Annotated in this window: 50 protein-coding genes; 40 read left to right on the forward strand and 10 right to left on the reverse strand. The window is 60.3% G+C overall.

Annotation, left to right across the window (positions count from 1 at the left end; translation table 11 throughout):
• The 3 genes from F2P44_RS26485 to F2P44_RS26495 all read left to right on the forward strand — a co-directional run.
• The coding region (locus F2P44_RS26485; protein ID WP_223165110.1) for a hypothetical protein at positions 1 to 444 on the forward strand (444 nt) is incomplete at its 5' end.
• Entirely contained in the window at positions 441 to 1,325 is an 885-nt protein-coding gene (locus F2P44_RS26490; protein ID WP_167091166.1) for an AAA family ATPase, read from the forward strand. The genes F2P44_RS26485 and F2P44_RS26490, both read left to right, overlap by 4 nt.
• Positions 1,326 to 2,071: 746 nt before the next feature.
• Positions 2,072 to 3,820: a TnsD family Tn7-like transposition protein gene (locus F2P44_RS26495; protein ID WP_167091169.1), complete on the forward strand. Its 1,749-nt coding sequence runs from the start codon at positions 2,072 to 2,074 to the stop codon at positions 3,818 to 3,820.
• Positions 3,821 to 3,866: 46 nt separating this feature from the next.
• On the opposite strand, the gene F2P44_RS36670 is transcribed toward F2P44_RS26495, so the two are convergent.
• Both F2P44_RS36670 and glmS read right to left on the reverse strand, forming a co-directional pair.
• A complete protein-coding gene (locus F2P44_RS36670) occupies positions 3,867 to 4,754 on the reverse strand; it encodes a TniQ family protein (protein ID WP_167091171.1) in 888 nt (295 codons plus the stop codon).
• Between the two features lie 169 nt (positions 4,755 to 4,923).
• Positions 4,924 to 6,753, reverse strand: coding sequence for a glutamine--fructose-6-phosphate transaminase (isomerizing) (glmS, locus tag F2P44_RS26505; RefSeq protein ID WP_167091174.1), 1,830 nt, complete (start codon positions 6,751 to 6,753; stop codon positions 4,924 to 4,926).
• 162 nt (positions 6,754 to 6,915) lie between these two features.
• Here glmS and F2P44_RS26510 point away from each other — a divergent pair, with 162 nt between their 5' ends.
• The 3 genes from F2P44_RS26510 (at position 6,916) to F2P44_RS26520 (ending at position 9,454) form a co-directional block, all read left to right on the forward strand.
• On the forward strand, positions 6,916 to 7,383 hold the full coding sequence (locus F2P44_RS26510) for an Lrp/AsnC family transcriptional regulator (protein ID WP_167091177.1): 468 nt from the start codon (positions 6,916 to 6,918) through the stop codon (positions 7,381 to 7,383).
• A gap of 107 nt (positions 7,384 to 7,490) precedes the next feature.
• Positions 7,491 to 8,261, forward strand: coding sequence for an ABC transporter ATP-binding protein (locus F2P44_RS26515; protein WP_167091180.1), 771 nt, complete (start codon positions 7,491 to 7,493; stop codon positions 8,259 to 8,261).
• Positions 8,258 to 9,454, forward strand: a complete 1,197-nt coding sequence (locus F2P44_RS26520; RefSeq protein ID WP_167091182.1) for an ABC transporter permease — start codon at positions 8,258 to 8,260, stop codon at positions 9,452 to 9,454. Before F2P44_RS26515 ends, F2P44_RS26520 begins: the two co-directional genes overlap by 4 nt.
• 305 nt (positions 9,455 to 9,759) lie before the next feature.
• On the opposite strand, the gene glmU is transcribed toward F2P44_RS26520, so the two are convergent.
• Positions 9,760 to 11,136 (reverse strand): bifunctional UDP-N-acetylglucosamine diphosphorylase/glucosamine-1-phosphate N-acetyltransferase GlmU, encoded by a 1,377-nt coding sequence (gene glmU / locus F2P44_RS26525; protein ID WP_167091184.1) that lies wholly within the window; start codon positions 11,134 to 11,136, stop codon positions 9,760 to 9,762.
• Between the two features lie 27 nt (positions 11,137 to 11,163).
• On the opposite strand from glmU, the gene F2P44_RS26530 reads away from it, so the two are divergent.
• The 5 genes from F2P44_RS26530 (at position 11,164) to F2P44_RS26550 (ending at position 14,811) form a co-directional block, all read left to right on the forward strand.
• Positions 11,164 to 12,060 (forward strand): DUF6279 family lipoprotein, encoded by an 897-nt coding sequence (locus F2P44_RS26530; protein ID WP_167091186.1) that lies wholly within the window; start codon positions 11,164 to 11,166, stop codon positions 12,058 to 12,060.
• A 163-nt stretch (positions 12,061 to 12,223) separates the two neighbouring features.
• Positions 12,224 to 12,868, forward strand: a complete 645-nt coding sequence (rsmD, locus tag F2P44_RS26535; protein WP_167091189.1) for a 16S rRNA (guanine(966)-N(2))-methyltransferase RsmD — start codon at positions 12,224 to 12,226, stop codon at positions 12,866 to 12,868.
• 120 nt (positions 12,869 to 12,988) lie between these two features.
• Entirely contained in the window at positions 12,989 to 13,486 is a 498-nt protein-coding gene (gene coaD / locus F2P44_RS26540; RefSeq protein WP_054265447.1) for a pantetheine-phosphate adenylyltransferase, read from the forward strand.
• Positions 13,487 to 13,500: 14 nt separating this feature from the next.
• Positions 13,501 to 13,776: a YfhL family 4Fe-4S dicluster ferredoxin gene (locus F2P44_RS26545; protein ID WP_167091192.1), complete on the forward strand. Its 276-nt coding sequence runs from the start codon at positions 13,501 to 13,503 to the stop codon at positions 13,774 to 13,776.
• Positions 13,777 to 14,214: 438 nt separating this feature from the next.
• Positions 14,215 to 14,811, forward strand: a complete 597-nt coding sequence (locus tag F2P44_RS26550; protein ID WP_229423771.1) for a chalcone isomerase family protein — start codon at positions 14,215 to 14,217, stop codon at positions 14,809 to 14,811.
• 84 nt (positions 14,812 to 14,895) lie between these two features.
• On the opposite strand, the gene F2P44_RS26555 is transcribed toward F2P44_RS26550, so the two are convergent.
• Positions 14,896 to 15,183, reverse strand: a complete 288-nt coding sequence (locus F2P44_RS26555) for a hypothetical protein (protein WP_167091195.1) — start codon at positions 15,181 to 15,183, stop codon at positions 14,896 to 14,898.
• A gap of 144 nt (positions 15,184 to 15,327) precedes the next feature.
• Between F2P44_RS26555 and F2P44_RS26560 the strand changes: the two genes are divergently transcribed.
• Positions 15,328 to 16,278 carry a LysR family transcriptional regulator gene (locus tag F2P44_RS26560; protein ID WP_167091198.1) on the forward strand — a complete coding sequence of 317 codons (951 nt, stop codon included), beginning with the start codon at positions 15,328 to 15,330 and terminating at the stop codon, positions 16,276 to 16,278.
• A 150-nt stretch (positions 16,279 to 16,428) separates the two neighbouring features.
• Here F2P44_RS26560 and F2P44_RS26565 read toward each other — a convergent pair whose 3' ends face one another.
• On the reverse strand, positions 16,429 to 17,964 hold the full coding sequence (locus F2P44_RS26565) for a methyl-accepting chemotaxis protein (RefSeq protein ID WP_167091201.1): 1,536 nt from the start codon (positions 17,962 to 17,964) through the stop codon (positions 16,429 to 16,431).
• 130 nt (positions 17,965 to 18,094) lie between these two features.
• Complete coding sequence (locus F2P44_RS26570; protein ID WP_167091204.1) at positions 18,095 to 18,550, reverse strand: Lrp/AsnC ligand binding domain-containing protein; 456 nt, start codon at positions 18,548 to 18,550, stop codon at positions 18,095 to 18,097.
• Positions 18,551 to 18,768: 218 nt separating this feature from the next.
• Here F2P44_RS26570 and putA point away from each other — a divergent pair, with 218 nt between their 5' ends.
• Complete coding sequence (gene putA, locus F2P44_RS26575; RefSeq protein WP_167091207.1) at positions 18,769 to 22,416, forward strand: trifunctional transcriptional regulator/proline dehydrogenase/L-glutamate gamma-semialdehyde dehydrogenase; 3,648 nt, start codon at positions 18,769 to 18,771, stop codon at positions 22,414 to 22,416.
• A 35-nt stretch (positions 22,417 to 22,451) separates the two neighbouring features.
• Positions 22,452 to 23,567, forward strand: coding sequence for an alanine dehydrogenase (gene ald / locus F2P44_RS26580; protein ID WP_167091210.1), 1,116 nt, complete (start codon positions 22,452 to 22,454; stop codon positions 23,565 to 23,567).
• Here the strand turns inward: ald and F2P44_RS26585 are convergent.
• Entirely contained in the window at positions 23,537 to 24,349 is an 813-nt protein-coding gene (locus F2P44_RS26585) for a 5'-methylthioadenosine/adenosylhomocysteine nucleosidase (protein WP_167091213.1), read from the reverse strand. The genes ald and F2P44_RS26585 overlap by 31 nt on opposite strands.
• Positions 24,350 to 25,322: 973 nt before the next feature.
• Between F2P44_RS26585 and F2P44_RS26590 the strand changes: the two genes are divergently transcribed.
• The 10 genes from F2P44_RS26590 to F2P44_RS26635 all read left to right on the forward strand — a co-directional run bounded on the left by F2P44_RS26590 (position 25,323) and on the right by F2P44_RS26635 (position 34,245).
• Complete coding sequence (locus F2P44_RS26590; RefSeq protein WP_167091215.1) at positions 25,323 to 26,360, forward strand: NAD(P)H-dependent flavin oxidoreductase; 1,038 nt, start codon at positions 25,323 to 25,325, stop codon at positions 26,358 to 26,360.
• Between the two features lie 22 nt (positions 26,361 to 26,382).
• Positions 26,383 to 28,008 carry a GMC family oxidoreductase gene (locus F2P44_RS26595; protein ID WP_167091217.1) on the forward strand — a complete coding sequence of 542 codons (1,626 nt, stop codon included), beginning with the start codon at positions 26,383 to 26,385 and terminating at the stop codon, positions 28,006 to 28,008.
• Positions 28,009 to 28,179: 171 nt separating this feature from the next.
• Positions 28,180 to 28,950, forward strand: a complete 771-nt coding sequence (locus F2P44_RS26600; protein WP_167091219.1) for an ABC transporter ATP-binding protein — start codon at positions 28,180 to 28,182, stop codon at positions 28,948 to 28,950.
• Positions 28,950 to 29,657 (forward strand): ABC transporter ATP-binding protein, encoded by a 708-nt coding sequence (locus F2P44_RS26605; RefSeq protein ID WP_167091221.1) that lies wholly within the window; start codon positions 28,950 to 28,952, stop codon positions 29,655 to 29,657. The genes F2P44_RS26600 and F2P44_RS26605 overlap by 1 nt, the downstream gene beginning before the upstream one ends.
• A 56-nt stretch (positions 29,658 to 29,713) precedes the next feature.
• Complete coding sequence (locus F2P44_RS26610) at positions 29,714 to 30,919, forward strand: ABC transporter substrate-binding protein (RefSeq protein WP_167091223.1); 1,206 nt, start codon at positions 29,714 to 29,716, stop codon at positions 30,917 to 30,919.
• Between the two features lie 144 nt (positions 30,920 to 31,063).
• The gene (locus F2P44_RS26615; RefSeq protein ID WP_167091224.1) at positions 31,064 to 31,948 is read left to right on the forward strand and encodes a branched-chain amino acid ABC transporter permease; all 885 of its coding nucleotides are present in this window, start codon (positions 31,064 to 31,066) and stop codon (positions 31,946 to 31,948) included.
• A 19-nt stretch (positions 31,949 to 31,967) separates the two neighbouring features.
• A complete protein-coding gene (locus F2P44_RS26620) occupies positions 31,968 to 32,951 on the forward strand; it encodes a branched-chain amino acid ABC transporter permease (protein WP_167091226.1) in 984 nt (327 codons plus the stop codon).
• Between the two features lie 73 nt (positions 32,952 to 33,024).
• Positions 33,025 to 33,393: an alpha/beta fold hydrolase gene (locus F2P44_RS34950; protein WP_187363438.1), complete on the forward strand. Its 369-nt coding sequence runs from the start codon at positions 33,025 to 33,027 to the stop codon at positions 33,391 to 33,393.
• Entirely contained in the window at positions 33,386 to 33,802 is a 417-nt protein-coding gene (locus tag F2P44_RS26630) for a MarR family winged helix-turn-helix transcriptional regulator (RefSeq protein WP_167091228.1), read from the forward strand. Before F2P44_RS34950 ends, F2P44_RS26630 begins: the two co-directional genes overlap by 8 nt.
• 44 nt (positions 33,803 to 33,846) lie before the next feature.
• Entirely contained in the window at positions 33,847 to 34,245 is a 399-nt protein-coding gene (locus F2P44_RS26635; RefSeq protein ID WP_167091230.1) for a tautomerase family protein, read from the forward strand.
• A 15-nt stretch (positions 34,246 to 34,260) separates the two neighbouring features.
• On the opposite strand, the gene F2P44_RS26640 is transcribed toward F2P44_RS26635, so the two are convergent.
• The gene (locus F2P44_RS26640) at positions 34,261 to 35,427 is read right to left on the reverse strand and encodes an iron-containing alcohol dehydrogenase (RefSeq protein ID WP_167091232.1); all 1,167 of its coding nucleotides are present in this window, start codon (positions 35,425 to 35,427) and stop codon (positions 34,261 to 34,263) included.
• Positions 35,428 to 35,569: 142 nt separating this feature from the next.
• Here F2P44_RS26640 and F2P44_RS26645 point away from each other — a divergent pair, with 142 nt between their 5' ends.
• The 15 genes from F2P44_RS26645 to F2P44_RS26715 all read left to right on the forward strand — a co-directional run bounded on the left by F2P44_RS26645 (position 35,570) and on the right by F2P44_RS26715 (position 51,591).
• On the forward strand, positions 35,570 to 36,334 hold the full coding sequence (locus tag F2P44_RS26645) for a sulfite exporter TauE/SafE family protein (protein WP_167091234.1): 765 nt from the start codon (positions 35,570 to 35,572) through the stop codon (positions 36,332 to 36,334).
• A 187-nt stretch (positions 36,335 to 36,521) separates the two neighbouring features.
• Positions 36,522 to 38,453, forward strand: coding sequence for a tRNA uridine-5-carboxymethylaminomethyl(34) synthesis enzyme MnmG (gene mnmG, locus F2P44_RS26650; protein WP_167091236.1), 1,932 nt, complete (start codon positions 36,522 to 36,524; stop codon positions 38,451 to 38,453).
• Positions 38,450 to 39,106: a 16S rRNA (guanine(527)-N(7))-methyltransferase RsmG gene (rsmG, locus tag F2P44_RS26655; protein ID WP_167091238.1), complete on the forward strand. Its 657-nt coding sequence runs from the start codon at positions 38,450 to 38,452 to the stop codon at positions 39,104 to 39,106. The genes mnmG and rsmG overlap by 4 nt, the downstream gene beginning before the upstream one ends.
• A gap of 104 nt (positions 39,107 to 39,210) precedes the next feature.
• A complete protein-coding gene (locus F2P44_RS26660) occupies positions 39,211 to 39,981 on the forward strand; it encodes a ParA family protein (protein WP_167091240.1) in 771 nt (256 codons plus the stop codon).
• 19 nt (positions 39,982 to 40,000) lie between these two features.
• The gene (locus F2P44_RS26665) at positions 40,001 to 40,879 is read left to right on the forward strand and encodes a ParB/RepB/Spo0J family partition protein (protein ID WP_167091242.1); all 879 of its coding nucleotides are present in this window, start codon (positions 40,001 to 40,003) and stop codon (positions 40,877 to 40,879) included.
• Positions 40,880 to 41,454: 575 nt separating this feature from the next.
• Positions 41,455 to 41,793 (forward strand): ATP synthase subunit I, encoded by a 339-nt coding sequence (locus tag F2P44_RS26670; RefSeq protein WP_099873359.1) that lies wholly within the window; start codon positions 41,455 to 41,457, stop codon positions 41,791 to 41,793.
• A gap of 1 nt (position 41,794) precedes the next feature.
• Positions 41,795 to 42,634 carry a F0F1 ATP synthase subunit A gene (atpB, locus tag F2P44_RS26675; RefSeq protein WP_167091244.1) on the forward strand — a complete coding sequence of 280 codons (840 nt, stop codon included), beginning with the start codon at positions 41,795 to 41,797 and terminating at the stop codon, positions 42,632 to 42,634.
• Positions 42,635 to 42,728: 94 nt separating this feature from the next.
• Complete coding sequence (atpE, locus tag F2P44_RS26680; RefSeq protein WP_038494309.1) at positions 42,729 to 42,974, forward strand: F0F1 ATP synthase subunit C; 246 nt, start codon at positions 42,729 to 42,731, stop codon at positions 42,972 to 42,974.
• Between the two features lie 79 nt (positions 42,975 to 43,053).
• Positions 43,054 to 43,524: a F0F1 ATP synthase subunit B gene (locus F2P44_RS26685; RefSeq protein ID WP_099873363.1), complete on the forward strand. Its 471-nt coding sequence runs from the start codon at positions 43,054 to 43,056 to the stop codon at positions 43,522 to 43,524.
• A 2-nt stretch (positions 43,525 to 43,526) separates the two neighbouring features.
• Positions 43,527 to 44,060: a F0F1 ATP synthase subunit delta gene (locus F2P44_RS26690; protein WP_167091246.1), complete on the forward strand. Its 534-nt coding sequence runs from the start codon at positions 43,527 to 43,529 to the stop codon at positions 44,058 to 44,060.
• Between the two features lie 78 nt (positions 44,061 to 44,138).
• Positions 44,139 to 45,680 carry a F0F1 ATP synthase subunit alpha gene (atpA, locus tag F2P44_RS26695; protein ID WP_167091249.1) on the forward strand — a complete coding sequence of 514 codons (1,542 nt, stop codon included), beginning with the start codon at positions 44,139 to 44,141 and terminating at the stop codon, positions 45,678 to 45,680.
• A 131-nt stretch (positions 45,681 to 45,811) separates the two neighbouring features.
• Entirely contained in the window at positions 45,812 to 46,687 is an 876-nt protein-coding gene (gene atpG, locus F2P44_RS26700) for a F0F1 ATP synthase subunit gamma (RefSeq protein ID WP_167091251.1), read from the forward strand.
• A gap of 32 nt (positions 46,688 to 46,719) precedes the next feature.
• Positions 46,720 to 48,120: a F0F1 ATP synthase subunit beta gene (gene atpD, locus F2P44_RS26705; RefSeq protein WP_054265482.1), complete on the forward strand. Its 1,401-nt coding sequence runs from the start codon at positions 46,720 to 46,722 to the stop codon at positions 48,118 to 48,120.
• 56 nt (positions 48,121 to 48,176) lie between these two features.
• Positions 48,177 to 48,599: a F0F1 ATP synthase subunit epsilon gene (locus F2P44_RS26710; RefSeq protein WP_167091254.1), complete on the forward strand. Its 423-nt coding sequence runs from the start codon at positions 48,177 to 48,179 to the stop codon at positions 48,597 to 48,599.
• 235 nt (positions 48,600 to 48,834) lie between these two features.
• Positions 48,835 to 51,591: a type VI secretion system Vgr family protein gene (locus tag F2P44_RS26715; RefSeq protein ID WP_167091257.1), complete on the forward strand. Its 2,757-nt coding sequence runs from the start codon at positions 48,835 to 48,837 to the stop codon at positions 51,589 to 51,591.
• Between the two features lie 138 nt (positions 51,592 to 51,729).
• Here F2P44_RS26715 and F2P44_RS26720 read toward each other — a convergent pair whose 3' ends face one another.
• Together F2P44_RS26720 and F2P44_RS26725 are read right to left on the reverse strand one after the other, a co-directional pair.
• Positions 51,730 to 53,970: a M9 family metallopeptidase gene (locus F2P44_RS26720; protein ID WP_167091260.1), complete on the reverse strand. Its 2,241-nt coding sequence runs from the start codon at positions 53,968 to 53,970 to the stop codon at positions 51,730 to 51,732.
• A 296-nt stretch (positions 53,971 to 54,266) separates the two neighbouring features.
• Positions 54,267 to 56,168 carry a M6 family metalloprotease domain-containing protein gene (locus F2P44_RS26725; RefSeq protein ID WP_223165111.1) on the reverse strand — a complete coding sequence of 634 codons (1,902 nt, stop codon included), beginning with the start codon at positions 56,166 to 56,168 and terminating at the stop codon, positions 54,267 to 54,269.
• 402 nt (positions 56,169 to 56,570) lie between these two features.
• On the opposite strand from F2P44_RS26725, the gene F2P44_RS26730 reads away from it, so the two are divergent.
• Positions 56,571 to 57,224: a hypothetical protein gene (locus F2P44_RS26730; RefSeq protein ID WP_167091263.1), complete on the forward strand. Its 654-nt coding sequence runs from the start codon at positions 56,571 to 56,573 to the stop codon at positions 57,222 to 57,224.
• Positions 57,225 to 57,255 lie beyond the last annotated feature (31 nt).

Raw genomic sequence — 57,255 nt, forward strand, 5'->3', positions numbered from 1 at the left:
CCTATCTGCGCATGTCCAAACTCGCTCATTTACCCGTCAATCCCTTGCAGGCCGCCGCGAAGCGGTCGGTTTCAATTAGGCGATACCGTGGCGGTCGTCAAGTTTCACCGAAAACGTCATAGAGCCATTTTTGTTGACACGCCTACTGGAATGTTGAGTCTCGACTGCATGCTGAATATTCGTGACGGCGAAGATCAGACGTATCTTTCTATTTTAGAACTTGAACAACTTGTGCACCTGCGCGCACGAGCAAACTCCACGGTGAAGCCCCATCGCAGCGCCGCTATCGCGGAACAAGAGGCACTCTTCGAACTCGAAGCTGGGATTCCCTTCAGACAGGTTCAGAGGCGCTCGGGGCGAGCCAAGAAAAAGAACGCCATGTCGCTTGACGAAAAATCTGAAATTATCAATTATGTTCGGGGCCCGAAAAAGGTACAACGATGAGTAAGGAAAGCGCAGAAGGGCCACTGCAGGAAAGTCTCAAGCGACTGAGCAATTTGGAAGAACTCCGGTCTAGGTCATCGTTTTTGCCACCTCCTGAACTGGGCCTACACCTCGATACCGCCGAGGTCGCTACCGATCGGCTACGTATCGCTTGGAGCCGTATCTATTTACCGCACGAAAGTCATTTGATGCTCATGCGCGATATGGTTGATCGCGCGGTGAGATCTGTTGAGACACGTTATCCTAGCCGCGAGCAGTACATGAAAGCAAGGTACTCCGGATCCCCGCTGTTGGCCGAAGAGCAGGCCTGGTGCGTCACAGGCCTCGCCGGAATTTCGAAATCGGCCACCATGACAGCTATTTATAGGGTGTTTGCGAGCCTTGAGGCCTCCGGTGGAATTTTTCGCGAGACGGGCATCGAGCATAAGCCTCAACTCATCCAACACGTGCAAATCGGCGCATCGACAAACCTGAACGAAATATTGTCCGCGTTAGCAAATCCGCTTTTCTTGGCCCAGCATAAAAAGGCTCAACTGCGGAGGCTCAAAGATCATCTGCGTGAGTGGTTGTATACCCAGTCCACATTGCTTATCGTGGTTGATGAACTTCAATTTCTGACGCGAAGTGCGACAGCGAGCACGCTCATCGCGAATACTATCTCCGCCCTTTCAGAACTCGGTCCCCCTGTTTTCTATACCAGTAATTATTCTCTCGGCCACAAGTTGATGCGCCGGCCGCAGGAGGATAAGGATCGGTTGCTGGCACGTGTAACTCTGCTTGATCCACCTTCTTCAAACGATACACACTGGGCTAAGGTCATATCGTTATACACATCTTTTTCCGCGCAACGTCATTTCAGCCCGGGGCGGCAATTTCCATGAGGTTTTGCCTAAAAATTAAGCGAAATGCGGGTATTTTAAGATCAACCGCACTGATTCTCTGTCGTTTCATGTCGACGGCGCCCTAGCGATGTCAGGCGCAAGTCGTTGATTTTATTATAAAAAAAGATGTGTATAACGACATGGGCTAAGGTGCTTACCAGCTACTTGTCCGTTGCACCAGGGCGGTTTGACACGGACATTTCCGAATGCTCTGATCAGCTTCATCGTCTGACTGCTGGCCTATACCGAGCACTGAAGGATCTTCTGTGCGAGGCCTGCCGAATTGCGTGGCGAGCCGACACTGAGAGTTTTGTCAACATGAACCACATCAGGCAAGCGTATCGGAGTCATACATACACTAGCCATAGAACTGATATCGAAGCCCTTGAATGGATAGGGACCTCGGCACAGGCTCGCCGGGAGCGATCAGATTTGGTGTCGCCGTTCTCAACTACGGTGGCGACACTATTGAACCGAAATTCGGAAAACGTTAGCGACCTCAAGGCGCAGGTGCCGCCTGCTGTAGCCCACATGTTCGAAAGTGCCGTAAAGGCTGATGCCCGTGTATTGCTAGAGGACTTGAGACACGCTTCCGATGAAGTTGAGGTTGGCTACAGAAAAAAGGCAACTGTTACGAAAATTTCGAAGCGCCTGGCGATGACGCCCGCATCCCTCCGTGCTGGACTTGAATCTTTAGGTAACAAAACCGTAGAGTCGCGAGGCACTTCCGGAACTGAGGAGGGCAAATGAAGGACCTAATTCTCCCCGACAATGATATCCCATGGCTCGAGGATGAAACGCTTTTTAGTTGGTGCGCGCGCTATCACAAACTTGCGGCAAACGGCGCGCCAAGAGCAACCTCATTGCAACTTTTTGGCCACGTTCGAGGAGGTTGGGTGCATGATGTTCCCTCGCGTTTAGACGCACTTGTTACCCGAACCAACGGATCACTGGGCCGTGCGAATAAAATCGTCCATGATCACACGATCCTGCCGTTCTACTTCGCCTTCAAGCGTGAGAAGGTCGTCGAAGATGTACTACGCGCAGTACGAACCGAGGGCGTGAGTACGCAGAAATTTAGGTTGGGCATGCTCACGAGCGGCGTCGGCGCTGCGCATCCATTTAAAGCATGCGCCGGATGCATTACTGAGGATTTTCGAAAAAACAACGTCGCACATTGGCGGGTCGCCCACCAACTGCCCGGTGTATGGGTTTGTGCAAAACATCGCACTTTACTACTCGTCCACCTGCAACAACCGTCAAAGCGGTCGGGCTACGCGTGGCTCTTACCTTGCCACGCCCAGCTAACGGTACCCTCATTAGTTAACGGAAACACTTCGCCAGATGAATCTTCTCTACTTTGGCGGTTGGCCGATCTAAGCGGAATGGCGTTTTCCTCCGCAGCGTCTAAGTTTTCAGATCCGCATCGAATCGCGCGTGCGTTTCGATCACACATGGGGTCCAGAGCGTGGCTGAAATCGAAAGGCTCCGTTGACTGGAGACATGTCCTCCCAGAATTGGCGCACTTTATTTGTGAATGCCAAGGTGTACCGCCGCTCGCCCTTAGTACAGACTTACAACTGGCACAAACTCAACTGGCTCGTGTTCTATCAGCCCGGTCTTTGACACACCCTCTTCGCTACGTTGTCTGGATCGCGTTTATCTTTGGAGACTGGCAGTCGTTTTGTCTGGCCTACGAGCGTGCGGCAAGTTTTGAAGAACCGATCAATGAGACGATGCCTCATTTACCGGGCAGACTCGACGAAGCGCGGTCTGCTGCGACGCATGCGCTGTTACTCGGGACCCGGTCAGTAACCTCTATCGCCCGCGAACTTGGCGTCGACATATCGACCGTAGCAAGCTGGGCGGCAAAAGCCGGAATCTCAACTCCCCGCCGTCCGAAAAAACTTACTGAAGAAATATTTAGCAAAGCCGTGCAATTATTATTGGAAGGAAGACCAAAAAAGGACGTAGCGTCCGCCTGCGGTGTTTCCGAAGTTACCGTAACGCGGCTTCTCCGTACGACTCCGCAACTGCAGGTCAGTTGGCACCGAGTACGCCATGAATTCTCATTGGCCAAATCCCGTGGAGACTGGCTTTCGCTATCCGCACTAGAGCCGGGCTTGAGCATTAGTGCAAGGCGAGCGATCGATCAAGGAACATATGCTTGGCTGTATCGGAATGACCTGCGGTGGTTACGCACCTTCGAAGGTGCCCAAGTACGAGTGCAGCTTAGCAACGGTGCAGCAACGCGGATGCAACGTGCTGATTTCCGGTACTCCAATGCCCTAATTGCTTTGCTGAATAGCACAAGGTCTTTCGACCGATTTAACAGCCCCAGTATCCGCCGAATACTATCGAGCGCACATGTGTTGCGAAAAATATTTGACGCTCCCCACCATTGGCCGATGACGGCAGCAGTGTTGAGGGAAATACTACCGGTTGCATCGGTCGGCTCAGTGATTGGTAAAAAACATCAGCTGCGTTTGCTTTAGTAAAAATTTTCCCGTACCTGACGCTAAGGCAAGATGGACGCGATGCTCAGTAACTTTCAAGCGCTCGATCTATATCCGAAATAGATGCGAACAGCGCAGCCAGAATTAGCGCAAGGCTAGCGGTAGGGAAGCTGTCTGACGAGGATGTTCCAAGGGTGTCGAACTTTGGATGGGCAATGCCTGCCTTCTTATTCGCCAAGTGGGGCATATGTCGATGCACCCAAGTTGGGGGGAGCTTACTAAGCAGGATGTCACTTAAGAGAGGTGCCGAGCCCTCTTTGGAACACCTAATGTTCTGCCGATGGCACTCAGCCAGTATCACCTTACAAACCTTCAGAGATGAATATGGAACACTGCGGTCAAGCCAGCTTGTCAGCAATTGTCCATATCGGCGCAGAACCGCGTTTTCGACCGAACTTGCCACTTCGGCATCGAGATGCTCAAACAAGCCCTGCTGAGAATGTCTAAAAAATGGGGCCGCTAACTCCGTTGACCATGCACGAAGTGGCGTGAAGTGGACGGGACACCAATCAACAGCTGGAAGATGATGCTTGCGGCGCCAGCTAGGAATCACGCAGGTCCCCCTCTCCGCGAGAAAGCACAGTTCGCAATAACGCGCTGTTGCCGCCGATTTCGGGCCAAAGAGTGCCTGGAATCCATTCTTTCTGGACGAGAGCGGCACAAGTGCGGAATTCCTCGCGACCGCATAGTGCAACGGGTGCATCGTATGTCGAGTGAGAAGAATATCCCTGTCCATACTTAGACCTGCCGCTAGAACGAAAACCGGATTGTCTGTCGGCGGTAGCTGCAACAGCGTCCGTAGGCTCGAAATGACTAGTTCGGAATGGCAGCAGTTAGCTAAGGCAACTCGGGCGATGATGCTGTGAGCCAACTCATCAGGAAATGGGATGACCTTGACAAATTTACGATACATTTATTGGCAACTGCCAGTAGATCTTCAGTAACGACGATCCACTGGGCAGCTATTTATTGAAGGTATTGCACGAACAGCGGCAGGGGCAGGAGCAAGAACACGCGACCGACTTTATTGATTTAAGACTGACTATATTTGTTCCAGTCATGAGTCAGCACGCCAGCTGCTTTTACTCCACCGTCACCGACTTGGCCAGATTACGCGGCTTGTCCACATCCGTACCCTTGGCCAGCGCGGTGTGATACGCCAGCAATTGCAGCGCCACAACGTGCAGGATCGGGGACAGCAGGCCGTAGTGTTCCGGCAAACGAATCACATGCAAGCCATCGCCCGAGGTGATGCGCGAATCGACGTCGGCGAACACATACAGTTGGCCGCCGCGGGCGCGTACTTCCTGCATGTTCGATTTCAGCTTTTCCAGCAGCGCATCGTTCGGTGCGATCGTGACGACCGGCATTTCATCGGTCACCAGCGCCAGCGGACCATGCTTAAGTTCGCCCGCAGGATACGCTTCGGCGTGGATGTACGAAATTTCCTTGAGCTTCAAGGCACCTTCCAGAGCGATCGGATAGTGCATGCCGCGGCCGAGGAACAGCGCATTGTCCTTGCGCGCAAAGTCGTCGGCCCAGGCGATGATCTGCGGTTCCAGCGCCAGCACTGCGGAAATGGCCACCGGCAGGTGACGCATTTCTTTCAGGTAGGTCGCTTCTTCTTCGTCGCTCAAGCGGCCATTGACTTGCGCCAGGGTCAGGGTCAGCAGGAACAGCGCGGCCAGCTGGGTGGTGAAGGCCTTGGTCGATGCCACGCCCACTTCCACGCCGGCACGGGTGATGTACGACAGCGCGCATTCACGCACCATGGCGCTGGTCGCGACGTTGCAAATGGTCAGGGTGTGCACCATGCCCAGGCTGCGCGCATGCTTGAGCGCGGCCAGGGTGTCGGCCGTTTCACCGCTTTGCGAAATCGTCACCACCAGGGTGTTCGGATGCGGCACGCTGTCGCGGTAGCGGTATTCGCTGGCGATCTCGACCTGGACCGGGACCTTGGCCACCGATTCCATCCAGTACTTGGCGGTCAGGCCCGAGTAGTAGCTGGTGCCGCACGCCAAAATCAACACGCGGTCGATCTGCTTGAAGACCTTGAACGCATTGTCGCCGAACAGTTCCGGCATGATGCCGGTCACGCCTTCGAGCGTGTCGCCGATGACGCGCGGCTGCTCGAAGATTTCCTTCTGCATGTAGTGGCGGTACGGGCCCAGCTCAGCCGCGCCGGTGTGCGCGTGCACGGTCTTGACTTCGCGCAGGACCGGCTTGCCGTCGACGTCGACGACCCAGACCTTGGCCAGTTGCAGGTCGACCACGTCGCCTTCTTCCAGGTAGATGATCTGGTCGGTGGTACCGGCCAGCGCCATGGCGTCGGAGGCGACGAAGTTTTCGCCCTGGCCGACGCCGACGATCAGCGGCGAACCCTGGCGCGCAGCGACCACGCGGTGCGGTTCTTCGCGGCTGAATACGGCAATCGCGTAGGCGCCAGTCAGGCGCTTGACGGCCAGCTGGACGGTCTCGAACAGGTCGCCGCTATACATGTGGTCAACCAGGTGGGCGATGACTTCGGTATCGGTCTGGCTCTGGAACACGTAGCCGAGCGCGGTCAGTTCGGCGCGCAGTTCGTCGTGGTTTTCGATGATGCCGTTGTGGACCAGGGCGATGCGGGCGTTCTCTTCGGTTGGCGAAAAGTGCGGGTGCGCATTGTGCGATGCCGGCGCGCCGTGCGTGGCCCAGCGCGTGTGGGCGATGCCGGTGAAGCCTTGCAGGCCGGCGCCGGCGATCTGCGTTTCCAGGTCGGCCACGCGCGAGGTGCTGCGCGAACGCTGCAGCTTGCCGTCGACGTGCAGCGCGACGCCGCACGAGTCGTAGCCGCGGTACTCAAGCCGCTTCAAGCCCTCGACCAGGATGGGAGTGATGTTGCGTTGTGCTACTGCTCCGACGATACCGCACATGATGACCTCGATCTGAAAATGAATGAATGCGCAGATCGTAGTTGAGCTACCATGAAATATGCTTTCTAATTTGCTACTATATTGAGTATTTATTTCATCACTCATGAGACATGAATTTATATTTCATTTATCGACCATTTTCTTTTCTAATCACTAAAATCCATGACCGCCAATGATCTCGACGACGTCGACCGCCGCATTTTGAATATCCTCCAGCTTGACGCATCGCATACCAATGCGGAGCTGGCCGAGCTGGTCCACGTATCGCCGCCGACCTGCCTGCGCCGGGTGAAGTACATGACCGAGGGCGGCGTCATCGAGCGCCAGGTGGCCATCGTGGCGCCGGAAAAGGTGGGCGCGCGCCTGACCGCCATCGTCGAAATCACGCTCGATGTGCAGGCCGCCGAGCGCATGGACGAGTTCGAGCAGCATGTGGCGGCCGAAGCAGCCGTGCTGCAATGCTACCGGGTCGCCCCGGGGCCGGATTTCGTGCTCATCGTCCAGGTCGCCGACATGCCCGCCTACCACGCCCTGGCGCACCGCCTGTTCGCCACGCGCACCAATGTGCGCAACGTGAAAGCCTATTTTTCCACCTTCCGCAGCAAGTTCGAAACCCGCATCGCCGTCTGATTATTGCCTTTGAGCAATCTCAACGGCAGCCCGGCGGAAACAGGTTCTACTCGAAGCTGCTGGGCGTCCTGGTGGACGCCGGGCGCGTCGAAGTGGGAGGTGGGGCGATGAATGACATCCTGGAACACGCTGGGCCGGCGCCCAAGCCGCATGGCGACCTGGTGCGCCTGACGGGCGTGCACAAGTATTACGGCGGCGGGCTGTCCGCCGTGCATGCCCTCGATGGCGTCAACCTGCAAGTGGGCATGGCGGACATGGTGGCCATTTGCGGTCCCGCCGGCAGCGGCAAGACCACCTTGCTGAACCTGATCGGCATGCTCGAATATGCCAACGAAGGCAGTGTCGTGATCGCCAACCTGCTGATCGCCCGCCTGCCCGAACAAGCCCGCGCCGACTTGCGCAACGAAATGATGGGCTTCGTGTTCCAGGCCTTTACCCTGATCCCGGTGCTGACCGCGCGCGAAAACGTGCTGCTGCCGCTGATGTTGCGCGGCCGCCTGGCGCACAAGGACTTGCACGCCGCCCATGCGCGCGCCGACGAGCTGCTCGGCCTGCTTGGCCTGGCGACCCACGCCAACACCTTTCCGGCGCGGCTCGATCCCAGCCAGAGCCAGCGCGTGGCGATCGCACGGGCGCTGCTGGCCAAGCCACGCCTGGTGCTGGCCGACGAGCCCACCTCGCGCCTGGACAGCGCCTGCATCCGCCTGGTGATGGATTTGTTCGCCCAGCAGCAGCACGAGCACGGCACCGCCTTCATCGTCTCGACCCGCGACCAGCGCCAGCTCAACCGCGTCACGCGCACGCTGCAACTGCGCGACGGCCGCCTGCACGCCGTGCTGGCCGATGCCGGCCGCGAACCTTTCCGGGTCCAGCTATGAGCCCGTACCGGCTGGCCCTGCGCACCCTGCTGCTGGGACGCGCGCGCAGCGTGCTGGCGATCGTCCTGATCGGGGCCAGCCTGTGCGTGCTCGACCTATTTGCGGGCAATATCGCCAGCACCCGCGCCGGCATCGAGCATCAGGCCGTGATCCGCGAACGGATGGGCCACCTGAGCGTCGTTCCCGCCGCTTCCGGCGGCGATGCGCGCCTGTTCGGCCCGGACGAAGCGGAGCGCACGCGCTCCGTGCTGGCGCGTGTGAAGGGCATCGCGCTGGTGGTGCCGGAAATCGGCGTGGCCGGGATCGCCGCCACCAGCGGGCACTCGGTCACGTTCGCCGGGCAGGGCATGCGCGTGCCCGACGAACCGCTGGTGCCGGGCCTGCAAGGGGCGCCGGGCACGCTGCAATCGCTGGTCGGCAATGGCATTGCCATCAGCCAGGCCAAGGCCCGGGCGCTCGCCTTGCGGGTCGGCAGCGCGCTGACGCTCACCGCGGCGGTGCCCGACGCGGCGCCCAGGCAAGTCATTGCCCAGGTGGTCGATGTGTACGCGCTGCCCGGCCGCGACGATCACGTTCCTTCGCTACTGATGCCGCTGGAACTGGCGCAGGACTTGCTCAATACCGACAGAAGCGGGCGCTTCGTGGTGTTCCTGTCCGATCCGGCCCAGCTGGAACTGCAGCGCACGGCGGTGGCGGCGGCGCTGCGCAAGGCGGGCATCGGCGCCGAGGTGCGCACCTGGCAGGAATTGTCGCAGGCCTACATGCGGGCGCGCAGCGCGTCCGACCTGGCGTTCGACAGCATCGCCGGGATGGTGTTTGCGGTCATTGCGGCGACCATTGCCGCCACCATGTCGATCAACGCGCTGGAACGGCGGCGCGAAGTGGCCACCTTGCGCGCGCTGGGCATGCGCAGCCATTCGGTCTTCCTGATGCTGGTGACCGAAGCGCTGGGCATGGCGGTGGCGGGCGTGGCTGTCAGCCTGATTGCGAGCGGGGTGATTGCCTGGATCATCAACCGGGTGACCGTGCAGGCGGAAACGCAGCGCGCGTTTGCCACGCCGATGCCGGTGGAGCTGGATGTGAACCGGATGCTGATGGCGGTGGTGACTGTGCTGGCGGTCGCCTTGATGGCGGCGCTGGTGCCGGCGTTCAAGGCGGCACGCGCGAATGTGGCGACGGCGCTGGCGGCCTGAAGCTTGCCGCTGGCCTGGAAAGACTGAAGCTCGCCGCAAGCCTGGAAACCGTCGCTCCCGCGCAGCGTTCGCGCCTGTCCAGGAACTGGCCTCTGGATTCGATGGCTTTAGATTCAGCGTTTTTCTGACCACAAACTTCAAAACCGTCTTTCCTGCCATTGGCAGAAAAGACTTCCCGCGCAGGGCTAGGCGCGGGAATGACGGAGCTTAAGTTATCGGCATTTATCTCCGGACTTGCCTCATTCCGAGGAATTGGAGGAGTTCCTTAGAAACTGGAGGCTGCGCGGGAGAACCGTGGTTAAAACTTACTTCTTGACCTTCACCGGACGCGTCCAGTTTTCGATGGTCGTCTGCCTGGTGCGCGAAATGGTCAGCTTGCCGGCTGGCGCATCTTTCGACAGCGTGGTACCGGCGCCCAGGGTCGCACCCTTGCCGACGGTAACCGGCGCGATCAGCTGGCTGTCGCTGCCAATGAACGCATCATCCTCAATCACGGTACGGAACTTGTTGGCGCCGTCGTAATTGCACGTGATCGTCCCCGCGCCGATATTGACGCGCGAACCGACCGTCGCATCGCCCACATAGGCCAAATGGTTGGCCTTGCTGTGCGCGGCGATCTGGCTGTTCTTGATCTCGACAAAGTTACCGATGTGCACATCCTCCGCCAGCTCGGTGCCCGGACGCAAGCGCGCATACGGCCCGATCACCGACTTGGCGCCCACCACCGCATCTTCAATATGACAGAACGGCTTGATATTGGTTCCCGCCGCGATGCGCGCATTGACCAGCACATTGTGCGCCCCCACGTTCACGCCATCGCCCAGTTCCACGCGGCCTTCGAACACGCAACCGACATCGATGGTCACATCGCGCCCGCAAATCAGTTCGCCACGCACATCGATGCGGGCCGGGTCGAGCAGGGTCACGCCTTTTTCCAGCAGCGCGTTGGCGATATTGAGCTGGTGACGACGCTCCAGCTCGGCCAGCTGCACCTTGCTATTGACGCCGGCCACTTCCCACTCGGCCGACGGGTTCGCCGACACAACCGCCACGCCATCGAGCACGGCCTGGGCCACGATATCGGTCAGGTAATACTCGCCCTGCGCGTTATTGTTCGACAGCGAACCGAGCCACTTTTTCAGGTGACGGGTCGGCGCGACCATGATGCCGCTGTTGATTTCACAGATCGCGCGTTCGGCTTCGCTGGCATCCTTTTCCTCGACGATGCGGGTAATCGTGCCGCCTTCGCGCACGATGCGGCCCAGGCCGAATGGATTGGCCTGCACCACGGTCAGGATGCCGAGCTTGTCGGTGCCGGCCGCGTCGACCAGGCGCTTGAGCGAGGCCACGGTGGTCAACGGCACGTCGCCGTACAGGATCAGGGTCGGGGCATCTTCATCGAGCTGGGGCACGGCCTGGCTGACTGCATGGCCGGTGCCGAGCTGCGGCTCTTGCAGGGCGGTATCGATGGCGGCATGGCCCGTGCTGTCCTGGCGTTTCAGCATCTCGGGCACCGCTGCGCCGCCGTGGCCGTAAATAACGCATAATTTGCTCGGTGCAAGTGCCCTTGCCGTATCGATCACATGCTGCAGGAGGGGTTTGCCCGCCAGCGGGTGCAGCACTTTCGGCAGCGCAGACTGCATGCGCTTTCCCATTCCAGCGGCAAGAATCACTACGTTCATAAGCGTTCGTTCAAAAAGAGTTAATAAATGAAAAAGTTTAACACGCAGGAACCACTTTCCCAGCGCTTTCGCGTTCTTTGCCTGGTGGCAATCATGGCCGTGCTGACCGCGTGCAGCGGCATCAAACTGGCCTACAACCAGGGCGACACCTTGCTGTACTGGTGGCTGGACGCCTATGTCGATCTCGATTCGGAGCAGGCGCCGGAGGTCAAGCAGGATATCAAGGAACTGTTCAAATGGCATCGACAGACCCAGTTGAAGGATTACATCCACATCCTCACTAATGCCCAGCGCCAACTCGCAGGCAACCTGAGCAAGGCTGACCTGGACGCCGATTATCGCGACATCATGAACCGCACCGAATTGCTGGCGCTGAAAGCCTTGCCGGAACTGACCGACCTGGCGCTCACCATCAAGCCGGAGCAGCTGGCGCACCTGGAAAAAAAATTCAACAAGAACAATGAGACCTTCCGCAAGAAGTTCATCCGCGGCACGGTGGACGAGTTGCAGGAGCAGCGTTTCAAGCGAACGATGGAGCAGTTCGATTTGTGGTTCGGCGACTTCAGCCGCGATCAGGAAGCGCAGTTGCGCAAGGCCTCCGATGCGCGTCCGCTGAACAACCAGATCTGGCTCGACGAGCGCTTGCGGCGCCAGCAAAAGATCCTGACGGTGCTGCGCAAGATCGACAAGGAAAACCTGAGCAAGGAGGCGGCCGCGCCGCTGGTGCAGGGCGTGATCAAGGATATGCTGGCGCGCATGCAAAGCCCCGAGCACAAGCAGTTCCTGGATGCCTATACGGATAGCACGATGCAGATGGTCCTGGTGGCGGTGAAGATCGCCACGCCCGAGCAGAAAGCCCATGCGCAAAAACGCATGCAGGGATGGATCACCGACTTCAACGCCCTGGCAGCCGAAACCAAATAAGCCGCTTCTCGCGCCGTTGCCCCTGGCAGCGGCGCGCCTTACACCGTCCCACCGTCGCACCGTCGCACCCGCGCAGGCGGGTGCCCAAGTTCCCCAGCGCCCGCCGCAACGCCTCCCACCCCCGTGATATAGTGCGCCGGATCAGCAATCCCCCCTCGTCGCCATGCAAAAGAAACCCGCCAAAGTCCCGGTGCACCGTCCGCCGCCTCCGAAACAAGTCCGCATCATCGGCGGCGCCTGGAAGCGCTCGACGCTGCCCGTGCTCGACGCGCTCGGCCTGCGTCCCACCCCGGACCGGGTGCGCGAAACGGTGTTTAACTGGATCAACCACCTGTGGGACGCCAACTGGACCGGGGCCGCCGTCCTCGACCTGTTCGCCGGCAGCGGCGCCCTCGGTTTCGAGGCCGCCAGCCGGGGCGCGCGCTCGGTGACCATGATCGACAGCCACACGCCGGTGGTGCGCCAGCTCGGCGATGTCAAGATCAAGCTCCAGGCCGACAACGTCGAGGTCGTCCGCGGCGACGCCCTGGCCAGCGCGCAGAACATGGCGCTGCGCGGCCAGCGCTACCAGCTGGTGTTCCTCGATCCGCCTTACCAGCAAAACCTGCTCGAGCGCAGCCTGCCGCTGACCGCCGGCCTGCTCGCCGAAGACGGCCTGGTGTATGCCGAATCCGGCGCACCGCTGCCGTTCGAACCGGAAGACGGCAGCGCCGTGCCCGACTGGCTCGCGCCGTGGGAAGCGGTGCGTAATGACAAGGCCGGCATCGTCTTCTATTACCTGCTCAAGCTGCGCAAAACGGCAGCGTAAACGCGATCGGCCAGCGCTTTGTTCGGCCGCGATCCTCCCCGTGGTATGCCGCTATGGGGACCGCGCATGAATTTCAGGCATAATGCGCGTTCTATATTGGTGCATCTCTAGGGAGCCGCAATGGTTGTAGCCGTTTATCCAGGAACCTTTGACCCGCTGACGCGCGGCCATGAGGATTTGGTGCGCCGTGCGTCCGGGCTGTTCGACAGCCTGATCGTGGGCGTAGCCGACAGCAAGAACAAACGCCCGTTTTTCTCGCTGGACGAACGCCTGGAAATTGCCAACGAGGTGCTGGGCCACTATCCGAACGTGCGGGTCGAGAGTTTCTCGGGCCTGCTCAAGGATTTCGTGCGCAAGCATGACGCCCGCGTCATCGTGCGCGGCTTGCGCGCCGTGTCCGACTTCGAATACGAGTTCCAGATGGCCGGCATGAACCGCTACCTGCTGCCGGACGTCGAAACCCTGTTCCTGACCCCGTCCGACCAGTATCAGTTCATCTCCGGCACCATCGTGCGCGAAATTGCGATGCTCGGAGGCGATGTCTCCAAGTTCGTGTTTCCCTCGGTCGACCGCTGGCTGCAAAAGAAGATCGCCACCATGGCGCCGCCTTCCGAATAAAAAGCGGAGCAATCATGGCCTTACTGATTACCGACGACTGCATCAACTGCGACGTGTGCGAGCCCGAGTGCCCGAACGATGCCATCTACATGGGCGCCGAGATCTACGAGATCGACCCCAACAAATGCACGGAATGCGTCGGCCACTTCGATGAACCGCAATGCCAGCAAGTGTGTCCGGTCAGTTGCATCCCGTTCAACCCGGCCTGGCGCGAGACGCCGGAAGAGTTGCGCGCCAAGTATGAGCGCCTGACTGCCGGCAACGATGCGCCGCCCAAGCCGCTCCCCTGACAACACCCGCCGCCCCACGGCGATGGGGCGGCAAGGCCGGCGGCCAGCCTCCAGCCCATCGCCAGCCTGAATTATCAAATTGTAAATTCATGTGCCTTTCGGGCCACAATTTTGTCTTGATATCATCATAAGGCCCGTCTAAAATGCCTTCGGGGCAATTTTTTGGGGAAATATGATGGTATATTTACCTAGTCAATTAGTTCGCCTGCATTAAATTTTCCTCGCACCGCACACTCCGGCACCATCTCGACCGTACGTAAAGACTATAATACCCGCCGCGTAAATACGATGGCGCTATGGCCTTGTCTACCGTCATGCCCGCTGCCGCGTTGAAGGAAGATGCAAGCGTGCCGGTCGACGCACCTGGTGCCGGCAAGCCGCAGGCCGGCATGAGCGTTTTTCATGCGGAACAAAAACAGATTAATCACTGGAGACACCATGATCGCAATGAACCGTTTCACTTTCAAAGGCTTGCTGGCAGGTCTATTCCTCGCCTGCGCCTTCGGCCAGGGTGCCTCCGCGGCGGAGATCAGCGGCATCAAGCTGGACGATACCGTCAAGGTGGCCGGCAAGGAACTCAAGCTCAACGGCTTCGGGATGCGCCAGAAGTTCGTGGCGAAGGTGTATGTCACCTCGCTGTACCTGCCGGAAAAGAGCAAATCCTTCCCTGAGATCATGAAGATGGATGGCCCGCGCCGGGTCGCCATCGTGCTGATGCGCGACCTGTCCTCGGATGATTTCGGCGACGCCTTCATGAACGGCCTGAACAACAACCTCAACAACGAGGAAAAATCCAAGATCGTGTCGCAGATCAGCAAGTTCGGCGAAATGTTCGGCCTGTTGCAAGGATTGAAGAAGGGTGACGTGCTGCACCTGGACTGGATTCCCGGCACCGGCACCCAGTGCGAGTTCAATGGCAAGAAAATCGGTGAAGTTGTCCCCGACATCTTGTTCTACAACGCCATCTTGCGCATCTGGATGGGCGAACGCCCGGTCGATTCGAGCTTGAAGACAGCCCTGCTCTCAGGGAAATAAGATCCCTGGTCAATAAAAAAGCGGCGCCCGGTAATTTGCCGGCGCCGCTTTTTTTGTGCAGCCGCTTGCGCGGCGGGCGAACGCTCAGGAACGGGCGGCCATGGCGCGCAGTTCGGCCGTGAGGCTGGCGTTGCCGGAAGACGAATTGGTCATCCGTTGCAGCACTTTGGCATTGCGCATATTGCGGCGGGCAGCCAGCTGGTCCTTGCTCAGGCGCGGATTGACCACCAGCACCAGCGCGCGGAAGATGCCGACCAGCAAAGGCTTGAAGAACAGGGCAAGCGCGCCGATCGCCAGCACCAGGCCCACGCTGCGCACCAGCGGCATCAGCGAAAAGGCGGTGTCGCCCGTGGTTTGCAGCAAAATAGACATGATGTTGAAATCGCAGTAGCAGTTGTTATGTGTCAACTATAGTGCAACGCAACATATAAATCCAATTCCAAAATCCAATACCGATTATATTAATGGTGAATGGAATGCGGTATGATACCTAATCGCCAACTTTTCTGAATCATCATGAGCTTTCTGACCCTGGACCTGAACCTGCTGCGCGTGTTCGACGCGGTGATGACCGAGCAAAACCTGACGCGCGCGGCGGGCCACCTGGCCATGACGCAACCGGCGGTATCGAACGCGATCAAGCGCTTGCGCGAGAGTCTGGGCGACGAATTGCTCATCCGCACAGCCTATGGCGTCAAGCCGACGCCGCGCGCCGAGTCGCTATGGCCGGCCGTGCGCCAAGCCCTGGCCGGGCTGGAAGCGGCTGTCACCCCGGAAACCTTCGACGTATCCAAGGCGCATGCGACCTTCCGCATGGCCATGGCGGACGCGACGGCGGCATTCTGGCTGCCCTCGCTGATGCGTTCGATCGAGAGCGAGGCGCCGGGCGTGAACGTGCGCATGGTGCCGCTGACGACGCGCGAGCCGCGTCCGATGCTGCTGCGCGGCGATATCGACCTGGCGGTGGGTTTCTTCCCTGGCGTGGCCGCGCAGCTGTCGAGCGACACCAGTTCGCCGATCCGCCATGAGCGGCTGTATTCCGGGCATTACGTGTGCGTGATGCGCAAGAATCATCCGCTGGCCAAGGTGGAGCTGGGGATGGAAAATTACTGCGCAGCGAATCACCTGCTGGTCAGTTTTTCGGGGCGCGCGCATGGCCTGGTGGATGAGGCGCTGGCGCAGTTGGGGCGCGAGCGGCGCATTTTGCTGACCGTGAACCAATTCTTCACGGCGGGGAGGGTGGTGGCCAATTCGGATTTGATTACCGTGCTGCCGAAGCACCTGATCGCATCGACGGGGATGACCGATGCGCTGGTGTGGCGCGAGCTGCCGTTCAGTTTGCCGGCGGTCCACCTCGACATGCTCTGGCACGAACGCGACGCCCGCAGCCCCGCGCATAAATGGCTGCGCAAGCATCTGGAGGGGATGAACACGACGACCTTGAGGGCGGTGGCGAATAGCGATTGACCATGACAGCGTCGTTCCCGCCAAGGGGGCCGCCAAGGCCGGGAACGACGGTTTTGAGGTTAGCGACAGTTTTGGGGTTAGCAACGGTTTTAAGGTTAGCGACGCTTTTTAGCGACGTTTTGAGGGTCAGCAGGCCTCGAAAATCGATGCCTACTTGGCCGCCGACCGGTAACCAACCCGGAACCCGCCCCAATGCTTCCCATCCACATAAATCGGCACCGACAAGTCGTGCATGACTTCCCCGGTATCGCGCTTGTACGTCTGCAGCAAGAACGGCTTGGTATTCGATCCGCAGCGCGACCCGGTGCGGTCGCTGAAAATCCGCTTGGTCCGGTTGTTCACCATATCCACATCGTAATCGCCGGTGAGCGGCTGTGAAAACTTCTTGTTGTGCGTCGGGAAGTAGCCATGATTATCGACCGCCCCTGCATACGCCAACTGCGGCATGCTCGCCAATAAACCTTCCTGCAAGGCCGGCAGCACGCGGTCGGTAAATGCATCGAAGCGCGTATTGTGCTTGGGCGGATCGGTATTCGGAATCGGTGTGTATCGGCGGTCGAACAGCGCCTCGTGGCTGATCTGGCCCGCCTTGAGCGCCGCGCTGAACAATTGCCCGACATCCGCCGCCGCCTGCTGCGCCGCCAACGACGATTCGCCCATGGCCCCGGCAATCGACTCCGCCTTCTCGGCCAGCGCCATCGCCGAACCGGTCGCGCGCGGCAACTCCGCATTGGTCGACAACATGCTGTCACGGATCTGCGTCAGCGCGCTGGAAATGCCGCGCGTGGTTTCCACATGGGTGCGCGCCGCCTCTGCAATCTGCCCGATTTCCGATTCCGACACGCCAGAGGAGCGTTCGATATTGCCCAGGAAACCGTGAACCCGCTCCACATTGCCTGCCGCATCGTCCACCAGCGTGGCCAGCGAAGCCATGCCCACGCTGGCCGTGGCCGCCTGTTCGTTAATCGCGCGCACCATCATGCTGATCTCCCCGGCAGCCTCGCGGGTGCGATGCGCCAGTTGCCGCACTTCACTAGCGACGACCGCAAAGCCGCGCCCATGCTCGCCGGCCCGCGCCGCTTCGATCGCGGCATTGAGCGCCAGCAGGTTGGTACGCGCGGAAATTTCGGTGATGACGTCGGTAAAACCGGTGATGGCCTTGGACTTTTCCTGCAGCGCGCTCATGGTGCTGGCCGCCTGCTGGGCGTCGACCCGGGCGCCGCTGATGCGCTTGAGCCCCTCGGCCACCTCGGCACGCCCGGCCACGCTTTCGCTGCGCACTTCGGCGGCCACCTTGGCGGCGCGCTCGGCATTGACGGCGATCTGCTCGGTCGTGTGCGCCACTTCCTCGGCGCTGGCGACGATGCCGACCGCCGTCTGCACGTCTTTTTCGATCTTTTTCTTGACCGAATCGACAAAATACGAGGTTTCGGCGGCGCCGATCATGATGTCGTCGATGGAGTGACCGACCACGGCGATAAACTCCTGGCGATGGCCGCCATCATCCTTCTGTTGCAGAAGCAGGAAGATCGCCAGGCTGACCACGCCGGATACAGCAGCGGCGGACACAGGCCCCAGCGCGGGTCCGGCCGCCAGTCCGAGCAGGAACACGGCAAGGACGCCGCCGCCGGCAGCGCCGCAGCAGCCGAGCGCGAGCCGCCCCGACGTCGAATGAAGTTGCTTCATGTGTTCCCTTGGCCACCGCTGGCGCGCTGAGTATCCCGCTATCCGAGATTCATAACGTACAGCATAAGCAGGGCAAGCTCAACGCATTTGCAACACAATGTGTCCAAAGAAAAACATTTCCACCAAGTGCTTATTTGATCGGCAGTTTGGTGGTATTTTTCACTTCTTCCATGACGGCGTAGGTGTGGGTTTCACGCACGCCCTTCTGGAGCAAGGTTTTGCCGAGGAATTCGCGATACGCCGCCATGTCCTTGACGCGCGCCTTGACCAGATAGTCGAAGCCGCCGGCCACCATGTGGCATTCGAGCACTTCGGGAATGACTTGTACGCTATTCTTGAAGGCATCGAAGACTTCGGGGGTGGTGCGGTCGAGCACCACTTCTATGAAAACGAGCAAGGAAACGTCGAGCAACTGGGGGTTGAGCTGGGCCGTGTAGCCCATGATGTAGCCGGACTCGTGCAGTTTGCGTACACGTTCCAGGCAAGCCGCCGGCGACAGGTTCACCCGCGCCGCCAGTTCCACGTTGCTGATCCGGCCGTCGCTTTGCAGTTCCGACAGAATTTTCTTGCTAATCTTGTCCAGCATTCGAGATCTCCGCAATAAATTTTATTTGGTGAAATTGTCGCACCAAAAACTATCTATTGCTAGTCTTCTGTAATACCAGAATTAATCCAGAAGATTTCACTCTACAATCGAATCATCTTTTCGCGCACTTCCAGCGTGGCTTGCCTTCACGGAAAAGCCGCGCCGGAGCTGCGCGGTGTTGTCTTTCCGATTCGTCTAATCCTAGTAAAGAGTTCTCAATGCAAACTGCCGCTGCTTCGGCCACATCCTTCGTTCCCTTCTCTGCGCTGCTGGCCGAAATCAAACCAGACCAGACGCCGTTGCGCGCCGCCATCACCGCCGCTTACCGCCGCGATGAAGCCGAGGCCGTCGCCTGGCTGCTGGGACAGGGCAACAACGCCCATCCGGACGCGCACGCGCTGGCGCACCGCCTGGTCTCGGCCGTGCGTGAAAAACGCACGCGTTCATCCGGCGTCGACGCGCTGATGCATGAATTCTCGCTGTCTTCGGAAGAAGGTGTCGCACTGATGTGCTTGGCCGAAGCGCTGCTGCGTATTCCCGACAAGCAAACCGCCGACCGCCTGATTGCCGACAAGATCAGCAAGGGCGACTGGGGCAAGCACCTGGGCGAATCACCTTCGCTGTTCGTCAACGCCGCCACCTGGGGTTTGCTGATTACCGGCAAGCTGGTCAGCACCAGCAGCGAAACCGGGCTCGGCTCGGCGCTGACCAAACTGATCGGCAAAGGCGGCGAGCCGCTGATCCGCAAGGGCGTCGACCTGGCCATGCGCATGCTGGGCAACCAGTTCGTGACCGGCCAGACCATCGGCGAGGCGATCAAGAACAGCCGCGACAACGAGCAGCGCGGCTACCGCTATTCCTACGACATGCTGGGCGAAGCGGCCCTGACCGAAGCGGATGCGAAGAATTATTACGCCTCGTACGAAACGGCGATCCATGCGATCGGCAAGGCATCGAACGGACGCGGCATCAAGGATGGACCGGGCATTTCGGTCAAGCTGTCGGCCCTGCATCCGCGTTATAGCCGCGCGCAGCATGCGCGCATGATGAGCGAACTGCTGCCGCGCGTGCGCAGCCTGGCCTTGCTGGCCAAGCAGTACAACATCGGCATCAATATCGATGCGGAAGAAGCCGACCGCCTGGAAATTTCACTCGACATGATGGAAGCGATGGCGTTCGATCCGGAACTGGCCGGTTTCGAGGGCATCGGCTTCGTGGTGCAGGCCTACCAGAAGCGCTGCCCGTTCGTGATCGATTACCTGATCGACCTGGCGCGCCGCAGCGGCCGCAAATTCATGGTGCGGCTGGTAAAAGGCGCGTATTGGGATGCTGAAATCAAGCGCGCGCAAGTCGATGGCATGCCCGGTTATCCGGTCTATACGCGCAAGGTATACACCGACGTGTCTTACCTGACCTGCGCCAAAAAACTGTTGAAAGCAAGCGAACTGCTGTACCCGCAATTTGCCACCCACAATGCGCACAGCCTGGCGGTGATTTACACCTGGGCGCAGCAGGACGGCATCAAGGATTATGAATTCCAGTGCCTGCACGGCATGGGCGAAACGCTGTACGACCAGGTCGTCGGCAAAGCCAATCTGGACAAGCCGTGCCGCATTTATGCGCCGGTCGGTTCGCACGAAACGCTGCTCGCCTACCTGGTACGCCGGCTGCTGGAAAACGGCGCCAATTCCTCGTTCGTGAACCAGATCGTCGATGAAAAAGTGAAGATCGAGTCGCTCATCGCCGATCCGTTCGAGGCATCGCGCGCGCAAGGCGGCGTGCCGCATCCGGGCATCGTCTTGCCGCTTGCCCTGTTCAATGCGGAGCGCAAGAATTCGGCCGGTCTCGACCTGACCAACGAAGATGTGCTGCGCAATATCGGCACCGCATTGGCACAACCGCGCAATTACCACGCCGCGCCATTGATCGCCGGCCCCGTGGTGGCCGGCACGCCCGCGTCGATTCGCAATCCGGCGCTGCATGCCGACGTGGTTGGCAAGGTGAGCGACGCCAGTAGCGCCGATGTGGAGACGGCGCTGCACAGCGCCAGCAATTACGCCATGGACTGGCAAACCACGGGGCCGACGGCGCGTGCCGCGATGCTCGCACGGGTGGCCGATCTGTTTGAAGAAAACTACCCGGAACTGATGGCGCTGGCCATTCGCGAAGCCGGCAAATCGCTGCCGAATGCGATTGCCGAAATCCGCGAGGCGGTCGATTTCCTGCGCTATTACGCGGCCCAGGTGCACGGTACGCAGCAGGTGCTGGCACTCGGTCCGGTCACCTGTATCAGCCCGTGGAATTTCCCGCTCGCGATCTTTACCGGCCAGGTGGCGGCAGCGCTTGCGGCCGGCAACGTGGTGCTGGCAAAACCGGCGGAACAAACGCCGCTGATCGCTTATCGCGCGGTGCAGCTGTTCCATGAAGCGGGGATTCCGGCAGCCGCCCTGCAATTTTTGCCGGGCCGCGGCGAAGTCGTTGGCGCCGGCCTGACGCTTGACGCGCGTGTCAAGGGCGTGATTTTCACTGGTTCGACCGAAGTGGCGCAGCTGATCAACCGCACCCTGGCGGCGCGCTCGGTCAAGGAATCCTGCGATATTGCCTTGATCGCCGAAACGGGCGGCCAGAATGCGCTGATCGTCGATTCCTCGGCCTTGCCGGAACAGGTGGTGCAGGATGTGATGACGTCGGCGTTCGATAGCGCCGGCCAGCGTTGCTCAGCCTTGCGGGTCTTGTTCCTGCAACAGGAAATCGCCGATAAAACCATCAAGATGCTCAAGGGCGCGATGCAGGAATTGCGCGTTGGCGTGCCCGATCGCCTGGCCACCGATATCGGCCCGGTGATCGATGCGGAAGCACAGCAAAACCTGCTGCGCCATATCGAACGCATGAAGCCAACCGCAAAAAACTATTTTGCGCTGGACGTGCCCGCGGCAGTGGCGGCGCAAGGCACTTTCGTGGCGCCGACCGTTCTCGAAATCGGTTCCTTGTCGGAACTCAAGCACGAGGTATTCGGCCCGGTCTTGCACATCATCCGTTATCGCCGCGCCGATTTGCCGAAGCTGATCGATTCGATCAACGCCACCGGTTTTGGCCTGACGCTCGGCGTCCATTCGCGCATCGATGAAACGATCGATTTCATCAGCTCGCGCGCGCATGTGGGTAATATCTACGTGAACCGCAATATCGTCGGCGCCGTGGTCGGCGTGCAGCCGTTCGGCGGCGAAGGCCAGTCCGGAACCGGCCCGAAAGCGGGCGGTCCGCTTTACCTCAAGCGCCTGCAACGTGCGGCGCCGGCACTGCTGCAGCATGAACGCCAGGCCACGCCGGGCCTCGATGCCTTGCTGGTGTGGGCCAAAGCCCACGGCCACGCGCACGTGGCGACCCTGGCCGAGGAATACATGCGTACTACGCTGGCCGGCACCAGCCTGACTTTGCCAGGTCCGACCGGCGAACGCAACGACTTGTCGTTTGCCCCGCGCGGCGCCATTTTGTGTGCGGCAGCAACGCCTGGCGTGTTGCTCAATCAATTGGCGGCTTGCCTGGCAACGGGTAACCAGGCGCTTGTGCTGGCGCGCGCGAAGGAAGTCATTCCCGAAGGCTTGCCGCCGGAAGTGGCGGACCGTATCACCTTTGTGAACGGGGCCGATACGGCGGAATGCCAGTTCCAGATTGCCTTGGTGGAAGCGTCGCTGGGAGCCGAATTGTGGCCCGTGTTAGCAAGCCGCCAGGGAGCGATTGTCGGCGTGATCGATACCTCGGAAGAAGGTGCGATTGCGCTGTGGCGCATGGTGGCCGAGCGCGCACTGTGCGTTAATACCACTGCGGCTGGCGGAAACGCGAGCCTGATGACCTTAGGTCTGTAATGATCTAAATATAAAACTACCCCTTGGAGGATGACATGATTGTAGGCGTTCCAAAAGAGATCAAGAATCACGAATACCGGGTAGGCTTGACACCGCCGAGCGTGCGCGAATTAAGCTCGCGCGGGCATCAGGTACTGGTTCAGAAAAATGCGGGCGCTGAGATCGGCTTATCCGATGAGCAGTATGTCGCCGCTGGTGCGAGCATTGTCGACGACGCGAAAGAGATTTTCGCGCGCGCCGACATGATCGTCAAAGTCAAGGAACCGCAGCCGGTCGAATGCGCGATGCTGCGCGACGGCCAGATCCTGTACACCTATCTGCACCTGGCGCCGGATCCGGAGCAGACGGCGGCGCTGGTGAAATCGGGCGCCATTTGCATCGCGTACGAAACCATCACCGGCGCCGGCGGCGGTTTGCCGCTGCTCGCTCCCATGAGCGAAGTGGCGGGGCGCATGGCGATCCAGGCCGGCGCCGCGCATCTGGAAAAATCCAAGGGCGGCATGGGATTGCTGCTCGGCGGCGTACCTGGCGTGGCGGCCGGCCATGTGGTGATTATCGGGGCGGGCGTGGTTGGTACCAATGCGCTGCAAATGGCGGTCGGTACCGGCGCGCGGGTGACGGTGCTCGACAAGAGCATCGACCGCCTGCGCCAGCTCGACCTGGTATTCGGCAACCGCATTTCGACCCAGTATTCGAATGCCCAGTCGATCGAGGAAGCGGTGCTGTCGGCCGACCTGGTCATCGGCGGCGTGCTGGTGCCGGGCGCGGCGGCGCCCAAGCTGGTCACGCGCGCGATGATTTCGAAGATGAAGGCGGGCGCGGTGGTGGTCGATGTGGCGATCGACCAGGGCGGCTGTTTTGAAACCTCGCATGCGACCACGCACGCCGATCCAACCTATATCGTCGACGGCGTGGTGCATTACTGCGTGGCGAACATGCCGGGCGCGGTGGCGCGCACGTCAACCTTTGCCTTGAATAACGCGACCATCGGCCATGCGGTGGCCCTGGCGGAAAAGGGCTGGAAAAAAGCCCTGGCCGACGACGTGCATCTGAAAAACGGCCTGAATGTCTGCAAAGGCAAGGTCACTTACGCGGCGATTGCCCAGGCGCTCGGCTACGACTACACCCCGGCCGACTCCCTGCTGGCTTGAGGCGGGCGGCTTTTCAGGTCGGCGCAGAAACGCGTGACGATATGAAAAGCATAACGGGAGGCGACTGATTTCACGAAACGCATGAAATCGGTCGCCGCCTCTTCATTCGCGTTATCCGAAATCGTCCGGATCACCGCAAACGGAATGCCCAGCTCGAAACATACCTGGGCCACTGCCGCTCCTTCCATTTCCACCGCCAGCAAGCCTGGCAGCGCCCCGTTCAACTGCGCCAGGTGCGCGCGTTTGCTGATGAACTGATCGCCGCTGGCAATCAGGCCGCGGTGCACCCGTGGCCGCTCCAGGCCGAATTCGGCGCGTTCCACCTCGTCGATCACCGTCTCGAAGTCCTTGTCGAGGAAATCCAGTGCCGCGCTGGCAACGCGCTGGCTCATGTGCAAATCCGACTGGAAATGCGACAAACCGGTCAGCGGCACCTCGAAACGCGGAAACAGCGGGCTGGCATCCATGTCGTACTGGACCAGCGATTCGGCCACCACGATGTCGCCCACCTTCACGCCGGCATCCCCGGCGCCGGCAACGCCAGTGAAGAGGATGTGGGTAACTCCGTACTTTTCCACAAGCGTGGTCGCGGTCATGGCGGCGGCAACCTTCCCAATCCGCGACAGGACGCATACAGCGTCGATGCCAGCGAATTGTCCTGATGCGTAGTTGCGCATGCCATGGATGAGCGTGGCGGGGCCTTGCATGGCTTCCACGAGCCCTTCCTGTTCTTCGTGCAAGGCGCTAATGATGCCTAAACGTATGTATTTGCCTGAATTCATGCTTTGCAGAACCTTTTTGGTGAACGTGCATGTGGGTAAGTCGCGAGTTTTCCACAAGGATAAACCGTTCTACGTGCACTGCAAGCTTCGGAAGGCGCGCAGAAGGCCGCCAGCGTCGATTTCTGCAGACAGTCCCGGCTTGCGGTCCAAGGGCGCTGCAATGGCCTTGGCGGTGCCTTCAGGAGCTTCTGGATGAATCGGCGGTTCTGCGTTTTTGCCAGGCTCAGGCTGTCAACGCTTGTTTTTGAGGTTTTTGAGGCTGTTGAAGGAGTCTGCTGTGGATGACTTCGAGGTTATGCACCGCTTTGCCAGGGTTTAGGGTTTTATATAAGTAGTATGTATACAAATTTAGTAGTGATAGTAAACGGCGGTTTTTGTGTGGATAAGTTCGATTTTATCAACAGGATCAGTCGCTTACGTCTCGAAAAAGTCGCTGGAAAAGACCTGTATCTTCGAAGGATGACTGTTGGACAAAAATTTGCCTGTGAACAAAGTCGATGGTTTTGCACATCTCATCCTGTGGATATCCATCGACTTGTCCACAAGTGCTGCCAGGAAGCTCAACCGTTCGCGGCTTTTTTTTCGTCTTCAGAAAAGTGGTTCGCACGCTTTTGTGGCCGATTCTTTTTTTTTGGAAACTTTCAATTTTTGTCCAGCAAAGAAATTTTTTTGATTTGGGGGGTCTTTTTTTTTGACTTTCGTTTTTCAAAGGTCTTGATGGTTTACCTAAAAAGGTTAAATATAGATTTAGTAGTAGTTGTTAACAGGTGCACATTTCTGTGGATAATGGCAAAATTCTGCGCGAAATCAGGAGCTTGCACGAGGTATAAGTCGGTGATCAGCTCTGTATCCGGCTGGTACCAATTTGGGACAAATTTTGGTTTGTGCATAAAGTCGCGTTTATCCACAAACGGTGCCTGTGGATATCCATAGAGTTATCCACAGGTCATTTGGAACGTTTTCAGGAGGTGGTATGGAGTTGCACGCGTTGTTCAAGTTTCCAATTCTGCAAGGTCCGATGGCTGGGGGCGCAAGCCGGGCCGAATTGGTGGCCGCGGTATCGAATTCGGGCGGCTTGGGTTGCCTGGCGGGATCGTTGTTATCGCCTGCGGCGCTGCGCGACGAGGTGGGCCGGCTGCGCGCAATGACCGATCAGCCATTTTTGCTCAATTTGTTTGTTCTTCAGACTCCCACACCCAGCGCGGACGAGATCAACGCCGCCGCTGAGCTGCTGCGCCCGGTCTGGGAAAGCCTTGGTTGGGACAAATTACCCGTGCCGGCCCAGTGGTGCCACGATTTCAACGCCCAGTTCGACGCCTTGATCGACCTGCGTCCGGCTGCGGCCAGTTTTACGTTCGGCATATTGACGCCGTCCCAGGTCGAGCGTTTGCACGATGCCGGCATGTACGTCATGGGCACGGTCACCACCGTGGAGGAAGCATTGGCCTGGGAAAACGTGGGCGCCGATGCCGTCATCGCTTCCGGGATCGAGTCGGGCGGCCATCGCGGCACCTTTCTTGGCCCGCAGGAAGACGCCACCCTGGGTGGAAAAGCACTCTGGCCGCAGGTTGCCGAGGCCGTCAAGATTCCAATGATCGCCGCTGGCGGCATCATGACCGGGGTCGATATCGCCGAAGCACTGGCGCTGGGTGCGCAGGCGGTTCAGATGGGCAGCGCGTTCCTTGTGACCGACGAATCCGGCATCCACCCCGCCTACAAACAGCGGCTGGTCGAGGCGCGCGACACGCCCACCCGCCTGACCCGCGCTTTCAGCGGCCGCTACGCGCGTGGCCTGGAAAACACCTTCATGCGCAAGATGGAAAGTGTTGAAAAGCAAGTTCCAGCGTATCCTGTCCAAAATGCACTGACCACAGGCATACGCGCAGCCGCAGCCGAACGCGGCGATACCGAACTGATGTCGCTCTGGGCGGGTGCTGAAATCCGCCGGGCGCGGCCGATGCCGGTAGCGAAATTGATGCAAATGCTGGTGGCCGAGATGCGTACAAACTAAAAAACGAGACGAGGAGCAGCATTTGGAATCGGCAGGAGAATACGACTACATCATCGTCGGCGGCGGCACCGCCGGCTGCGTACTGGCCAACCGCCTGACCCGGCGCCGCGACACCACCGTGCTGCTGATCGAAGCGGGCGGGCGCGACGACTATGTCTGGATCCACATTCCGGTCGGTTATCTGCACTGCATCGGCAACCCGCGCACCGACTGGATGTACAAGACCGAACCGGATGCCGGCCTGAATGGCCGCTCGCTGATTTATCCGCGCGGCAAAGTCCTTGGCGGCAGCTCCTCGATCAACGGCATGATCTACATGCGCGGCCAGTCCCAGGATTACGAGCGCTGGGCCGAACTGACCGGCGACGCCGGCTGGGGCTGGGATAAGGTATTGCCGCTTTTTAAAAAGAGCGAGGATTATCACGGCGGGGCCAGCGAACTGCATGGCAGCGGCGGCGAATGGCGGGTCGAAAAGCAGCGTTTGTCGTGGCAATTGCTGGACGCCTTTCGCGATGCCGCCGAACAAACCGGGATCCGCAAGACCGAGGATTTCAATGGCGGCGACAATGACGGTTGCAACTATTTCGACGTCAACCAGAAGCGCGGCATCCGCTGGAATACGGCCAAGGCCTTCCTCAAGCCCGCCGCCAAGCGCGACAACCTGACCATCATGACTGGCTGCCACGTGGAACGTTTGATCATCGACGACACGGAGCAGGGCAAGGTGTGCCGTGGGGTCGAATTTACCGGTGGTGGCACGGCCTTCACGGCGACCGCCATGCGCGAGACCGTGCTGACCGCCGGCGCGGTCGCTTCGCCGCAGATTTTGCAACTGTCCGGCGTCGGGCCGGCGGCGCTGCTGCGCGATGCCGGCATTGCGGTCCAGGTCGATGCGCCCGGGGTTGGGGATAACTTGCAGGATCATTTGCAGCTGCGCATGATCTATAAAGTCAGCAATGCACGCACCCTCAACACCACGGCCGCGAGCTGGTTCGGCAAGATGAAGATCGGCATGGAATACGCGATGTTCCAGAGCGGGCCGATGTCGATGGCGCCGTCGCAACTGGGTGCGTTTGCCCGCTCCGATCCGGGCCAGCTTACGCCGAACCTGCAATATCACGTCCAGCCATTGTCGCTGGAAAAATTCGGCGATCCCCTGCACCCGTTTCCCGCGTTCACGGCGAGCGTGTGCAACTTGCGGCCGACATCGCGCGGGCATGTGCGGATTGCCTCAAGCGATTCCTACGCCGCGCCGAAAATTACGCCGAATTACCTGAGTACGGAGCAAGACCGCAAAACCGCGGCGGCTGCGCTGACGCTGACCCGCAAGATCGTGGCCGCGCCGGCCATGGCGCGCTATGCGCCGGAGGAATTCAAGCCGGGCATGGCGTTTCGCACGGAAGAAGAATTGGCCGAGGCGGCCGGGCAGATCGGCACCACGATTTTCCACCCGGTCGGCACCTGCAAGATGGGCAGGGCAGGCGATCCCATGGCCGTGGTCGACAGTCAATTGCGCGTGAACGGCGTGCAAAAACTGCGCGTGGTTGACGCCTCCGTCATGCCGCTGATCACGTCCGGCAATACCAACAGCCCCACCATCATGATCGCCGAACGCGCGGCCGAACTGATTGCCCAAGCGGGCAAATAAGCGATTCGGATAGACCCCGGATTTGCCGCAAAGTTGCACTTCCATGTCGCTTGCCTGATAGGCATCAGCGCTTGCAGCATGGTAGTTATACTGTATTGTGACCAAAAACCATTGTGTGTATTATCGAATAAAAAAGGTTTCAAAGCAGTATCAAAATAAACCGGAGACACAATGACAGACGTCATATTGGAAACAAAGAACCTGACCAAAGAGTTCAAGGGTTTTACTGCGGTCAATGATGTTAACCTCACCGTCCAGCGTGGCCACATCCACGCGCTGATCGGTCCCAACGGCGCCGGCAAGACCACCTGCTTCAATCTGCTGACCAAATTCCTGGTGCCCACCTCGGGCCAGATCCTGTTCAACGGTAAAGATATCACCGCCGCCCATCCGGCCCAGATCGCGCGCATGGGCATTATCCGTTCGTTCCAGATTTCCGCTGTGTTTCCGCACCTGACCGTGCTGCAGAACGTGCGCATCGGTTTGCAGCGCGAACTGGGCACGTCCTTCCATTTCTGGCGCAGCGAACGCTCGCTCTCGCTCCTCGACGACCGCGCCATGGCGTTGCTGGCCGAAGTCGACCTGACCGAATTCGCCGATACCGTGACGGTCGACATGCCCTACGGACGCAAGCGTGCGCTCGAAATCGCCACCACCCTGGCGATGAAGCCCGAGCTGATGCTGCTCGACGAGCCGACCCAGGGCATGGGCCACGAAGATGTGCACCGCGTTACCGAGCTGATCAAAAAGGTGTCGGCCGGCCGCACGATCCTGATGGTGGAACACAATATGAACGTGGTGTCCGGCATCTGCGACAAGATCACCGTGCTGCAAAGGGGAGCGCTGCTGGCCGAAGGCAGTTATGCCGAGGTGTCGACCAATCCGCAGGTGATGGAAGCCTATATGGGCACGACCAGCGCCGAACTCGAAGGAGCGCACTGATGACCGCGGCGCTCGAAATATCGAACCTGCAAGCCTGGTACGGCGAATCGCACATCCTCCACAACGTCAATTTGCGGGTCGAGAAGGGCGAAGTCGTCACCCTGCTGGGCCGCAACGGCGCCGGGCGCACCACTACCCTGCGCGCGATCATGGGCTTGACCGGGGCGCGCACCGGGTCGATCAAGGTCAACGGCATCGAAGCGATCGGCCTGCCGACGCACAAGATCGCCCACCTGGGCATCGGCTATTGCCCGGAAGAGCGGGGGATTTTTTCCTCGCTGTCGACCGAGGAAAACCTGATGCTGCCGCCGCAGCTGGCTGGCAGCGAGCCCGGCATGTCGGTGGCCGAGATCTACGAGATGTTCCCGAATTTGCTGGAACGCAAAAACAGCCAGGGCACGCGTTTGTCCGGCGGCGAGCAGCAGATGCTGGCGGTGGCGCGCATCCTGCGCACCGGCGCGCGCCTGTTGCTGCTCGATGAAATATCCGAAGGCCTGGCGCCGGTGATCGTGCAAGGCCTCGCGCGCATGATTACCACGCTCAAGGCCAAGGGCTACACCATCGTCATGGTGGAACAGAATTTCCGCTTCGCCGCACCGCTGGCGGACCGGTTTTACGTGGTGGAGCATGGTCAGATCGTGGAGACCTTTGCTTCGTCGGAACTGAGCGCCAAGATGCCGGTCCTGACCGAGCTGCTGGGCGTATAGCAGGATAGCGACAGCCCAACAGCCAGACCCATACCTATATCCTCAATGGAGACAATATGAAACGTAACATCATTGCTTTAGCAGCCAGCGCAGCCTGCCTCGGCTTGGTCCTTCCGGCACAGGCGCAAGTATCGAACGACACCATCAAGATCGGCATGCTCACCGACGTGTCCGGCGTGTACGCCGACGTCGATGGCGCCGGTGGTGCGGAAGCGGTCAAGATGGCGATTGCCGACCTGGGCGGCAACATCAACGGCAAGAAGATCGAATTCGTCTTCGCCGACCACCAGAACAAGGCCGATATCGCCGCCAGCAAGGCGCGCGAATGGTTCGACCAGCAGGGTGTCGACATGCTGATCGGCGGCACCAATTCAGGCGCCAACCTGGCCATGGCCAAGATCGCGTCCGAAAAGAAAAAGGTCTTCATCTCGATCGGCGCCGGCTCCGCCCGCCTGACCAATGAAGAGTGCTCGCCCTTCACCGTGCACTACGCTTACGACACGGTGGCCTTGGCACGTGGAACAGGTGGCGCGATTGTGAAGCAGGGCGGCAAGTCCTGGTATTTCCTGACGGCCGATTATGCCTTCGGCCAGTCGCTGGAGAAAGATACGACGGACGTGATCAAGGCGGCCGGCGGCACGGTGGCGGGCACCTCCAAGCATCCGCTGTCGGCGTCGGATTTCTCGTCCTTCCTGCTCAAGGCGCAGGGGTCGAAAGCGCAGATTCTGGGTCTGGCCAATGCCGGCGGCGACATGATCAATGCGGTCAAGGCAGCCAACGAGTTTGGTGTTGGCAAGTCGATGAAGCTGGCCGGTTTGCTGGTGTTCATCAATGATATCCACACCCTGGGATTGAACCTGACCCAGGGCATGTACCTGACCGATGGCTGGTACTGGGATCAGAGTCCGGAAAGCCGGGCCTGGTCGAAGCGCTACTTTGCCAAGATGAAGAAGTTCCCATCGATGCTGCAAGCCGCCGATTACTCGGCCGCGACCAACTACCTGAACGCGGTCAAGGCGATCGGGACCGACGACAGCGAGAAGGTCATGGCGCAGTTGAAGAAGACCAAGATCAACGACATGTTCACCAAGGGCGGCGAGATTCGTGCGGATGGCCGCATGGTGCACGATATGTACCTCATGGAAGTGAAGAAGCAGGCGGAGTCGAAGTATCCGTGGGATTACTACAAGGTCGTCGCGACCATTCCTGGCGCGCAGGCGTACACGACCAAGGCGGAAACGAAGTGCGCGTTGTGGAAGTAAGTTAGGTCGCTTTTGACAATCCACCGGCGCTCTCCGTAGCCCGTCGTTTTGCGCCTCCTCCGTCGTTCCCGCCGAGTGCCGCCTTGGCGCGGGAACGACGGATCTCACCGGCCCGCCCGGTCCCATTTTATGAACTGAGATGCCATGGAAATATTCGGCGTTCCCCTGCAAGCCATGGTCAGCCAGCTCTTGCTCGGCCTGGTCAACGGCTCTTTCTACGCCATGCTCTCGCTTGGCCTGGCCGTCATCTTCGGCTTGCTTAATGTCATCAACTTCTCCCACGGCGCCCTCTACATGATGGGCGCCTTCGCGGCCTACATCGGCGTCACCACCTTCGGCCTGAGCTACTGGGCGATGCTGGCGCTGGCGCCCCTGCTGGTCGGCGTGTTCGGCATCATCGTCGAAAAGACCATGCTGCGCTGGCTCTACAAGCTTGACCACCTGTACGGTCTGCTGCTCACCTTCGGCATCACCTTGCTGCTCGAAGGCGTGTTCCGCTCCTTCTTCGGCAACTCCGGCCAGTCGGTCGACGTCCCCGCGCTGCTGCAGGGCCGGACCGACCTGGGCTTCATGGAATTGCCGAACTACCGCCTGTGGGTGGTGTTCGCCTCGCTCACGGTCTGCCTGCTGACCTGGTTCGTCATCGAAAAAACCAAGCTCGGCGCCTATCTGCGGGCCGGGACCGAGAACCCGAAACTGGTCGAAGCCTTCGGCATCAACGTGCCGCTGATGGTCACCCTGACCTATGGCTTCGGCGTCGCCCTGGCCGGTTTCGCCGGCGTGCTGGCCGCGCCCATCATCAACGTCACGCCACTGATGGGCTCGAACCTCATCATCGTCGTGTTCGCGGTGGTGGTGATCGGCGGCATGGGATCGATCATGGGTTCCATCATCACCGGCCTCGGCCTGGGCGTGATCGAGGGCCTGACCCGCGTCTTCTATCCGGAAGGCTCGGAAGTGGTGGTGTTCGTGGTCATGGTCGTGGTCTTGCTGCTCCGCCCCGCCGGCCTGTTCGGCAAAGAAAAGTAACCGAGAACTGGAGCCATTGATGAACAAGAACATCGCTTACGGCATCGCCTTGCTGGTCGCACTGGCGGCGCCCTTTATCGGTTATCCCGTGTTCCTGATGAAGTTGCTGTGCTTCGGGCTGTTCGCCTGCGCCTTCAACTTGCTGATCGGTTACACGGGCCTGCTGTCCTTCGGCCATGCCGCTTTCTTCGGCTCGGCCGGCTATGTGACCGGCCATGCGCTGACCGTGCTCGGCTTGCCGACCGAAGTTGGCATCCTGCTCGGTGTGGCCGCCAGCGCGCTGGTCGGGCTGGTGATGGGAGCACTGGCGATCCGCCGCCAGGGGATTTACTTTTCCATGATCACCCTGGCGCTGGCGCAGATGGTGTATTTCGCCGCCCTGCGCGCCCCGTTCACGCACGGGGAAGATGGCTTGCAGGGAGTTCCACGTGGAAAGCTGTTCGGCGTGATCGACCTGGGCAACGACCTGACCCTGTACTTCGTCGTGCTGGCCATCGCGGTGGCGGGCTTTGCCTTGATCGTGCGCACGGTGCATTCGCCGTTCGGCCAGGTGCTCAAGGCGATCAAGGAAAACGAGCCACGCGCCATTTCGCTCGGCTACGACGTCGACAGGTACAAGCTGGTCGCGTTTGTCCTGTCTGCATCGCTGGCAGGCCTGGCGGGCGCCACCAAGACGCTGGTGCTGGGCTTCGAGACGCTGACCGACGTGCACTGGGCCATGTCGGGCCTGGTGATCCTGATGACGCTGGTGGGCGGCATGGGAACGCTGTCGGGACCGATCCTCGGCGCCTTCATCATCATCACCCTGGAAAACAAGCTGGGCGATATGGGCAACTTCCTGGCAACGCATACCGGCGTCGAGTGGTTCAACACCCTGGGCGAATCGGTGGGCATGGTCACCGGATTGATCTTCATTGCCTGTGTCTTGCTGTTCCGGCGCGGCATTGTGGGCGAAATCGGTGCGGCGCTGGCGTCAGTCGGAGCAAAGAAAAAATCCGTATGATTGCTTGAGATGCAGGGACACGAAGCCGGGTCGCATGACCCGGCTTTTTTTATGGGCAAGGCACGCAGCATCGATGGAACAGACAGTGACCGTCAATGGAATTGCCATGCATGTCGTCACCGAAGGGGAGGGGCGGCCCGTGCTCCTGCTGCGTGGCTTCCCGGATACGCATCGAGGATGGCGTCGGCAAATCGATGCGCTCGCTGGCGCTGCTTACCGCAGCATCGTGCCGGACCTGCGCGGCTTGGGGAAAACCGCAGCGCCCGCCAGGAAACACGCCTACGCAATCGCGGCCACCAGCAAAACCCGCTCGATCTCCAGCCCATCGAAACCGGCGCCTGCTTCGCACGCTGGCAAATTGCCCAAATTGCTTCACGTGAAACAATTTCCACAATGTGATTGCATAGCGAACTATCTTGGGCTACAGTGGAGTCATGTTTGATCACTGCCTCTATTTCAACACCACTGCCCTGGCGCGCGTTCTCGAGCGCGAGTGGACCCGCGCGTTCAAGCCGTTCGGACTGACGCCTTCGCAGGCCTTCATGCTGCGCGCGGTGCTGGCCCGTCCCGGCTTGCTGCAAAGCGAGCTGGCCAGGGAATTGGTGATCAGCCGCCCGACCGCAACCCGTTCGCTCGATGGCTTGCAGAAGTTGCAGCTGATCGGCCGTCGCGCCACGGGCGGGGATGGGCGCGAATGCGCGGTCTTTCCGGAGCCTGCCGCGCGCGCCATGCACGACGAACTCAACGCCGCCAGCGGTGCCGTTACCGCCAGGTTGAAACAGCTGCTGGAACCCGAACAGTTTGCCGCCATTGTCGGCGCGCTCAAGCAGGCGCGCTCCGCCGTCGCCTGATTTTTTTACCTAAGTAGTTGCATAGCTAATTAAAAGGAAGTGATATGCCGATCCTGAACGTGAAAGTCAGCGCAGTGAAAACCCCCGAACTGATCCGGCAGATTGCCGATCTGCTGCTCGACAAGACCACCCGCATCCTGAGGAAGAAGCGCGAGCTTACCTCCATCGCCATCGATTTTGTCGATCCCGACAGCTGGATCGTGGCCGGGCTGTCTTTGCGCGAGCAACGCAAACACAGCGTCTACGTCGACATCAAGGTCACCGACGAAACCAATACCAAGGATGAAAAGGCGCTCTATATCGCCCAGGTGTTCGCCGGCTTCGCCGCCTTGCTCGGCCCCCTGCACGACGAGAGCTACATCTACGTCGACGATGTGCGCGCCACGGCCTACGGGTATGGCGGCAAGACGCAGGAATGCCGCTACCAGCATCCGGACGCGTAAAGCGGGCCGGCTCGCTCAGTACGCGGCGCTGTAGATGGCGTGGATATCGTCGCGGGTGAGCTCGCGCGGGTTGTTGCCGAGCAGGCGGGTTTGCAGCATCGCGTCATCGGCCAGCCGGTCGATGTCGCCTGCCCCAACGCCGACCTGGCGCAGCATGGTCTGGATGCCGGTCTTGGCCGCGATGCTTTCCATGGCGCCGATCAGCGCATGGGCGCGCGCCTCCTCGCTGCCGCTCAGGCTTGGAACGATGATGCCGGCCAGCTCGGCGTAATGCGCGCTGGCGTGCGAGAGGTTAAAGCGCAGCACATGCGGCAGCACGAGCGAGTTGGACAGGCCATGTGGCACGTGAAATATGCCGCCGATGGGATAGGCGAGGGCGTGCACCGCCGCCACCGGCGCGTTGGAAAATGCCTGGCCGGCGAAACAGGCGCCGAGCAGCATGGCCTGGCGCGCCTCAAGATCGCTGCCGTGTTGGCACGCGCGCAGCAGGTTGCGCGACAGTAGCGACAGCGCCTCGCGCGCCAGGTTATCCGACAGCGGGTTCTTCTTGTGCTTGCTGGTGTATGCCTCGATGGCATGCACCATCGCATCGATACCGGTCGCGGCCGTCACCATGGGCGGCAGGCCGAGCGTCAGTTGCGCATCCAGGATCGCCAGGTCCGCATACAGCTGGGGCGCCACCACGCCCATCTTGGTGGTCGCGCCGGTGGTGACAATGGCGATGTTGGTCACCTCCGATCCGGTGCCGGCCGTGGTCGGAACCTGCACCAGCGGCAGGCGCGTGCCGCGCACATTGCCGATGCCATAGATCTGGCTGAGCGGCTGGTCGCTGCCGGCCAGCACGGCGATCAGCTTGGCTACATCCATCGAGCTGCCACCACCGAGGCCGATGACGAGGTCGGCCCCATGCTGGCGCGCCACGTCCACCGCTTGCAGCACCACCGGTTCCGGCGGGTCGGCCACCACGTCCGACCAGACCTGCACGGCAAGGCCAGCCTGTTCCAGCGAGCGGCGCGGCGCGTCCACCAGCCCGGTGGCAAGGAAGCCGGGGTCGGTGACGATCAGGGCGCGGCGGGCGGCAGGGAAGTGGCTGGCGACCATCGACCCCAGCCGGCTGGCTGCGCCGGGGGCCGATACCAGGTGGGGAACGGTACTGAAACTGAACTCGGCGGACTGGGTCATTGTGCACCTGCAAAGTCGGTGGGGGATCCCAAAAGCTTACACCATCTTCTTCACCGTCAGGAAAATGGCCGTCGGAAACGCGGGAGGGATTTCTTACGTACAATATCTGACTCTGTTGTTGAGTCCACTTCCCAAGGAAAACATGATCGATTTTGCGTTACTCGGATGCGCGGCATTTCTTGCCGGCCTGGTCGATGCGGTGGTGGGCGGAGGTGGATTGATCCAGGTGCCGGTGCTGTTCTCGGTGTTTCCACGTGAAATCCCGGCGACCTTGCTGGGCACGAGCAAGTTCGCGGGCATCTTCGGCACTGGCGCAGCGGCGGTCAATTACGCACGCAAGGTGAGGGTGGCATGGAGCGCTGCGGCACCGGCGGCGGTGTCGGCCTTGCTGCTGTCGTTTGCCGGCGCGTACACCGTGACCAAAGTGCCGGCCGATTTCGTGCGCACCCTGCTGCCGTTCGTGCTGGTCGCGGTGGCGGTCTACACTTTCCGCAAGAAGGATTTCGGCAGCGTCCACGCGCCGTTGCACAGCGGATCGACCGAGCGCTGGGTGGCGCTGGGCATCGGTGCCGCGATTGGTTTCTACGACGGCTTCTTCGGCCCCGGTACCGGCAGCTTCCTGCTGTTTCTGTACGTGCGCTTTTTCGGCTTCGATTTCCTCAGCGCGTCTGCCGCCGCCAAAGTGGTCAACGTGGCGTGCAATCTGTCTGCGCTGATGTGGTTCGGCTACAGCGGACATATCCTTTGGCAGCTGGGCCTGCTGATGGCGGTGTGCCAGGTGGCAGGATCGCTGGTCGGCACCAGGCTGGCGATCAAGCACGGCAGCGCGTTCGTGCGCAAGCTGTTCCTGGTGGTGGTCAGCTTGCTGATCGTGAAGACGAGTTACGACGCGATCGTCAAGTGGTGATGTTCCACGTGGAACAGCGCGCCTGATCCGGGCGAGGTTCCACGTGAAACCTTCCGTACATCGTCAAACGCGACGTTCCACGTGAAACAATCCGTTGTGTAAAAAACGGTGATTCTGGGTGCAAAAGAGTCGGGGGTCCGAAAAGACTCTATAATCGGGCCTCATATCCCTCGCTCTACACTCCATCATGCTATTTCCAACTGAATTCGACGTCATCGTCGTCGGCGGCGGCCATGCCGGCACCGAGGCTGCGCTCGCTTCTGCCCGCATGGGCCAGAAGACACTGCTGCTCACCCACAACATCGAAACGCTCGGCCAGATGTCTTGCAACCCGTCTATCGGCGGGATCGGCAAGGGACACCTGGTCAAGGAAGTCGACGCCATGGGCGGCGCCATGGCGATCGCCACGGACGAATCCGGTATCCAGTTTCGTATCCTTAACTCGTCCAAAGGCCCGGCCGTACGCGCCACCCGCGCGCAAGCGGACCGCATCCTGTACAAGCAGGCGATCCGCTCGCGCCTGGAAAACCAGCCGAACCTGTGGCTGTTCCAGCAGGCGGTCGACGACCTGATGCTCGAAGGCGACCGCGTGGTCGGCGCCGTCACCCAGATCGGCATCAAATTCCGCGCCCGAGCGGTGGTGCTGACGGCTGGCACTTTCCTCGATGGGAAGATCCACGTCGGCCTGCAAAACTACTCCGCCGGCCGCGCTGGCGATCCGCCTGCAATCTCGCTGTCGGCGCGCCTGAAGGAAATGAAGCTGCCGCAAGGGCGCCTCAAGACTGGCACGCCGCCGCGTATCGATGGCCGCAGCATCGACTTTTCGCAAATGTCCGAGCAGCCGGGCGACCTCGATCCGGTGCCGGTGTTCTCGGTCATGGGTAACACCGCCATGCACCCGCGCCAGGTCCCGTGCTGGGTGACGCACACGAATGCGCAGACGCACGACATCATCCGTGCCGGCCTGGACCGCAGCCCGATGTATACCGGCGTGATCGAGGGCGTCGGCCCGCGCTACTGCCCGTCGATCGAAGACAAGATCCACCGCTTCTCCGGCAAGGAATCGCACCAGATTTTCCTGGAGCCGGAAGGCTTGACGACCAACGAATTCTATCCAAACGGTATCTCGACCAGCCTGCCGTTCGACGTGCAGATCGCCCTGGTACGCTCGATGAAGGGCATGGAAAACGCCTTCATCCTGCGTCCGGGCTATGCCATCGAATACGATTATTTCGACCCGCGCGGCCTGAAAACCTCGCTCGAAACCAAGGCCGTACAGGGCTTGTTCTTTGCCGGCCAGATCAACGGCACCACCGGTTACGAAGAAGCGGCGGCGCAGGGCATGCTGGCCGGAATCAACGCCGCGCTGCTGACCAAGGGCAGTGAAGCGTGGGTTCCGGGCCGTTCCGAAGCCTACCTTGGCGTGCTGGTCGACGACCTCACCACCCAGGGCGTGGCCGAGCCGTATCGCATGTTCACCAGCCGCGCCGAGTTCCGCCTGAGCCTGCGTGAGGACAATGCCGACATGCGCCTGACTGACATCGGCCGCAAACTCGGCTGCGTGGGCGATGCCCAGTGGGAGGCATTCGAGCGCAAGCGCGAAGCTGTCGCTGTCGAACTGGAGCGCCTGCGCACGACCTGGGTAAACCCGCGCATCCTCGCCAGCGCCGAATCGGAGCGCGTGATCGGCCAGGCCATCGAGCGCGAATACTCGCTGGCCGACCTGCTGCGCCGTCCGGGCGTGGACTATGAAAAGCTGATGGGCCTGTCCGGCGTGGATGGCCAGGTGCTGGCCGGTCCGGGCGTCGACGATCCCGCAGTCAAGGAACAGGTCGAAATCCAGCTCAAATACGCCGGCTATATCGACCGCCAGGCCAAGGAAGTGGAGCGTCACGACCACTACGAAAACCTCAAGTTGCCGGCCGGATTCGACTATCTCGACATCACCGCGCTGTCGATCGAGGTGCGTCAGAAGCTCGACAAGCAGCGTCCTGAAACGCTGGGGCAGGCATCCCGCATCTCGGGCGTGACGCCGGCGGCGATCTCGCTGCTGCTGGTGCATTTGAAAAAACGTGGCGCCAAAGGCTTTGCCACCCTCAACGAGGAGTTGGCAGGATGAAGTTTTTCGACCGTAACGCCATTGCGCCCGTGCTGGCCAATGGCATCAAGGAACTCAAGCTCGACCTGAACGAACAGCAGCACGGGCAATTGCTCGACTACCTGGCCCTGCTGGCCAAGTGGAACTCGGTGTACAACCTGACCTCGGTGCGCGATCCCATGCAGATGGTGACCCACCATGCGCTCGATTCGCTGGCTGCGGTCTCGGCGTTCGAGGGTGCCGTCCGCGTGCTCGACGTGGGCGCGGGGGGCGGCTTGCCTGGCATCGTGCTCGCCATCGCGCGGCCAGACATGAAAGTGGCCCTGATCGATACCGTGCACAAGAAGACAGCCTTCCTCACGCAAGTCAAAGCCGAACTGGGCCTGGCCAATGTCACTGTGCACACGGCGCGCGTGGAGCAGTTGCAGGTGCCGCACAAATTCGACGTCATCACCTCGCGCGCTTTTGCCGACCTGTCCGACTTCGTCAATTGGTCGGGACACCTGCTGGCCGAGGGCGGCAAATTCATCGCCCTCAAAGGCACGGCGCCGGCGGACGAACAGGAACGGCTGCCGGGCGACTGGAAAGTGAGCCAATTGCGGGCTATCCAGGTTCCAGGACTGCAGGCGGAGCGGCATCTCGTTTTTATCGAGAAGAACCAACAAACAGTATAAATCAAATAAACGATTTATATTAAGCAAACTATATAAATCGAATAAACGATTTATACGATTAAAACAGTATAAATCGTTTGCATCAAACTATCATAAGAGCATACATGGCGAAAATATTTTGCGTTGCAAATCAAAAGGGCGGCGTAGGCAAGACCACCACCAGCGTCAACCTGTCAGCGGGCCTGGCCAAACTGGACCAGCGCGTGCTGCTCGTCGACCTGGACCCGCAGGGCAACGCGACCATGGGCGCCGGCATCAACAAGGCGGGCCTGAAGGCATCGACCTATGAAGTGCTGCTGGGCGAGGCCGATGTGAGCACGGCGCGCACGCGCTCGGAAGCGGGGCGCTTCGACGTGCTGCCCTCGAACCGCGAGCTGGCCGGCGCCGAAGTCGAGATGGTCGAACTGGAACACCGCGAGCGCCGCCTGAAGGATGCGCTGGCGTCGGTCGACAAGGAATACGACTTCATCCTGATCGACTGCCCGCCAGCCCTGTCGATGCTGACCCTGAACGGCTTGTGCGCCGCACACGGCGTCATCATCCCGATGCAGTGCGAGTACTACGCGCTGGAAGGCTTGTCGGATCTGGTCAACACCATCAAGAAGGTGCATGCCAACCTGAACACCGACCTGAAGATCATTGGTCTCTTGCGCGTGATGTTCGATCCGCGCATGACCTTGTCGCAGCAGGTATCGGCCCAGCTGGAGCAGCACTTCGGCGACAAGGTCTTCAACACCATCATCCCGCGCAATGTGCGCCTGGCCGAAGCGCCGTCGTACGGCGTGCCGGGCGTGGTGTTCGATCCGTCCTCGAAAGGGGCGCAGGCCTACATCGCCTTTGGCGCCGAGATGGTCGAACGCATCAAAACAATGTAAACGAAGGCATTCAAGAATCATGGCAACCAAAAAACTCAAAGGGCTCGGTCGCGGGCTCGACGCGCTGCTGGGCGGCGATGGCGAGGGCGCCAAGCCCGATACGCCGTCCACGCTGGCGGTGCACCAGATGCAGGCCGGTAAATACCAGCCGCGCACGCGCATGGATGAAGGTGCGCTGAACGAACTGGCGGCGTCGATCAAAACCCAGGGCATCATGCAGCCGGTGCTGGTGCGCCCGATCGGGCAGGACACCCTGACTGGCGCGGTGCGCTACGAGATCATCGCCGGCGAACGGCGCTTCCGCGCGGCCCAACTGGCCGGGCTGAACGACATCCCGGTGCTGGTGCGCGATGTGGACGACCAAGCCGCCGCCGCGATGGCGCTGATCGAGAACATCCAGCGCGAGGATCTCAATCCCCTGGAAGAAGCGCAGGGAATTCATCGCCTGATCTCGGACTTCAATTTCACGCACGAGCAGGCGGCGACGGCGGTGGGGCGCTCGCGCAGCGCGGTATCGAACCTGCTGCGTCTGATGAACCTGGCGGCACCGGTGCAAACCCTGCTGATGGCGGGCGACGTGGACATGGGTCACGCGCGCGCGCTGCTGGCGGTCGACCCGGCCAGCCAGATCAGCCTGGCCAACCAGGTGGTGGCCAAGCGCCTGTCGGTACGCGAAACCGAAAAGCTGGTGGCCAGGGAGTTGGAAGAGCAGAACAATCCAGCCACTGTGCGCCAGAAGGAAAAATCGGGCGATATCACCCGGCTGGAAGAAGAGCTGTCCGACAAGCTGGCCACCCCGGTCTTGTTCAAGATGGGGGCGAAGGGCAGGGGACAGATGATCATCGATTTCGCCGATCTCGATATCCTGGACGGCGTACTGGCGCGTTTGCGGGCGTAAGTTACCCCAACATCGTTGTTCCCACCTCCACCCTCGTCGTTCCCGCGCCAAGGCGGCACTCGGCGGGAACCCAAGTCCGTCGCATCGTTGTTGGCGGCTCACATAAACTTGGGTTCCCGCCCCATTGGGGCCTTGGGGGGTCAACCTCCGCCGGCCGCTGTGTTTTGGGCGCCAAACAAATTGGGGGCAGGGCTTGGGGTCCCGCCTGCGCGGGAAGTCGTTTCTGGCAATGCCAGGAACGACGGGCCATAACCTCCCAGGTAATTGCCCCCTCCCCACCACGCGCCTACGATATAACTGTACCCCGCGCCAGCAGCCGGCAAGCCGCCCCACCACCCGCCCGCGCGACCATTATCACGCAAGACGTTGCTTCTAGTTAACTTTTAACAAGGAGGACCAGTTCGCCCCCGTTTCGTGCAGATTGCAGAAAAATGCGTGGTTTTTGGACACAATCGCGTTCATTCACAGTGCAGCAACGTTTGACGCACGCAAGCATAAGCACTTATAATCCCGCTGATTCACATAATTCAGACACCGAAACACGGCACTTATATGGCTGGCGCAAGGAATACAACATGTTGCGCTTAGTCTCCCTGCAATTGATGGTAACAGTCGCTGCTGGCCTTATCGCCGCGCTTCTGGGGGGATGGGCTGCGATGTTGTCGGCGGTGTTCGGCGGATTGTGTTGTGTCTTGCCCAATGCCGTTTTCGCGTTGCGCCTGTTCGCCAATACGAAGAAACCAGGTGGGGCCGACCCGATATCGTTTTTTATCTGGGAATTCATAAAGATTGCTTTGACGGTGGCGCTGATTGCCGCGACCTTCTCGCTGTACCGCGACTTGAATGTGTTCGCCATGATTGGCGGCTTCATCGTGGCGCTGAAAAGTTACATATTCTTAATATTTAGGCACTGACATGACGAGTCCAACACTTGAAGCCGGCGCAGCACACGCGCAGACTGCATCAGAATACATCAAGCACCACCTGGGTCACTTTTCGACCAAGCATCAGGAAAATGTGGTCGATTTCTCCATTATCAATATGGACACCATGTTTTGGTCGATCGCCATGGGCATTCTTGGCTGCCTGATCATGTGGATGGCGGCCCGCAAGGCCACCTCCGGCGTGCCGACCCGCTTCCAGGCGGCCGTTGAAATGGTGTTCGAGATGGTCGACAACCAGGCCAAGGGCATCGTGCATGGCGACCGCAGCTTCATCGCGCCGCTGGCACTGACGGTGTTCGTCTGGGTTGCACTGATGAATTCGCTGGACTTCTTGCCGGTCGATCTGTTCTCCGGCCTGTTCAAGCTGCTGGGCATCGAACATATTTTCCCGTATCACCGTGTGGTGCCAACCGCCGACCTGAACGGCTCGCTGGGCATCGCCCTGGGCGTGTTCGCACTGATGATCTACTACAGCATCAAGATCAAGGGTTTCGGCGGCTGGATTCACGAACTGTTTTCCGCGCCATTCGGCATTGCCATGGCGCCGTTCAACCTGCTGTTGAACATCATCGAGTACGCAGCAAAAACCGTGTCGCTCGGCATGCGACTGTTCGGCAACATGTTTGCTGGCGAACTGCTGTTCCTGTTGATCGCTTTGTTGGGTGCGATGGCTACGACGTTTGGCTTTGTCGGCCACGTCATCGCCGGTTCGGTCTGGGCTATTTTCCACATCCTGATCGTGTTCCTGCAGGCGTTCATTTTCATGATGCTGACCCTGGTGTACCTGGGCCAGGCGCATGAAGGTCACTGATCGGCACAGCTCGAACAGAATCGAAACATAGTAGTAGTTGGCAAAGTTTGTAATTTTTAATCTAGTTTTTAATTTACTTTTTGAAGGAACTCTCATGACTGACCTTTCTTTTGTTGCTCTGGCTTGCGGTTTGATCATCGGTCTGGGCGCTATCGGCGCTTGTATCGGTATCGCTATCATGGGCGGCAAATACCTCGAAGCTTCGGCTCGTCAGCCTGAACTGATGAACACCCTGCAAACCAAAATGTTCCTGCTGGCTGGTCTGATCGATGCGGCGTTCCTGATCGGTGTTGGTATCGCAATGCTGTTCGCATTCGCCAACCCATTCGTTCCGAAGTAATTTTCGTTCGGCACTTCGCTGGTTATGAATTGCCGAACCTTCCGGGTTCGGCATCCGTTTTTGTAAGAAGGAAAACACCGTGAACTTAAACGCAACCCTGTTTGCCCAGTTCGTGGTCTTCTTCATCCTGGCTGGTTTCACGATGAAATTCGTGTGGCCCCCACTGATGAAAGCGCTCGACGAGCGCATCCAGAGGATCTCGAACGGCCTGGCCGCAGCTGACCGCGGCAAGGAAGAAATGCAGAAAGCCCACGAGCAAGTCCAGAAAGACCTGGCCGCTGCCCGTGACGAAGGTCAAAAGCGTATCAGCGACGCCGACAAGCGCGCCGCCATGATCCTCGACGATGCCAAGAAAGCAGCTGCTGAAGAAGCGGCCCGCATCATCGCATCCGCCAAGGCAGATGCCGAGCAACAGGTTAACCGTGCGCGCGAAGAACTGCGTGGCCAGGTCGCTGCCCTCGCCGTCAAAGGCGCCGAGCAGATCCTCAAGCGCGAAGTGAACGCAGCGGCCCACGCCGACCTGCTGACGCAGTTGTCGGTCGAGCTGTAATCATGGCCGAAATCGCAACCGTCGCCCGTCCTTACGCCGAAGCCCTGTACCGTGTTGCCCAGCAAGGCGACGTGGCGGCTTGGTCCGAAGTGTTGTCCGAGCTGGCCCAGCTCGGCGCTCACCACGATGTGCTGGCCTTCGCGGCCAACCCGAACGTGGTCGCCGCCGACGTTGCCGCGACCGTGGTGTCGCTGCTCAAGTCGCCGCTCACCGCGGAAGTGAACAACTTCGTTGCCATGCTGGTCGAAAACCACCGCGTGTCGCTGCTGCCGGAAATCTACGCCCAGTTCCAGGTGCTCAAGAACACGAATGCCGGTGCCGCGGACGCCAACATCACCAGCGCCTTCGAGATTGCCCAGCCGCAGGTTGCGCAACTGGTCGCGACGCTGGAAAAGAAATTTGGCCGCAAGCTCAACCCAACGGTGACAGTGGATCCCTCGCTGATCGGTGGTGTGCGCGTGGTCGTCGGCGATGAAGTGCTCGATACCTCGGTACGCGCCAAGCTGCAACAGATGCATGTTGCGCTGACGACGTAACGCGCCTGTCGTCACGACCCGCACTGCGCCGGCGTCTACGCCCTTGCCTTACGCATCAAGAAACTATTAGGAGTTAGCATGCAACTTAATTCATCTGAAATCAGCGAACTGATCAAAAGCCGGATCCAAGGCCTCGAAGGTTCGGCTGATATTCGCAATCAGGGCACGGTAATCTCCGTAGCCGACGGTATCTGCCGTATCCATGGCCTGTCGGACGTGATGCAGGGCGAGATGCTGGAATTCCCGGGCAACACCTTCGGCCTGGCGATGAACCTCGAGCGCGACTCCGTCGGCGCCGTGATTCTGGGTGCTTACGAGCACATTTCCGAAGGCGATACCGTCAAGACCACCGGCCGCATCCTGGAAGTGCCAATCGGTCCTGAACTCAAGGGCCGTGTTGTCAACGCCCTGGGCCAGCCGATCGACGGCAAGGGTCCTGTCAACGCCAAGCTGACCGCCGCGATCGAAAAAATCGCACCGGGCGTGATCGCCCGCGAATCCGTGTCGCAGCCAATGCAGACCGGTTTGAAGTCGATCGACTCGATGGTACCGATCGGCCGTGGCCAGCGCGAGCTGATCATTGGTGACCGCCAGACCGGTAAATCGGCTGTCGCGATCGATGCGATCATCAACCAGAAGGGCCAGAACATGACGTGTATCTACGTCGCGATCGGCCAGAAGGCATCGACCATCAAGAACATCGTGCGCTCGCTCGAGACGCACGGCGCGATGGAATACACCATCGTCGTCGCAGCATCGGCTTCCGAGTCGGCTGCCATGCAATACATTTCCGCGTACTCCGGTTGCGCCATGGGCGAATACTTCCGTGACCGCGGCGAAGACGCACTGATCGTCTACGATGACCTGTCCAAGCAAGCTGTTGCTTACCGTCAGATCTCGCTGCTGCTGCGCCGTCCACCAGGCCGCGAAGCCTACCCTGGCGACGTGTTCTACCTGCACAGCCGTCTGCTCGAGCGCGCAGCACGCGTGAACGCAAAATACGTCGAAGACTTCACCGGTGGCGCCGTCAAGGGCAAGACCGGTTCGCTGACCGCACTGCCGATCATCGAAACCCAGGCTGGCGACGTTTCCGCGTTCGTGCCGACCAACGTGATTTCGATTACCGACGGCCAGATCTTCCTGGACACCTCGCTGTTCAACTCGGGTATCCGTCCTGCGATTAACGCCGGTATTTCGGTATCGCGCGTCGGTGGCGCCGCCCAGACCAAGGTCATCAAAAACCTGTCCGGCGGTATCCGTACCGACTTGGCGCAGTACCGTGAACTGGCTGCGTTCGCGCAGTTCGCTTCCGACCTGGACGAATCGACCCGCAAGCAGCTCGACCGTGGCGCCCGCGTCACCGAACTGCTCAAGCAGGCCCAGTATTCGCCAATGTCGATCTCGATCATGGCTGTAACCCTGTTCGCAGTGAACAAAGGTTACTTCGATGACGTGGAAGTGAAAAAAGTACTGGCATTCGAATCCGGTCTGCACGGCTACATGAAGACCAAGCAAGCTGCTCTCCTGGCCAAGATCGAAGAAACCAAGCAACTGGACAAGGATGGCGAAGCCGCCATGGCCGCAGCCATTGCTGACTTCAAGAAATCCGGCGCGTATTAATCCTTGTGGGACGGACCTGCGCGCAGCGCAGGTCCGTCCTCAAGACTTAATAAGTTGTGGGAAGGACTTGAGCGTAGCGAAAGTCGGTCCTCAACATGCTAAACGGCTGGAATCAAAAGGAGTAAGGACTCATGGCAGTAGGCAAAGAGATACGTAACAAGATCAAGAGCGTAGAGAATACGAAGAAGATCACGAAGGCGATGGAAATGGTCGCCGCGTCCAAAATGCGCAAGGCGCAGGACCGGATGCGGGCCGCCCGCCCTTACAGTGACAAGATTCGTAACATCACCTCGCATCTGGCTACGGCGAATCCGGAATACACGCATCCGTTCATGGCGCAAGGCAAGAACGTGAAAGCGAAGGCGGTTGGTTTCATCGTCATCACGACCGACAAGGGTCTGTGCGGCGGCATGAACACCAACATCCTGCGTCTGCTGACGCAAAAGACCCGCGAGCTGGAAACGGCTGGCAACAAGATTGAAGCGGTTGCCATTGGCAACAAAGGTTTGGGTTTTATGAACCGCGTTGGCGTGAAGGTCGTGTCGCATGCGATCCAGATCGGCGATACGGTCCACCTCGACAAGCTGATCGGGCCGATCAAGGTCATGCTCGACCGCTACGAGGAAGGTGAGCTGGACGCAGTCTATATCTGCTACACCAAGTTCGTAAACACGATGAAGCAAATCCCGATGGTCGAGCAGCTGCTGCCGCTGACCGCCGACAAGCTGGAAGGCGACAAGAGTGGTCACGCATGGGACTACATCTACGAGCCGGAAGCGCAGACCGTGATCGACGAACTGCTGGTGCGGTATGTGGAAGCGCTGGTGTATCAGTCAGTGGCCGAAAACCTCGCGTCCGAGCAATCGGCGCGGATGGTGGCGATGAAAGCGGCAAGCGACAACGCCGGCAGCGTCATCGGCGATCTGAAGCTGATCTATAACAAGACCCGCCAGGCTGCGATTACCAAAGAACTCTCCGAGATCGTCGCCGGTGCGGCCGCGGTCTAAACCCGAATTTAAATACTATTGAAGGAACGAACATGGCTGATGGCAAAATCGTTCAGTGTATCGGCGCTGTGGTGGACGTTGAGTTCCCACGCAATGCAATGCCGAAGGTTTTCGACGCACTGAAAATGGCAGGCTCCGAGCTGACCCTGGAAGTACAACAGCAGCTGGGCGACGGCATTGTCCGTACCATTGCACTGGGTACCTCCGACGGTCTGCGTCGCGGCATGGTAATCCAGAACACCGGCAAGCCAATCATGGTACCGGTCGGTAAAGCGACCCTGGGCCGTATTATGGACGTGCTGGGCAACCCGATCGACGAGTGCGGTCCGGTCTCGCACGCGCAAACCGCATCGATCCACCGCGTGGCGCCTGCGTACGACGAACTGTCGCCATCGCAAGACCTGCTGGAAACCGGCATCAAGGTGATTGACCTGGTCTGCCCGTTCGCCAAAGGCGGTAAAGTCGGCCTGTTCGGCGGTGCTGGTGTGGGCAAGACCGTGAACATGATGGAACTGATCAACAACATCGCAAAAGCACACTCGGGCGTGTCCGTGTTTGCCGGCGTGGGTGAGCGTACTCGCGAGGGTAACGACTTCTACCACGAGATGGCCGATGCCAAAGTGGTCGACCTGGAAAATCCAGAGAACTCCAAAGTGGCGATGGTCTACGGCCAGATGAATGAACCGCCAGGTAACCGTCTGCGCGTTGCGCTGACCGGCCTGACGATCGCTGAATCGTTCCGTGACGAAGGCAAAGACGTTCTGTTCTTCGTGGACAACATCTACCGCTTCACCCTGGCCGGTACCGAAGTGTCCGCACTGCTGGGCCGTATGCCATCGGCCGTGGGTTACCAGCCGACCCTGGCCGAAGAGATGGGCCGTCTGCAAGAGCGCATCACCTCGACCAAGACCGGTTCGATCACCTCGATCCAGGCCGTGTACGTCCCTGCGGATGATTACACCGATCCATCGCCAGCAACCACCTTTGCTCACCTGGATTCGACCGTTGCCCTGTCGCGTGACATCGCCTCGCTGGGTATCTACCCTGCGGTCGACCCGCTCGACTCGACCTCGCGCCAGCTGGACCCGCTGGTCGTCGGCCAGGAACACTACGACACCGCGCGCGCTGTCCAGGGCACCCTGCAGCGCTACAAGGAATTGCGCGACATTATCGCGATTCTGGGCATGGACGAGCTGGCACCGGAAGACAAACTGCTGGTGGCACGCGCACGCAAGATGCAGCGTTTCCTGTCGCAGCCTTTCCACGTTGCTGAAGTGTTTACCGGTGCTCCAGGCAAATACGTTTCGCTGAAAGACACGATCAAAGGCTTCAAGATGATCGCATCGGGCGAACTGGATCACCTGCCTGAGCAAGCGTTCTACATGGTTGGCACGATCGAAGAAGCAATCGAAAAAGCCAAGAAGCTCAACTAAGACAGGCCAAGGCGCCGCGCTGAACCAGCGTGGCGCCGGAACCCGATAGGACACACATGGCAAACACATTTCACGTTGACGTGGTATCGGCCGAAGCCAGTATTTTTTCGGGCGAAGCCGAGTTCGTCGCGTTGCCGGGTGAAGCAGGCGAGCTGGGGATTTATCCCAAGCACACCCCGCTGATCACGCGCATCAAGCCGGGTGCGGTACGGATCAAGGTGGCTGGCCAGGCCGAAGAAGAGTTCGTCTTCGTCGCTGGCGGCATCCTGGAAGTGCAGCCGAACGGCGTGACCGTGCTGGCAGACACCGCTATCCGCGGTGGCGACCTGGACGAAGCGAAAGCACTGGCCGCCAAAAAAGCGGCCGAAGAAGCAATGGTCAACAAAGAATCGAAGATCGACTACGCCAAGGCGCAAGCCGAGATGGCGGCCGCGATTGCCCAATTGCAGGCAATCCAGCGCTTCCGCAACAAGCGTTAAGCTAGGCGGTAACAGACAAAAAGGCAGCTTCGGCTGCCTTTTTCCGTTAACCGCCCAGTCGCAGGCTGCGCGCGGAATGAAGGCGCGGACTTGTGAGTATTGGTTCACAATGCCTTTTTACCATTATCATCATGTTATATACTTTCGTTTTTGCCAAGTAAGGTAAAGCCGGATTGTCCATGTCCTGTGCCCGACCCACACGAGGTTCACTGTTGCATCGTCCCACAGGAAATGTATGAGCAAAGGTTTTCGAAGCGCCCAGGAGCTGGTCGCCAGCCGCCAGCACCACCGTCTGTTGCGCTTATCCTTTCCCGACCAGGATGCGCCTGCGGCCGCCCTGTTCGTCAACGCCATCGAAGCGCGCGAAAGCTTGTCGCGCCCCTTCGAATTCATCGTCGAACTCTTGTCCGACGAACCGAACCTCGCGCTCAAGGATATGCAGGGCAAGATGATGTGCGTGCAACTGGTGCGGCGCAACGGCAGCCTGCGCTACTTCACCGGGCGCGTCTTCAGCTTCCGCCTCAAGACCGTCGACGGCGGCGTCTCGTACTACGAAGCCCGGCTCGGTCCGTGGTATCAGTACCTGAGCATGCGCAAGGATAACTACCTGTTCCACTACACCAGCCTGTACGACCAGACCGCCAGCATCTTCGGCGACTACAGCGGCCTGGCCAGCTGGGACTGGCGGGTGCGCGGCGCGACCGAGGTGATGACCGACGCCTGCCAGTTCGACGAAACCGACAGCAACTACCTGGAACGGCGCTGGGCCAAGGCCGGCATCTTCTACTGGTTCGAACACAGCGAGAGCGGCCACACCCTGGTGCTGTCGGACGACTCCACCGCGACCGCGGCCATCGACGATGGCCCGGACCTGCCTTTCCAGCGCCACGGCGGCAGCACCGAGGAGGATGGCCTGTCCGAATGGTCGCCGGTGCGCCATGTCATCGAGGGCACGGTTTCGCTCTCTTCCTACGACTTCAAGGTCGCGCGCCCGCTGCACGCCTCGCTGCCGACCCTGATGCGGCAAGGCGCGGTGCCGAACATCGAACGCTACGAATATGCCGGCGCCTATGGCTTCAAGGATGGCGCCGACGGCCGCGTGCAGGCCGAGCTGGGCATGGAAGCGCTGGAAGCGGACGGCAAGCAGTTCGAAGGCAAGGGCAATAACCGGCAACTGATGCCGGGCCGCTGGTTCCGCCTGAGCGGCCACTTCGACAGCGATGCGCGCGGCGGCGACGAGCAAGCCCGCGAATTCCTGATTACCGAACTGGTCCACATCGCCAGCAACAATTACCACACCAAGGACAGCCTGCCGTCCGTCTACGACAACCGCCTGAGCGCGCTGCGCAGGATCATCCCGTGGCGCGTCCCGCGCAACCTGAACAGTACCGAAACCAAGATCCACGGCATCCAGACCGCGACCGTGGTCGGACCGGCCGGCGAAGAAATCCACACCGACCAGTACGGGCGCGTGCGGGTCCAGTTCCACTGGGACCGGGTGGGACACAAGGATGAAAAAAGTTCGGCCTGGATCCGGGTCGCGACCCCATGGACCGGTCCCAACTTCGGCATGACCCATATTCCGCGCATCGGCACCGAGGTGCTGGTACAGTTCCTGGACGGCAATCCCGATCGGCCCATCATCACCGGCATGGTGCCCAACAGCGACACCATGCCGCCCTGGACCCTGCCCCAGAACAAGACCCAGAGCGGGATCCTGACCCGTTCCAGCCCGGGCGGCCAGTATCACAACGCCAATGCCCTGCGCTTCGAGGACAAGAAGGGCCAGGAACAACTCTGGCTGCACGCCGAGAAAGACCAGCTGACCGAAGTCGAGCACGACGAAGATAAGTGGGTCGGCCATGACCGGCGCAAGAAGGTCGACCGTGACGAAACCAGCCGCATCGGGCGCGACCGCACCGAGCGGGTCGACCACAACGAGCGCATCAGTATCGGCGACAACCGCACCGAGGAAGTCGGCAAGAACGAGACCCTCACGGTGCACCAGAACCGCTCGCGCACCGTCCACATGAATGAAACGGTGGCGGTGCGCCAGAGCCGCACCAAGACGATCCGCAAGAATGAAATCGACAAGATCGGCAGAAACTGGTCGATCAAGGTCGACAAGGTGAAAACCGAGACCATCGGCGTGGGCCATCTCGAAAACATCGGCCTGGCGCGCGCCACCAATATCGGCGTGGCCTATTCGCTGGTGGTCGGCACCGTGCGCAACGCCACGGTGGGCATGATGGACCGCCTCTGGGTGGGGCGGTCGCGCAACGTCTGGATCGGCAAGACTTACGATTTTTATGTCGGCCAGACCGAAAAGCGCGAAGTCGGCCAGACCCAGATCACGACAGTGGGCGAGCACCTGGAACTGTCCTGTGGCGCCGCCAAGCTGGTACTGCACAAGGATGGCGGCATCTTCCTGCAAGGCAAGAGGATCGAGATGATTGGCAGCGAAGCTGTCAATATCGACGGCGCCTTGATCCAGATCGACCGCGGCGCCGCCAAGCCGCCGCCGCTGCCGCCCGGATCGAAAAAAGACGAAGAACAGGAAAAGAAGAAAGGACCGCGCGCCGACCAGGACGACAAGTCGCCGGGTTCTTCCGGCAAGACCGGCAAGTCCTGGCCGGGCGCCCCGCGTGCTGGCGCGTCCGGCGCCGCACCCAGGTCGTCGATTGTCGCGCCGCGTTCGGGCGAGCCGCATCCCAATACCAGATTCGTGCCGCGCCCCACGCCGCGCGTGTTCGGCGGGATGGATACCGCCGAAATCCTGGCGGTGACCGTGGAACGGCTGCTGAACGAAGGCGGCAAGGCGCTCGCTTCGATCGAGAAGATGAAGGCCCTGGCGGCCACCATCAAGGCCATCGACGCCGGCGACAACGCCGCCGCAGCCACCGCCATCGCGACCCTGACCGACATCATCCTGCCCGAGAAGACGCCGGCGCCCACCGACCTGAGTATCGAAGGCGGCTGCATCATGTACTGAGCCGGGCAGCTGCGGGCGATGCCGGTCCAGGCCCGCATCGCCCACCTTTGATCGCTCACCTTTGTTAACGAAAAACGCCGTCCAGGGGACGGCGTTTTTCTTGCACGGCCGCGCCAAGGGCGCGGCCCGATGTGCTGCTTAGTCGTACGTGGCGCTGATGGTCACGCCGGAGAAGCTCGGGTTCGCCTTGAGCATGATGTAATACCACTGGCCGGTGATCGGCGCGGCAATGCTGATGCTCTCGTTGTTACCAGCCGAGACCGATTTCGCGTCATACCAGTTGGTGGTCGGATAGTGGGCGCGGCCGACATACATGTCGACATTGCCGCTACCGCCGCTGGTGAACAGGCGCAGGTTCTTGGCGCCGGCCGGCAGCGAGATGTAGGCATAGCGTTCGCTCGACGAACCGAAGCCGCCGATCGAGCAATTCTTGCCCAGCTGGGTGCTGTTGGCGCAAGGCGGCAGGGTCACAGTCGGCAGCGGTGGCTCGCCGGCCGTGGTGGCCGTTTTGACCCAAGAAGCGAACTCGGCGTCGTAGCGGGTGCCGATGTATGCCATGTAGTTCTGGTAGCCATCGTAATCGCCGACCCGGAACTTGCCCAGCACCGCATCGACATCGCTACGGTGCTTTTCCACCATGAAGCGGGTTGCCATGTAGCCCCAGCGATACGCGCGGTCGGTGTAGTCGCTCATCTCGTAGGTATTGCCGAAAATCTGGCTCAGCTTGTAGGTGCCGGTGCGTGCCTTATCGATCGATTGCTGATTATTGTTGCGCAGCGACAGATATTCGCCGATGCCTTCCACCCACCAGATGGTCGGCTTGGCCACGCCGGCGGTAAAGTCGCCCTTCATGTTGAAGCGGCCATCGAGGTAGTGCACGTATTCATGTTCCAGGTTCCACACCGCGAACGCCGGCAGCCACGATGCTTCGTGCGCGATGAAGCGCGCCTGGTTGGTGGACGACTCCGGGTTGCCTTCCAGGTACATGCCGCCGTTGTTGGTCGGGATATCGTAGATAACCGACGCGTATTTACCGTAATTGGCGTAGTCGTTGAAGATCACCAGTTCCAGCGAGGTATTCTTGTCGCCGGCCACCGGCGTGCGCTTGGTGAGCAGCATGTCGTGGAAGTAGCCTTCTTCTTTCTGCAAGATGGCGCACGATGACTGCAGTTGGGCGGTCGTCATTTCCTGGGCGCGGATGCGCAGGGTCGGGCTGCAGGTGTAGCTGACCTTGAGTACGCTGTCGGCCAGCTTTTGCTCGTAGCCGCAGGTGCCGTACTGGGTGCAGTTGGCGTTGTCATAGTATTTGACGGCCGAGGCAGCCGCCAGCCACAGCGCGCTGTCGGCGCCGGTCATGCTGTTGCTCGACAGCATGCTTTGCACCATCGGCTTGACGGTGGCCTTTTGCGCCGGGTACTGCATGAAGCGGAACGCTTCGTTGGCGGCATCGGTCAGCATGTAGGCGGTCGAGGTGCCCATCAGCGCGGCCTTGTTCTGCACCACGAAGTTGTTCAGCGCGATCGGATAGCTGGTGTCGCTTTGCAGCAGCGGCAGCGCGTCCGGGCGCGAATGGGCGTAGAACAGCACCGTCAGGGCCGAGGTCATGCCGCCGGCGGCGTCATATTGCTTGAGCGCGTCGACCGCGTTCGGATTGCTCGCCGAATTGGTAAAGCGCACCACCAGCTTCTTCATCGAGGGCACGAAGTAGGCTTCATCATGCGTGTTGGTGATCAGCTTGATGATCTCGGCCGCCGTGCTGCCGGCGACCGGATTGGTCTTGTACAGCGCGCTGCCTTCGACCAGGGTCTTGATCGGGGCACGCAGCGCAGCGGTGAAGGCTGCCGATGGCGTCGGGATGGTGCCGCTGCCACCGAGGTAGTAGCCGGCGCGCAGGTACAGCGCCAGGTTGACCAGTGCGCGGTCGCTGGCGTTGTAGTTGCTCGCTTCGCGCGCAAAACGGGTGGCGATGGCACTCATGTTGGCCGACGAATAGGCCTTGGCCGCTTGCGCCGGGGTCAGCGAAAACAGGGGATAGGTGCACTCGTAATCGGGCATGGCGACCAGGTAATCGGCCAGCGCGGCGCCGTTGTAGTTGGTCAGGGTATCCATGTTCTTGCACTCGGGCGTGGCAGCGAACAGGCTCATGCGGCCGGTCTCGAGCGCCTTCGGCATCAGGTCGGTACGCGGCTTGACGGTTGGTGCCACGTTGAAACGTTGCTGCTCCATGGTTGGCGGCAGGGTCTGGCGCGCATGCGGCATTTGCGCCTGTTTCAGCGCTTGGTGCGTATGGCCTTCATCGGCTTGCTTTGCATAGGTGACACTGCTGAAACAGGCGCTGATCAGCCCGGCCAGTAATACGATTTTGCGTTCTACAAACATTGTCTCGCTCCTTGTAATTATCATCGGTGATTGACGCTGCGCCGGCCAGGTTGTGTGCCGGCGCAGGCGTCATGAGGTGGGAAGGGGGTTGTTCCCACCGTGCTGCAAGCCATCAGGCGTGCTGATACTATCCCGGATGCATATGGGGAAATACGGCTCAATGGCCGCAAAAATGGGGTTTGTTCAATTTCCCCGCCGACGCTGGCAATTCCGGCACAGCGCGCCGGCGGGAGATGACGAAAAAGCCACACTTTTGGCCGGCACCGCTTCCAACTCCGGCAAGTGTGAGCACTCGCTTACTTGGTAACGGTGAGCTTGTAGTTGCCGGCGCCGCTGTAGGACGCGACGATGATGCGGTAATAGCCGGCCGCAGCCACGTAACTGAGCTTTTCCTGCGAGGTGTTGCCGGCCGATTCGGCCACCTTGACCCACGCCGTGTTATTCCATTTTTCGATGCGCAGGTCGAAGTCGGTGCCGGCCGGGCCGGCCAGCAGCGCGCCCAGGGTGCCGCCCTTGTACTCGAACCATGGGTTGGGATGGATCGCTTCGGCCTGGTTGGCCAGGGTGCCGTTGTAGACGTCCGCGGCCGGCACGGTGACGCCGACATCGAACCACACCGTCGGGCCCGGCGCGCTGATGTTGGACAGCGCAAAGCCCGATGCATAACCGTTCCACCAGCGCGAATTGGTGCCCTTGGACGCCAGCGCGTTCGGCACGCTGTTGTTGAACGCGCGCGTGGCCACGCCGTCGAACAGGTCGCCGCCATCGCCCCGGTTCAGATTGTTTTCCGGATCGCGCTTGCCGTCCGCATGCTCCAGCTGGATGTAGGGATGCCATTCGTTGGTGTTGGTGCCGGCCGGGTCGATGTGGAACACCGCCAGTCCCTGGTCCGGCTGGTACAGGTTCTGCTCGCTCTTGTGGATCGCTTCCACGTAAAACGCTTCGGCCGCGTTGGCCGGGTTGCTCCAGCGGTAAAGCGCATGGCCGCTGGCGTTCTGGCTCAGGCGTCCGGTCGGCGCATTGCGGTTGATCGCCGGATTGAGTTCGGTCGCTGTGTCCCAGCCGGCCAGGTAGCGCAGGAAACCGGCCGGCCGGGTCGGACGGAACTGGCTTTCGTAGCCCACGCCGCCGAAGCCCATCACGCAAAAATTGGCCACCGAGCCGTGCGAGCTGCCATCGTAGTCGTACAGGTCGGGCCAGCCCATGATCAAGTGGCCCGATTCATGCACGAAGGTGCCGATCGCCAGCTGCTTGCCCATGTTGGTGATCTGGTAGCTGCCGGTGCAGGCGCCGTTGCTGCAGAAGCGCTCGCCCAGCCAGCCCATGTGCGGCCACAAGCCTTTCGACCATGGGCTGTCCGCTTCGCCCGAATAGAAGAAATTCAAGCCCAGGATGTGGCCCGTGCTGTCGCGGCTGAGCGTGGAAAAATCGAAGCTTTCGCTGCTCTTGACCCAGTTCAGCGCTTCCATGATCAATTCCTGCGAGCGCGTGCCGCTATCGAGGCTGGCGTCGGCGTAGTAGCTCTTGGGACGCTTGGCGCGGTAGTAGCGCGTGACCGTATTGCTGTAGTCGAGCTTGTTGCCCGAGACGGCCAGGAAGTAGCCGCGCACCGATTGCGCATTGCCGAAGCCGGTGTAGGCCGGGTCGTTGAGGAACGATTCGACTTGCGGCTTGGTGATCGTGCCGGGGGCGTCGGAGAAATCGATGATCACGGTCAGGCCGCGCATCTGCCCGCTCACGGCGGCGCTGGCCGAGGCGGTCGGCGCCATCATCGCGGCAGTTGTGCGCTGCGCCAGTTCCAGCGTGCGCCCGTGCATGTGCTGGTAGCGCTGCTGCGCCAGGCGCGCCTTGGCTGCGGTGCTCAGGCCCGGCTCGCTCTTGTCCGCCGCGATGCCGACGGTGCGCCGCTTGACGTTGGTGGCCAGCACCCCGCTCGAGACCAGCTGCTCGCCGGTGGCGTTCACGTGTGCGTAGCAAAAACCGCGTTTCGCATTATCATAAACAACCAGCGAACCATCTTCGGTGCGCTGTTCGGCGTAGTAATCGTTGCCGTCGAGGCGGATTTTCAGCTTTTCGCCGCCCGGCTGGCGGAATTCGTAGGTATGGCCCTGGTAGGGAATGGCCGCCTGGGAAGTTACCGCCGCCAGCGACAGCGCCATGCCGGCCGCTACCCTGATACTTGCTTTAATGAAACTCATTCACGTCTCCGCCATTATAAAAATGGCAAGTATGCAGGCTGCATAAAGGATCGTCTTGGCATATTTCGGCTGTCAACACGTTGAAACCGGCGTAAGTACGCCCTGGACATACCCGCCATGCATATTCCGGCAAGGACGATATTTCCGCGAGGACATGTTATATTTTCACTTTCCCCGGCTTTCTTCTTGTGCATTAGGATTATTAAATACACACTACTGACTTGAACCACGATCAGGGCCGTTGTCGCCATGTTGAACCGCCTGTTAAAGAAACCTCCCGAGGCTGTCCCTTCGTTTACGAAGCGGCGCTTTTTCGGCACTGAGCAAAAAGCGTTTTACGGCCGTCTGCGCCGCGCCTTGCCCAAGTGCTACATTTTTCCCGACATCCCGCTGAGCAAATTGATGATCCCGAGCAATCCGGATCCCAAGATCAAGAGCAGCCACCAGCACCACCTGAGTGGACGGCGGGTCGACTATGCCGTCTTCGACGCCCGCCTGCATTTGCTGTTCGTGATCGAACTGACCGTGCCGCCGGCGCCGGGCGCCAATCCGGATATCATCCCGATTGCGGCCCTGATGGCCAGCGCCGGCATCCGCCGCTTCAGCTGGCCCAGGGATAACCTGCCGTCGACCGACCAGACCCTGCGCGCGCTGGCCGACTATTCGGCTGAAAACATGGCCAAGGAGGGTGGTCCTTCCTCGCAGCTGGGCGAGCACGAGCACACCGATGCGGTTCCGGTGGTCGACACCATCATCCAGCCGCGCGCGGCCAGCACCCTGACGCTCGAAGCGCTGGCCGCCATGGCACCGCAGGGCGCGCTGAAGTCCTTGTATCCGCACGTGTGGGAACGCATCTGCCTGTTCTGCACCGAACCGCGCCACCTGCACCAGTACCTGCATTCGCTATCGATGCAGGACCGCGGCGTCAAGCGCGCCGGCTTTTCGGAAGAAGCGCTCAACGAAATCGCCCGCATCCAGGTCGCCAACGTCGGCTATCTGCAAACCCAGACGGCGCCGGAACGGGCCAGCTGGAACGACGTGTTCACCGACCGCTAAGGCCAGGCGCGGCGGTGACGCCGCGCGCCGG

This window comes from Massilia frigida, assembly GCF_011682175.1.
Classification (GTDB): domain Bacteria; phylum Pseudomonadota; class Gammaproteobacteria; order Burkholderiales; family Burkholderiaceae_D; genus Telluria_A; species Telluria_A frigida.

Excerpts from the sequence above, each read along its gene's own strand:
- rsmD (WP_167091189.1), top strand. The coding sequence starts at position 12,224 with ATGCAAAAGAAACCCGCCAAAGTCCCGGTGCACCGTCCGCCGCCTCCG.
- F2P44_RS26630 (WP_167091228.1), top strand. The coding sequence starts at position 33,386 with ATGTTTGATCACTGCCTCTATTTCAACACCACTGCCCTGGCGCGCGTT.
- F2P44_RS36670 (WP_167091171.1), bottom strand. The coding sequence starts at position 4,754 with ATGTATCGTAAATTTGTCAAGGTCATCCCATTTCCTGATGAGTTGGCT.
- F2P44_RS26635 (WP_167091230.1), top strand. The coding sequence starts at position 33,847 with ATGCCGATCCTGAACGTGAAAGTCAGCGCAGTGAAAACCCCCGAACTG.
- F2P44_RS26530 (WP_167091186.1), top strand. The coding sequence starts at position 11,164 with ATGAAAAAGTTTAACACGCAGGAACCACTTTCCCAGCGCTTTCGCGTT.
- putA (WP_167091207.1), top strand. The coding sequence starts at position 18,769 with ATGCAAACTGCCGCTGCTTCGGCCACATCCTTCGTTCCCTTCTCTGCG.
- F2P44_RS26565 (WP_167091201.1), bottom strand. The coding sequence starts at position 17,964 with ATGAAGCAACTTCATTCGACGTCGGGGCGGCTCGCGCTCGGCTGCTGC.
- coaD (WP_054265447.1), top strand. The coding sequence starts at position 12,989 with ATGGTTGTAGCCGTTTATCCAGGAACCTTTGACCCGCTGACGCGCGGC.
- atpB (WP_167091244.1), top strand. The coding sequence starts at position 41,795 with ATGACGAGTCCAACACTTGAAGCCGGCGCAGCACACGCGCAGACTGCA.
- mnmG (WP_167091236.1), top strand. The coding sequence starts at position 36,522 with ATGCTATTTCCAACTGAATTCGACGTCATCGTCGTCGGCGGCGGCCAT.
- F2P44_RS26645 (WP_167091234.1), top strand. The coding sequence starts at position 35,570 with ATGATCGATTTTGCGTTACTCGGATGCGCGGCATTTCTTGCCGGCCTG.
- F2P44_RS26610 (WP_167091223.1), top strand. The coding sequence starts at position 29,714 with ATGAAACGTAACATCATTGCTTTAGCAGCCAGCGCAGCCTGCCTCGGC.
- F2P44_RS26665 (WP_167091242.1), top strand. The coding sequence starts at position 40,001 with ATGGCAACCAAAAAACTCAAAGGGCTCGGTCGCGGGCTCGACGCGCTG.
- F2P44_RS26550 (WP_229423771.1), top strand. The coding sequence starts at position 14,215 with ATGATCGCAATGAACCGTTTCACTTTCAAAGGCTTGCTGGCAGGTCTA.
- F2P44_RS26560 (WP_167091198.1), top strand. The coding sequence starts at position 15,328 with ATGAGCTTTCTGACCCTGGACCTGAACCTGCTGCGCGTGTTCGACGCG.
- F2P44_RS26725 (WP_223165111.1), bottom strand. The coding sequence starts at position 56,168 with ATGAGTTTCATTAAAGCAAGTATCAGGGTAGCGGCCGGCATGGCGCTG.
- F2P44_RS26590 (WP_167091215.1), top strand. The coding sequence starts at position 25,323 with ATGGAGTTGCACGCGTTGTTCAAGTTTCCAATTCTGCAAGGTCCGATG.
- F2P44_RS26555 (WP_167091195.1), bottom strand. The coding sequence starts at position 15,183 with ATGTCTATTTTGCTGCAAACCACGGGCGACACCGCCTTTTCGCTGATG.
- glmS (WP_167091174.1), bottom strand. The coding sequence starts at position 6,753 with ATGTGCGGTATCGTCGGAGCAGTAGCACAACGCAACATCACTCCCATC.
- F2P44_RS26585 (WP_167091213.1), bottom strand. The coding sequence starts at position 24,349 with ATGAATTCAGGCAAATACATACGTTTAGGCATCATTAGCGCCTTGCAC.
- F2P44_RS26545 (WP_167091192.1), top strand. The coding sequence starts at position 13,501 with ATGGCCTTACTGATTACCGACGACTGCATCAACTGCGACGTGTGCGAG.
- F2P44_RS26690 (WP_167091246.1), top strand. The coding sequence starts at position 43,527 with ATGGCCGAAATCGCAACCGTCGCCCGTCCTTACGCCGAAGCCCTGTAC.
- F2P44_RS26570 (WP_167091204.1), bottom strand. The coding sequence starts at position 18,550 with ATGCTGGACAAGATTAGCAAGAAAATTCTGTCGGAACTGCAAAGCGAC.
- rsmG (WP_167091238.1), top strand. The coding sequence starts at position 38,450 with ATGAAGTTTTTCGACCGTAACGCCATTGCGCCCGTGCTGGCCAATGGC.
- F2P44_RS26720 (WP_167091260.1), bottom strand. The coding sequence starts at position 53,970 with ATGTTTGTAGAACGCAAAATCGTATTACTGGCCGGGCTGATCAGCGCC.
- F2P44_RS26515 (WP_167091180.1), top strand. The coding sequence starts at position 7,491 with ATGAATGACATCCTGGAACACGCTGGGCCGGCGCCCAAGCCGCATGGC.
- atpA (WP_167091249.1), top strand. The coding sequence starts at position 44,139 with ATGCAACTTAATTCATCTGAAATCAGCGAACTGATCAAAAGCCGGATC.
- F2P44_RS26620 (WP_167091226.1), top strand. The coding sequence starts at position 31,968 with ATGAACAAGAACATCGCTTACGGCATCGCCTTGCTGGTCGCACTGGCG.
- ald (WP_167091210.1), top strand. The coding sequence starts at position 22,452 with ATGATTGTAGGCGTTCCAAAAGAGATCAAGAATCACGAATACCGGGTA.
- F2P44_RS26520 (WP_167091182.1), top strand. The coding sequence starts at position 8,258 with ATGAGCCCGTACCGGCTGGCCCTGCGCACCCTGCTGCTGGGACGCGCG.
- F2P44_RS34950 (WP_187363438.1), top strand. The coding sequence starts at position 33,025 with ATGGAACAGACAGTGACCGTCAATGGAATTGCCATGCATGTCGTCACC.
- F2P44_RS26605 (WP_167091221.1), top strand. The coding sequence starts at position 28,950 with ATGACCGCGGCGCTCGAAATATCGAACCTGCAAGCCTGGTACGGCGAA.
- F2P44_RS26670 (WP_099873359.1), top strand. The coding sequence starts at position 41,455 with ATGTTGCGCTTAGTCTCCCTGCAATTGATGGTAACAGTCGCTGCTGGC.
- F2P44_RS26510 (WP_167091177.1), top strand. The coding sequence starts at position 6,916 with ATGACCGCCAATGATCTCGACGACGTCGACCGCCGCATTTTGAATATC.
- F2P44_RS26600 (WP_167091219.1), top strand. The coding sequence starts at position 28,180 with ATGACAGACGTCATATTGGAAACAAAGAACCTGACCAAAGAGTTCAAG.
- F2P44_RS26730 (WP_167091263.1), top strand. The coding sequence starts at position 56,571 with ATGATCCCGAGCAATCCGGATCCCAAGATCAAGAGCAGCCACCAGCAC.
- F2P44_RS26615 (WP_167091224.1), top strand. The coding sequence starts at position 31,064 with ATGGAAATATTCGGCGTTCCCCTGCAAGCCATGGTCAGCCAGCTCTTG.
- F2P44_RS26660 (WP_167091240.1), top strand. The coding sequence starts at position 39,211 with ATGGCGAAAATATTTTGCGTTGCAAATCAAAAGGGCGGCGTAGGCAAG.
- atpG (WP_167091251.1), top strand. The coding sequence starts at position 45,812 with ATGGCAGTAGGCAAAGAGATACGTAACAAGATCAAGAGCGTAGAGAAT.
- F2P44_RS26710 (WP_167091254.1), top strand. The coding sequence starts at position 48,177 with ATGGCAAACACATTTCACGTTGACGTGGTATCGGCCGAAGCCAGTATT.
- atpE (WP_038494309.1), top strand. The coding sequence starts at position 42,729 with ATGACTGACCTTTCTTTTGTTGCTCTGGCTTGCGGTTTGATCATCGGT.
- F2P44_RS26495 (WP_167091169.1), top strand. The coding sequence starts at position 2,072 with ATGAAGGACCTAATTCTCCCCGACAATGATATCCCATGGCTCGAGGAT.
- F2P44_RS26715 (WP_167091257.1), top strand. The coding sequence starts at position 48,835 with ATGAGCAAAGGTTTTCGAAGCGCCCAGGAGCTGGTCGCCAGCCGCCAG.
- glmU (WP_167091184.1), bottom strand. The coding sequence starts at position 11,136 with ATGAACGTAGTGATTCTTGCCGCTGGAATGGGAAAGCGCATGCAGTCT.
- F2P44_RS26490 (WP_167091166.1), top strand. The coding sequence starts at position 441 with ATGAGTAAGGAAAGCGCAGAAGGGCCACTGCAGGAAAGTCTCAAGCGA.
- F2P44_RS26640 (WP_167091232.1), bottom strand. The coding sequence starts at position 35,427 with ATGACCCAGTCCGCCGAGTTCAGTTTCAGTACCGTTCCCCACCTGGTA.
- atpD (WP_054265482.1), top strand. The coding sequence starts at position 46,720 with ATGGCTGATGGCAAAATCGTTCAGTGTATCGGCGCTGTGGTGGACGTT.